Source organism: Pseudomonas sp. MWU12-2037, from assembly GCF_023242345.1.
GTDB lineage: Bacteria > Pseudomonadota > Gammaproteobacteria > Pseudomonadales > Pseudomonadaceae > Aquipseudomonas > Aquipseudomonas gingeri_D.
This window is the reverse complement of sequence record NZ_JALLIZ010000023.1, coordinates 57,672-115,093: the sequence shown is the minus strand read 5'-3', so window position 1 is coordinate 115,093 and position 57,422 is coordinate 57,672. Positions and strand designations below refer to the sequence as shown.

General features: G+C 63.7%; 48 protein-coding genes (2 of these 48 cut by a window edge). 22 read left to right on the top strand and 26 right to left on the bottom strand.

What is annotated here, in order from left to right; genetic code table 11:
• Positions 1-307 carry the start of a MurR/RpiR family transcriptional regulator gene (locus M5B42_RS28595; protein WP_100941621.1) on the bottom strand. It extends 614 nt beyond the left edge of the window, so 307 of the gene's 921 nt are visible here — the first part of the coding sequence; the start codon lies at positions 305-307; its stop codon lies beyond the left edge, outside the window.
• A gap of 280 nt (positions 308-587) precedes the next feature.
• Between M5B42_RS28595 and iolC the strand changes: the two genes are divergently transcribed.
• The 11 genes from iolC (at position 588) to M5B42_RS28540 (ending at position 14,428) form a co-directional block, all read left to right on the top strand.
• Positions 588-2,531 carry a 5-dehydro-2-deoxygluconokinase gene (gene iolC, locus M5B42_RS28590; RefSeq protein WP_103498317.1) on the top strand — a complete coding sequence of 648 codons (1,944 nt, stop codon included), beginning with the start codon at positions 588-590 and terminating at the stop codon, positions 2,529-2,531.
• A gap of 67 nt (positions 2,532-2,598) precedes the next feature.
• On the top strand, positions 2,599-3,492 hold the full coding sequence (gene iolE, locus M5B42_RS28585) for a myo-inosose-2 dehydratase (protein ID WP_248747708.1): 894 nt from the start codon (positions 2,599-2,601) through the stop codon (positions 3,490-3,492).
• Complete coding sequence (gene iolB / locus M5B42_RS28580) at positions 3,489-4,298, top strand: 5-deoxy-glucuronate isomerase (protein ID WP_152741413.1); 810 nt, start codon at positions 3,489-3,491, stop codon at positions 4,296-4,298. The genes iolE and iolB overlap by 4 nt, the downstream gene beginning before the upstream one ends.
• A 40-nt stretch (positions 4,299-4,338) precedes the next feature.
• Positions 4,339-5,841: a CoA-acylating methylmalonate-semialdehyde dehydrogenase gene (locus M5B42_RS28575; RefSeq protein WP_248747707.1), complete on the top strand. Its 1,503-nt coding sequence runs from the start codon at positions 4,339-4,341 to the stop codon at positions 5,839-5,841.
• A 35-nt stretch (positions 5,842-5,876) separates the two neighbouring features.
• Positions 5,877-6,707: a TIM barrel protein gene (locus M5B42_RS28570; protein ID WP_103498321.1), complete on the top strand. Its 831-nt coding sequence runs from the start codon at positions 5,877-5,879 to the stop codon at positions 6,705-6,707.
• A complete protein-coding gene (iolD, locus tag M5B42_RS28565) occupies positions 6,704-8,635 on the top strand; it encodes a 3D-(3,5/4)-trihydroxycyclohexane-1,2-dione acylhydrolase (decyclizing) (protein WP_248747706.1) in 1,932 nt (643 codons plus the stop codon). The genes M5B42_RS28570 and iolD overlap by 4 nt, the downstream gene beginning before the upstream one ends.
• 42 nt (positions 8,636-8,677) lie before the next feature.
• Positions 8,678-9,688, top strand: coding sequence for a Gfo/Idh/MocA family oxidoreductase (locus tag M5B42_RS28560; RefSeq protein WP_248747705.1), 1,011 nt, complete (start codon positions 8,678-8,680; stop codon positions 9,686-9,688).
• Between the two features lie 55 nt (positions 9,689-9,743).
• Positions 9,744-10,604: a sugar phosphate isomerase/epimerase gene (locus tag M5B42_RS28555; protein WP_218227329.1), complete on the top strand. Its 861-nt coding sequence runs from the start codon at positions 9,744-9,746 to the stop codon at positions 10,602-10,604.
• A 169-nt stretch (positions 10,605-10,773) separates the two neighbouring features.
• Complete coding sequence (locus M5B42_RS28550) at positions 10,774-11,700, top strand: sugar ABC transporter substrate-binding protein (protein ID WP_152741408.1); 927 nt, start codon at positions 10,774-10,776, stop codon at positions 11,698-11,700.
• Between the two features lie 70 nt (positions 11,701-11,770).
• Positions 11,771-13,339: a sugar ABC transporter ATP-binding protein gene (locus M5B42_RS28545; RefSeq protein ID WP_248747704.1), complete on the top strand. Its 1,569-nt coding sequence runs from the start codon at positions 11,771-11,773 to the stop codon at positions 13,337-13,339.
• Between the two features lie 66 nt (positions 13,340-13,405).
• Complete coding sequence (locus M5B42_RS28540; RefSeq protein ID WP_248747703.1) at positions 13,406-14,428, top strand: ABC transporter permease; 1,023 nt, start codon at positions 13,406-13,408, stop codon at positions 14,426-14,428.
• Between the two features lie 57 nt (positions 14,429-14,485).
• On the opposite strand, the gene M5B42_RS28535 is transcribed toward M5B42_RS28540, so the two are convergent.
• Positions 14,486-15,508, bottom strand: coding sequence for a glycosyltransferase family 9 protein (locus M5B42_RS28535; protein WP_248747702.1), 1,023 nt, complete (start codon positions 15,506-15,508; stop codon positions 14,486-14,488).
• Positions 15,509-15,733: 225 nt separating this feature from the next.
• On the opposite strand from M5B42_RS28535, the gene M5B42_RS28530 reads away from it, so the two are divergent.
• Positions 15,734-17,356, top strand: a complete 1,623-nt coding sequence (locus tag M5B42_RS28530; RefSeq protein WP_248747701.1) for a methyl-accepting chemotaxis protein — start codon at positions 15,734-15,736, stop codon at positions 17,354-17,356.
• Positions 17,357-17,368: 12 nt separating this feature from the next.
• On the opposite strand, the gene M5B42_RS28525 is transcribed toward M5B42_RS28530, so the two are convergent.
• The 16 genes from M5B42_RS28525 to M5B42_RS28450 all read right to left on the bottom strand — a co-directional run bounded on the left by M5B42_RS28525 (position 17,369) and on the right by M5B42_RS28450 (position 35,971).
• Positions 17,369-18,238: a DUF6282 family protein gene (locus M5B42_RS28525; RefSeq protein ID WP_248747700.1), complete on the bottom strand. Its 870-nt coding sequence runs from the start codon at positions 18,236-18,238 to the stop codon at positions 17,369-17,371.
• The gene (locus M5B42_RS28520; protein ID WP_248747699.1) at positions 18,235-19,014 is read right to left on the bottom strand and encodes an alpha/beta fold hydrolase; all 780 of its coding nucleotides are present in this window, start codon (positions 19,012-19,014) and stop codon (positions 18,235-18,237) included. The genes M5B42_RS28525 and M5B42_RS28520 overlap by 4 nt, the downstream gene beginning before the upstream one ends.
• A 34-nt stretch (positions 19,015-19,048) precedes the next feature.
• On the bottom strand, positions 19,049-20,023 hold the full coding sequence (locus tag M5B42_RS28515) for a nitronate monooxygenase (RefSeq protein WP_103495122.1): 975 nt from the start codon (positions 20,021-20,023) through the stop codon (positions 19,049-19,051).
• 81 nt (positions 20,024-20,104) lie between these two features.
• Positions 20,105-20,473, bottom strand: a complete 369-nt coding sequence (locus tag M5B42_RS28510) for an antibiotic biosynthesis monooxygenase (protein ID WP_103495121.1) — start codon at positions 20,471-20,473, stop codon at positions 20,105-20,107.
• 35 nt (positions 20,474-20,508) lie between these two features.
• Positions 20,509-21,039, bottom strand: a complete 531-nt coding sequence (locus M5B42_RS28505; RefSeq protein WP_103495120.1) for a flavin reductase family protein — start codon at positions 21,037-21,039, stop codon at positions 20,509-20,511.
• Positions 21,036-22,211, bottom strand: a complete 1,176-nt coding sequence (locus M5B42_RS28500; RefSeq protein ID WP_248747698.1) for an LLM class flavin-dependent oxidoreductase — start codon at positions 22,209-22,211, stop codon at positions 21,036-21,038. Before M5B42_RS28500 ends, M5B42_RS28505 begins: the two co-directional genes overlap by 4 nt.
• A gap of 45 nt (positions 22,212-22,256) precedes the next feature.
• A complete protein-coding gene (locus tag M5B42_RS28495) occupies positions 22,257-22,964 on the bottom strand; it encodes an RraA family protein (protein WP_248747697.1) in 708 nt (235 codons plus the stop codon).
• Positions 22,961-24,163 (bottom strand): isocitrate/isopropylmalate family dehydrogenase, encoded by a 1,203-nt coding sequence (locus tag M5B42_RS28490; RefSeq protein ID WP_248747696.1) that lies wholly within the window; start codon positions 24,161-24,163, stop codon positions 22,961-22,963. The genes M5B42_RS28495 and M5B42_RS28490 overlap by 4 nt, the downstream gene beginning before the upstream one ends.
• On the bottom strand, positions 24,163-25,191 hold the full coding sequence (locus M5B42_RS28485; protein WP_248747695.1) for a nucleoid-structuring protein H-NS: 1,029 nt from the start codon (positions 25,189-25,191) through the stop codon (positions 24,163-24,165). The genes M5B42_RS28490 and M5B42_RS28485 overlap by 1 nt, the downstream gene beginning before the upstream one ends.
• Before the next feature lie 460 nt (positions 25,192-25,651).
• On the bottom strand, positions 25,652-26,581 hold the full coding sequence (locus M5B42_RS28480; protein WP_103495115.1) for a LysR family transcriptional regulator: 930 nt from the start codon (positions 26,579-26,581) through the stop codon (positions 25,652-25,654).
• Between the two features lie 154 nt (positions 26,582-26,735).
• Entirely contained in the window at positions 26,736-27,920 is a 1,185-nt protein-coding gene (locus M5B42_RS28475; protein WP_248747694.1) for an MFS transporter, read from the bottom strand.
• Positions 27,917-28,918: a zinc-dependent alcohol dehydrogenase family protein gene (locus M5B42_RS28470; RefSeq protein ID WP_248747693.1), complete on the bottom strand. Its 1,002-nt coding sequence runs from the start codon at positions 28,916-28,918 to the stop codon at positions 27,917-27,919. The genes M5B42_RS28475 and M5B42_RS28470 overlap by 4 nt, the downstream gene beginning before the upstream one ends.
• Before the next feature lie 79 nt (positions 28,919-28,997).
• Positions 28,998-32,183, bottom strand: a complete 3,186-nt coding sequence (locus M5B42_RS28465; protein ID WP_248747692.1) for a multidrug efflux RND transporter permease subunit — start codon at positions 32,181-32,183, stop codon at positions 28,998-29,000.
• Positions 32,180-33,364, bottom strand: a complete 1,185-nt coding sequence (locus tag M5B42_RS28460) for an efflux RND transporter periplasmic adaptor subunit (RefSeq protein ID WP_103495111.1) — start codon at positions 33,362-33,364, stop codon at positions 32,180-32,182. The genes M5B42_RS28465 and M5B42_RS28460 overlap by 4 nt, the downstream gene beginning before the upstream one ends.
• Before the next feature lie 41 nt (positions 33,365-33,405).
• Positions 33,406-34,554, bottom strand: coding sequence for an acyltransferase (locus M5B42_RS28455; protein ID WP_103495110.1), 1,149 nt, complete (start codon positions 34,552-34,554; stop codon positions 33,406-33,408).
• Positions 34,555-34,780: 226 nt separating this feature from the next.
• Positions 34,781-35,971 (bottom strand): serine hydrolase domain-containing protein, encoded by a 1,191-nt coding sequence (locus M5B42_RS28450; protein WP_248747691.1) that lies wholly within the window; start codon positions 35,969-35,971, stop codon positions 34,781-34,783.
• Positions 35,972-36,096: 125 nt separating this feature from the next.
• Between M5B42_RS28450 and M5B42_RS28445 the strand changes: the two genes are divergently transcribed.
• Positions 36,097-36,990: a LysR family transcriptional regulator gene (locus M5B42_RS28445; protein ID WP_103495108.1), complete on the top strand. Its 894-nt coding sequence runs from the start codon at positions 36,097-36,099 to the stop codon at positions 36,988-36,990.
• A 5-nt stretch (positions 36,991-36,995) separates the two neighbouring features.
• Here the strand turns inward: M5B42_RS28445 and M5B42_RS28440 are convergent, their stop codons facing one another.
• A complete protein-coding gene (locus M5B42_RS28440; RefSeq protein WP_103495107.1) occupies positions 36,996-37,805 on the bottom strand; it encodes a DUF1460 domain-containing protein in 810 nt (269 codons plus the stop codon).
• Positions 37,806-38,034: 229 nt separating this feature from the next.
• Between M5B42_RS28440 and M5B42_RS28435 the strand changes: the two genes are divergently transcribed.
• Together M5B42_RS28435 and M5B42_RS28430 are read left to right on the top strand one after the other, a co-directional pair.
• A complete protein-coding gene (locus M5B42_RS28435) occupies positions 38,035-38,250 on the top strand; it encodes a TOBE domain-containing protein (protein ID WP_100941607.1) in 216 nt (71 codons plus the stop codon).
• A 17-nt stretch (positions 38,251-38,267) separates the two neighbouring features.
• Positions 38,268-39,347, top strand: a complete 1,080-nt coding sequence (locus M5B42_RS28430; RefSeq protein ID WP_248747690.1) for a sigma-54 dependent transcriptional regulator — start codon at positions 38,268-38,270, stop codon at positions 39,345-39,347.
• Positions 39,348-39,499: 152 nt separating this feature from the next.
• On the opposite strand, the gene M5B42_RS28425 is transcribed toward M5B42_RS28430, so the two are convergent.
• The 4 genes from M5B42_RS28425 to M5B42_RS28410 all read right to left on the bottom strand — a co-directional run bounded on the left by M5B42_RS28425 (position 39,500) and on the right by M5B42_RS28410 (position 45,549).
• The gene (locus M5B42_RS28425; RefSeq protein ID WP_248747689.1) at positions 39,500-40,639 is read right to left on the bottom strand and encodes an LLM class flavin-dependent oxidoreductase; all 1,140 of its coding nucleotides are present in this window, start codon (positions 40,637-40,639) and stop codon (positions 39,500-39,502) included.
• Complete coding sequence (locus tag M5B42_RS28420) at positions 40,629-41,645, bottom strand: LLM class flavin-dependent oxidoreductase (RefSeq protein WP_248747688.1); 1,017 nt, start codon at positions 41,643-41,645, stop codon at positions 40,629-40,631. The genes M5B42_RS28425 and M5B42_RS28420 overlap by 11 nt, the downstream gene beginning before the upstream one ends.
• A gap of 75 nt (positions 41,646-41,720) precedes the next feature.
• Positions 41,721-43,049 carry an LLM class flavin-dependent oxidoreductase gene (locus M5B42_RS28415; protein WP_248747687.1) on the bottom strand — a complete coding sequence of 443 codons (1,329 nt, stop codon included), beginning with the start codon at positions 43,047-43,049 and terminating at the stop codon, positions 41,721-41,723.
• Positions 43,050-43,113: 64 nt separating this feature from the next.
• Positions 43,114-45,549 (bottom strand): TonB-dependent receptor, encoded by a 2,436-nt coding sequence (locus M5B42_RS28410; protein WP_248747686.1) that lies wholly within the window; start codon positions 45,547-45,549, stop codon positions 43,114-43,116.
• A 472-nt stretch (positions 45,550-46,021) separates the two neighbouring features.
• Between M5B42_RS28410 and M5B42_RS28405 the strand changes: the two genes are divergently transcribed.
• The gene (locus tag M5B42_RS28405; RefSeq protein WP_248747685.1) at positions 46,022-47,032 is read left to right on the top strand and encodes a P1 family peptidase; all 1,011 of its coding nucleotides are present in this window, start codon (positions 46,022-46,024) and stop codon (positions 47,030-47,032) included.
• 68 nt (positions 47,033-47,100) lie between these two features.
• Here M5B42_RS28405 and M5B42_RS28400 read toward each other — a convergent pair whose 3' ends face one another.
• Complete coding sequence (locus M5B42_RS28400; protein WP_248747684.1) at positions 47,101-48,480, bottom strand: tetratricopeptide repeat protein; 1,380 nt, start codon at positions 48,478-48,480, stop codon at positions 47,101-47,103.
• A 329-nt stretch (positions 48,481-48,809) separates the two neighbouring features.
• Between M5B42_RS28400 and M5B42_RS28395 the strand changes: the two genes are divergently transcribed.
• Genes M5B42_RS28395 through M5B42_RS28375 form a run of 5 tightly spaced genes read left to right on the top strand, consistent with a single transcriptional unit; the run spans position 48,810 to position 54,768 of the window.
• Positions 48,810-50,420, top strand: a complete 1,611-nt coding sequence (locus tag M5B42_RS28395; RefSeq protein ID WP_248747683.1) for an ABC transporter substrate-binding protein — start codon at positions 48,810-48,812, stop codon at positions 50,418-50,420.
• Positions 50,417-51,406, top strand: coding sequence for an ABC transporter permease (locus M5B42_RS28390; RefSeq protein WP_248747682.1), 990 nt, complete (start codon positions 50,417-50,419; stop codon positions 51,404-51,406). Before M5B42_RS28395 ends, M5B42_RS28390 begins: the two co-directional genes overlap by 4 nt.
• Positions 51,406-52,254, top strand: a complete 849-nt coding sequence (locus tag M5B42_RS28385) for an ABC transporter permease (protein ID WP_177101819.1) — start codon at positions 51,406-51,408, stop codon at positions 52,252-52,254. Before M5B42_RS28390 ends, M5B42_RS28385 begins: the two co-directional genes overlap by 1 nt.
• Positions 52,251-53,894: an ABC transporter ATP-binding protein gene (locus M5B42_RS28380; RefSeq protein ID WP_248747681.1), complete on the top strand. Its 1,644-nt coding sequence runs from the start codon at positions 52,251-52,253 to the stop codon at positions 53,892-53,894. Before M5B42_RS28385 ends, M5B42_RS28380 begins: the two co-directional genes overlap by 4 nt.
• 37 nt (positions 53,895-53,931) lie before the next feature.
• The gene (locus M5B42_RS28375; RefSeq protein WP_248747680.1) at positions 53,932-54,768 is read left to right on the top strand and encodes an alpha/beta hydrolase; all 837 of its coding nucleotides are present in this window, start codon (positions 53,932-53,934) and stop codon (positions 54,766-54,768) included.
• Here the strand turns inward: M5B42_RS28375 and M5B42_RS28370 are convergent, their stop codons facing one another.
• Complete coding sequence (locus M5B42_RS28370; RefSeq protein WP_248747679.1) at positions 54,769-56,127, bottom strand: HAMP domain-containing sensor histidine kinase; 1,359 nt, start codon at positions 56,125-56,127, stop codon at positions 54,769-54,771.
• On the bottom strand, positions 56,105-56,794 hold the full coding sequence (locus M5B42_RS28365; RefSeq protein WP_103495106.1) for a response regulator transcription factor: 690 nt from the start codon (positions 56,792-56,794) through the stop codon (positions 56,105-56,107). Before M5B42_RS28365 ends, M5B42_RS28370 begins: the two co-directional genes overlap by 23 nt.
• Before the next feature lie 172 nt (positions 56,795-56,966).
• On the opposite strand from M5B42_RS28365, the gene M5B42_RS28360 reads away from it, so the two are divergent.
• Positions 56,967-57,422, top strand: the 5' portion of a protein-coding gene (locus tag M5B42_RS28360) for a response regulator transcription factor (RefSeq protein WP_248747678.1). It continues 267 nt past the right edge of the window; the window shows 456 of its 723 coding nt (coding positions 1-456); the start codon lies at positions 56,967-56,969; its stop codon lies beyond the right edge, outside the window.

The following is a 57,422-nucleotide window of genomic DNA, read 5'->3' as shown; positions in this document are numbered from 1 at the left end:
TCTTGTGGGTATAGGCCTGGCGAAACAACGCCTGCATTTCACTGAAACCGCTGAAACCGAAACGCTGGGAAAAACGCACGATGGCCGAGGGATGCACTTCGCATTCCTGGGCGATATCGCTGATGCGGTCGACCATGATCCGGTCGCTCTGCTGGCTCATATAGGTGGCGATGCGCTTGAGCTGGCGTGGCAGGCTTTCGTATTCCTCGGTGATCAGCTGCAGCAGGCGTTCGGCATTGATCGGAGGGCTGGCGATATCGCCCTCGGGTGCGCTGTCGGTCATGGCCGGCTGATCGGTGCGGGACATAGAAAATCCTTCTGGTGTGTGCTTGTGGCTGGGTAGCTGCGCCTAGTCTACAGGGGCGACGCCAATAAAATCTTGAGTGCGGAGTCAGGTAGAGCGATGCTGAAACGATCCACCTTGTAGGCTCCGTCCCATTCGAGTGTAATGGAAAATATATTCCATATAAAAAATAATAGAAAATATATTGAATATCGCCCTGAGACGTTCTAGTCTGGCCTCACACCAAAAGTGTTCGTGCCTTCATCGCGGCGAACGCAGGCTGATAAAAATAACAGGAGCCAGCATGGGCCAGACTCGTTTTGCCAGTGGGCGTCAATTGGATCTGATCTGCCTCGGGCGCCTTGGCGTCGACCTCTATGCGCAGCAAGTCGGGGCGCGACTGGAGGATGTCTCGAGCTTTGCCAAATACCTCGGCGGGTCCTCCGCCAACATCGCTTTCGGCACCGCCCGCCTAGGGGTGAAGTCGGCGATGTTGAGCCGGGTAGGGGACGACCATATGGGGCGCTTCCTGGTCGAATCCCTGGCCCGTGAAGGTTGCGACACTCGCGGCATCAAGGTCGACCCGGAACGTCTGACCGCCATGGTGCTGCTCGGTCTCAAGGACCGCGAAACCTTCCCGCTGGTGTTCTACCGCGAGAACTGCGCCGACATGGCCCTGCGCGCCGAAGACATCCGCGAGGACTTCGTTGCTTCCAGCAAGGCCTTGCTGATCACCGGCACTCACTTCTCAACCGCCGGGGTCTACAAGGCCAGTATCCAGGCCCTGGACTACGCGGAAAAACACAACGTTCGGCGCGTGCTCGATATCGATTACCGCCCGGTGCTCTGGGGGCTGACCGGCAAGGCCGACGGCGAAACCCGTTTTGTCGCCGACCAGCAGGTCAGCCAACATGTGCAGGCCATCCTTCCACGCTTCGACCTGATCGTGGGCACTGAAGAGGAATTCCTGATCGCCGGTGGCAGCCAGGACTTGCTCACCGCACTGCGCACCGTGCGCGGGCTGACCGCCGCGACCCTGGTGGTCAAGCTCGGCGCACAAGGCTGCACGGTGATTCACGGGCCGATTCCGGCGCGGCTCGAAGACGGTGCCATTTATCCGGGCGTACGGGTCGAAGTGCTCAACGTGCTGGGCGCCGGCGATGCCTTTATGTCGGGTTTCCTCTGCGGTTGGCTGGAGGAGGCCAGCGATGAACGCTGCTGCCAACTGGCCAATGCCTGTGGCGGTCTGGTGGTGTCACGGCATGCCTGCGCCCCGGCGATGCCGACCCGCGCCGAACTCGATTACCTGTTCAACAGCCCGGTGCCGATCACCCGGCCCGACCAGGACATGACCCTGCAACGCCTGCATCAGGTCAGTGTGCCGCGCAAAGCCTGGCGGCAACTGTTTATCTTTGCCTTCGACCATCGCGGGCAACTGGTGGAACTGGCCCATAAGGGGGGCCGTGACCTCAATAGCATCGGTGAGCTCAAGCTGCTGTTTATCAAGGCTGTGGAGCGGGTCGAGGCCGAGCTGCGTCAACAGGGGATCGAGGCGGACGTCGGTCTGCTGGCCGATCAGCGCTTTGGCCAGGATTCCTTGAACGCCGCCACCGGTCGTGGCTGGTGGGTGGCGCGTCCGGTGGAAGTCCAGGGTTCCCGGCCGCTGGCTTTCGAACAGGGCCGCTCCATCGGCAGCAACCTGATTGCCTGGCCCCAGGAGCAGATCATCAAGTGCCTGGTGCAATTCCATCCGGATGACGAGCCGATGCTGCGTCTGGAACAGGAAGCGCAGATCAAGGCGCTGTACCAGGCGTCGCAGGTCAGCGGCCATGAATTGTTGTTGGAAATCATCCCGCCCAAGGATCATCCATCGACCTACCCCGATGTGCTGTATCGCGCCCTCAAGCGCCTGTACAACCTGGATATCTACCCGGCCTGGTGGAAGATCGAAGCGCAAAGCGCTGCCGAGTGGGAACAACTCGATGCCCTGATTCAAGAGCGAGATCCCTATTGCCGAGGCGTGGTGCTGCTGGGCCTGAACGCGCCGGCCGCGACCCTGGCGCAAGGTTTCCAGCAGGCCAGCCGGAGCCGGACTTGCCGCGGCTTTGCCGTCGGCCGGACGATTTTCCAGGAGCCCAGCCGGGCCTGGATGGCCGGTGAAATCGATGATGAAGCCTTGATCCAGCAGGTGCAGGCGACGTTTGTCGGTCTGATCGACGCTTGGCGTTCGGCGCGTAACGGTTTGTAGGCACCAGGCTTTGACGACAACGGGTGCGATTTTCAACGGTATATAGAAAACAATAAAAGGTGCAGCCATGCCCGCTATCCGAATTGGCATCAACCCGATCTCCTGGAGTAACGACGACCTGCCTTCCCTCGGCGGCGAGACACCGCTGAGCACTGCCCTGAGCGAAGGCAAGGCCATCGGCTACGAAGGGTTCGAGCTCAACGGCAAATTTCCCAAGGACGCCAAGGGCGTCGGCGATGTGCTGCGGCCGTACGACCTGGCACTGGTCTCCGGCTGGTACTCCAGCCGCCTGGCCCGGCGTTCGGCGGCCGAGGAAATCGACGCCATCGCCAGTCATGTCGAGTTGCTCGCCCAGAACGGCGCCAAGGTGCTGGTCTACGGCGAAGTCGCCGACTCCATTCAAGGCCAGCGCATTGCGCTGGTGGAGCGCCCACGGTTTCACAGTGAACAGGCCTGGCAGGAATACGCCGACAAACTCACCGAGCTGGCGCGCTTCACTCTGTCCCATGGCGTGCGCCTGGCCTATCACCACCATATGGGCGCCTACGTCGAGTCGCCGGCCGACATCGATAAATTAATGGCGCTGACCGGCAACGAAGTCGGCCTGCTGTTCGATTCGGGCCATTGCTACATGGGCGGAGGCGAGCCGCTGGAGGTGTTGCGCAAACATATCGGGCGGATCTGCCACGTGCATTTCAAGGACGTGCGCAAACCGGTGGTGCAACTGGCGCGCAACAACCTCTGGAGTTTCCCGGACTGCATCGTCAACGGCACCTTCACCGTGCCCGGCGACGGCGATATCGACTTTGCCGCGCTGCTGGATGTGTTGCTGGCCGCCGATTATCACGGTTGGCTGGTGGTCGAGGCCGAACAGGATCCGGCTGTCGCACCGAGCTATATCTACGCCAAGAAAGGCTTCGACACCTTGCGTGGTTTGCTCGACCGGAGGACCGGACAATGAGCCTGCTGGTCAAGAGTCACGCCAAGGGCCGGACCCTGGTCGAGTTGCCGGCCGGTACCCTGGAGTATGTCGGCTTCGCTGCCTATCGCCTGAGCCTGGGGGAAAACCTGCCGGTCAGTGCCGGTGATAAGGAGCTGTGCCTGGTGCTGCTCGGCGGTCGGGTCAGCATCAAGGGCGAAGCGCCGGGGCAGGGCGCCTTTGACTGGGACAATATCGGCGATCGCCAGTCGGTGTTCGAAGATAAGTCCCCCTATGCGGTCTACCTGCCGCCCGGCAGCCAGGCCCAGGTGGTGGCCTTGAGCGATGTGCAGATTGCCGTCTGTGCCGCGCCCGGCTCAACAGCGGCGGGTCATGGCCCACGGCTGATCACCCCGCAGAGCATGAAGCGCAGCGTGCGCGGCAAAGGCGCCAACACCCGTTATGTCTGCGACATCCTGCCGGACACCGAGCCTGCGCACTCGCTGCTGGTGGTGGAAGTGCGCACGCCGTCCGGGCACTCGTCGAGCTACCCGCCGCACAAGCACGACACCGACGACCTGCCGCACCAGAGCTTTCTCGAAGAGACCTATTACCACCAGGTCAATCCGCCCCAGGGCTTCGTCTTTCAGCGTGTCTACACCGATGACCGTTCCATCGACCAGGCCATGGCCGTGGAAAACAGCGACCTGGTGGTGGTGCCCAAGGGGTATCACCCGGTCAGCGTGCCCTACGGCTACGAGTCGTATTACCTGAACGTGATGGCCGGCCCCAAGCGCGTCTGGCAGTTCCATAACGACCCACGGCACAGCTGGTTGCTGGACCTGTAGGTCCGGCGGCATTTCAACTTTCGGATGGAGAATAAAAATAATGAGTGAGGCTCCGGTTTTAGGCCATTACATCAACGGCCAGGTGCGCGACAGCGGTAGCGAGCGTTTCAGCAATGTCTTCAATCCGGCCACCGGCAGCGTGCAGGCGCGGGTCGGGCTGGCCAGCCAGCAGACCGTCGATGACGCCGTCGCCAGTGCCTTGAAGGCGTTCCCGGCCTGGTCCGAGCAGTCATCCCTGCGCCGCTCGCGGGTGATGTTCAAGTTCAAGGAACTGCTGGATAAACACCACGATGAACTCGCCGAAATCATCTGCCGGGAACATGGCAAGGTGTTTTCCGACGCCAAGGGTGAAGTCACCCGGGGTATCGAGATCGTCGAATACGCCTGCGGCGCGCCGAACCTGCTGAAAACCGATTTCAGCGACAATATCGGCGGTGGCATCGACAACTGGAACCTGCGCCAGCCCCTGGGCGTTTGCGCCGGGGTCACGCCGTTCAACTTTCCGGTGATGGTGCCGTTGTGGATGATCCCGCTGGCACTGGTCACCGGTAACTGCTTTATCCTCAAACCCTCCGAGCGCGACCCGTCGGCCAGTCTGTTGATGGCCCGTCTGTTGACCGAAGCCGGCCTGCCGGACGGCGTATTCAATGTGGTGCAGGGCGACAAACTGGCGGTCGACGCCTTGCTCCAGCACCCGGATATCGAGGCCATTTCCTTTGTCGGCTCGACGCCGATTGCCGAGTACATCCACCAGCAGGCCACGGCGCGGGGCAAGCGGGTCCAGGCCCTGGGCGGGGCGAAGAACCATATGATCGTGATGCCCGACGCCGACCTGGACCAGGCCGCCGATGCCTTGATCGGCGCCGCCTACGGTTCGGCCGGCGAGCGCTGCATGGCGATCTCGATTGCCGTGGCGGTGGGCGAGGTCGGCGATGAGCTGATTGCCCGACTGCTGCCGCGTATCGATCAACTGAAGATCGGCAACGGCATGCAGGGCGACAGCGACATGGGGCCGCTGGTGACCGCCGAACACAAGGCCAAGGTCGAAGGCTTTATCGGCGAGGGCGTGGCCCAGGGCGCGCGGCTGATTGTCGACGGTCGCGGCTTCAAGGTGCCGGGTGCGGAAAACGGCTTCTTCGTCGGCGCCACGCTGTTCGACAACGTCACCACCGAAATGAGCATCTACCAGCAGGAAATCTTCGGCCCGGTGCTGGGGATCGTGCGGGTGTCGGACTTTGCCAGCGCCGTGGCGTTGATCAATGCCCACGAGTTCGGCAATGGCGTGTCCTGTTTCACCAGTGACGGCGGGATTGCCCGCTCCTTTGCCCGCAGCATCAAGGTCGGCATGGTCGGCATCAACGTACCGATCCCGGTGCCCATGGCCTGGCACTCGTTCGGCGGCTGGAAGCGCTCGTTGTTCGGCGACCACCATGCCTACGGCGACGAAGGCCTGCGTTTCTACAGCCGGTACAAGAGCGTGATGCAGCGCTGGCCGGACAGCATCGCCAAAGGCCCTGAATTCAGCATGCCCACCGCCAAGTAGGCGATCTTCATCTTTGTCCGCGGAGAACAAGAATAATGAACCAGCCCCTGCGTTTCGCCCTGAACCGTATGGTTGCCCCACGTTTGTCACTGCCGCAATTCATTGAACTGGCGGTGGCCCTGAAGGCCGATGCCATCGAGATCCGCAACGATCTCATGGGTGTCGAGATCGAAGATGGCACACCGGCCGTGCGGGTCCGCGAGTTGTGCGCGGCCCACGGCATCAAGGTGCTGTCGATCAACGCCCTGTACCCCTTTGATGTCTGGAATGCCGAGCGCCGCGCGCAGACCCTGGCGCTGGCGGCCTATGCCCGTGATTGCGGGGCCGAGGGCCTGGTGATGTGCCCGTTCAATGATCGCGACGATCCACGCTCGGAAGCACAACGCAACGCCGGGTTGCGTACGGCCTTGAGCGAACTGGCGCCGATTCTGCGTGAGTACGGGATTCTCGGTTTTATCGAACCCCTGGGTTTCGAAGAGTGCGCATTGCGGCGCAAGCGCACGGCGGTGGAGGCGATCAAGGCGATTGGCGGGCTGGATGTGTTCCGCCTGGTGCATGACACCTTTCATCATCACCTGGCCGGCGAACAGGAATACTTCCCCGAGCTGACCGGCCTGGTGCATATCTCCGGGGTCGAGGACGCGCAAGCTCCGCTGGCGACCATCCGTGACGGCCATCGGGTGCTGGTGGGCGAGGCCGATATCCTCGGCAACGCGGCGCAGATCGAAGCTTTGCGCAGCAGCGGTTACAACGGCTACCTGTCGTTCGAACCCTTTGCCGAAAGCGTGCATGGGCGGGCGGATATCCAGCAGGCCCTGGGCGCGAGCATGGTCCATCTTCAACAGGCATTGGCGGTGCAAGCATGACCACGACCCGACTGACCATGGCCCAGGCGCTGGTGAAATTCCTCGATAACCAGTACGTCGAGGTCGATGGGGTGCAAAGCAAGTTCGTCGCCGGGGTCTTCACCATCTTCGGCCACGGCAATGTGCTGGGCCTTGGCCAGGCACTGGAGCAGGACAGCGGCGACCTGGTGGTTCATCAGGGCCGCAACGAGCAGGGCATGGCCCATGCGGCCATCGGCTTTGCCAAGCAGCACCTGCGGCGGAAAATCTACGCCTGCACCTCGTCGGTCGGCCCCGGCGCGGCGAATATGCTCACCGCCGCCGCGACGGCGACCGCCAACCGTATTCCCTTGCTGCTGCTGCCCGGCGATGTCTACGCCAGCCGCCAGCCGGACCCGGTGCTGCAACAGATCGAGCAGTTCCATGACCTGAGCATCAGCACCAACGATGCGTTCAAGGCCGTCAGCAAATACTGGGACCGCATCAATCGTCCGGAACAGTTGATGAGCGCGGCGATCCACGCCATGCGGGTACTCACTGATCCTGCGGAAACCGGCGCGGTAACCCTGGCCTTGCCCCAGGACGTCCAGGCCGAAGCCTATGACTACCCCGATTATTTCCTGCAAAAGCGCGTGCACCGCATCGACCGCCGTCCGGCCACCGAGGCCATGCTCGGCGACGCCGTGGCGCTGCTCAAGGGCAAGCGCAAACCGCTGATCATCTGTGGTGGCGGGGTTCGGTATTCCGGGGCGAATGCGGCGTTGCAGGCCTTTGCCGAACGCTTCGACATTCCTTTCGCCGAGACCCAGGCCGGCAAGAGCGCGGTGGTCTCCAGCCATCCGCTGAACGTCGGCGGCATCGGTGAAACCGGCTGCCTGGCGGCCAACCTGCTGGCCAAGGAAGCCGACCTGATCATCGGCATTGGTACCCGCTACTCGGATTTCACCACCGCGTCGAAGTGGCTGTTCCAGCATCCCGAGGTGCAGTTCCTCAACCTCAATATCAGCCCCTGTGACGCCCTGAAACTCGATGGCGTGCAGGTGCTGGCCGATGCCCGCTCAGCGTTGCAGGCGTTGGGCGAGGCGCTGGGTGATTACCGCGCCAGCTGGGGCGAGCAAACACGCCAGGCCAAGGCCCGGTTGGACGAGGAGGTCGACCGGGTCTATCAGGTCGAGTACCAGGCCAAGGATTTCGTCCCGGAAATCAACGACCACATGGACCCGGCGGTGCTGCGCGAATTTATCGAGCTGACCGGTTCCTGCCTGACCCAGAGCCGGGTGCTCGGCGTGTTGAACGAAACCCTGGCCGATGACGCGGTGATTGTCGCGGCGGCCGGCAGCTTGCCCGGCGACCTGCAACGCAGCTGGCGCAGCAAGGGCGTGAACACCTATCACGTCGAGTACGGCTATTCCTGCATGGGCTACGAGGTCAATGCCGCCCTCGGGGTGAAACTCGCGGAACCGGCGCGGGAGGTCTATGCCCTGGTCGGCGACGGCTCCTACATGATGCTGCATTCGGAGCTGGTCACCTCGATCCAGGAGCGGCGCAAGATCAACGTGATCCTGCTCGACAACATGACCTTCGGCTGCATCAACAACCTGCAGATGGAACACGGCATGGACAGCTTCGGCACCGAGTTCCGTTTCCGCGATCCGGCCACCGGCAAGCTCGACGGCGACTTTGTCCCGGTGGACTTCGCCATGAGCGCGGCGGCCTACGGTTGCAAGACCTACAAGGTCAACACGGTCGAGCAGTTGCAGGCGGCCCTGGCCGATGCGCGGTTGCAGACGGTGTCGACGCTGATCGATATCAAGGTCCTGCCCAAGACCATGATTCACAAATACCTGTCCTGGTGGCGGGTCGGCGTGGCGCAAGTCTCCACCAGCGCGCGCACCGATGCCGTTGCCAAAACCCTTAATGAGCGACTGGCCAAGGCGCGTCAGTACTGAGCCCTTGCAACGAACAACAAATACGCCAACAGGAGTTTTTCCATGTCTTTAAAGCTAGGTGTCATCGGCACCGGTGCCATCGGTCAGGATCACATTCGTCGTTGCAGCAAGACCCTGCTCAACAGCCAGGTGGTGGCGGTGACCGACATCAACCTGCAGCAGGCGGCCAAGGTGGTCGCCGACCTGCAACTGACCGCCGAGGTCTACCCGGACGGTCATACGCTGATCAATGCGCCGGAAGTCGAGGCGATCCTGGTTACCTCCTGGGGGCCGAGCCACGAGGAGTTCGTGCTGGCGGCGATTGCGGCCGGCAAGCCGGTGTTCTGCGAGAAGCCGCTGGCGGTCACCGCTGAAGGCTGCCGTAAAATCGTCGCCGCCGAAGTGGCCCACGGCAAGCGCCTGGTGCAGGTCGGTTTCATGCGTCCCTACGATGAAGGTTACCGCGCCCTCAAGGCGGTGATCGACAGCGGTCAGATCGGCGAGCCGTTGATGCTGCATTGCGCCCATCGCAACCCGACCGTGGGCGAGAACTACAAGACCGACATGGCCATCACCGACACCCTGATCCATGAGCTGGACGTGCTGCGCTGGCTGCTGGCCGATGACTACGTGTCGGTGCAGGTGGTGTTCCCGCGCAAGACCAGCAAGGCCCATGCCCACCTGAAGGACCCGCAGATCGTCCTGCTGGAAACCGCCCGGGGCACGCGGATCGACGTCGAGGTCTTCGTCAACTGCCAGTACGGTTATGACATCCAGTGCGAAGTGGTCGGCGAAACCGGGATTGCCAGGTTGCCGGAGCCCTCGCAAGTGCAACTGCGCAGCGGCGCCAAGCTGTCCAATGCAATCCTGATGGATTGGAAAGACCGCTTTATTGCCGCCTATGACGTCGAGTTGCAGGCGTTTATCGACGGCGTGCGCGCCGGCCAGGTCGGCGGCCCGTCGGCGTGGGATGGCCTGGCGGCGGCGGTGGCGGCGGATGCCTGCATCGAAGCCCAGGGCAGCGGGGCGATTGTCCGCATCGTGCTGCCGGAGCGCCCACACTTCTACGGCTAAGGCCTTGCCATTGAGCGTTCCCACCCCGCGGGTGGGAACGCAAGGAGAACCCATCATGCGTATTGCCCTCGACCCCTATATGTACCGCAACTTGCCCCTGGGCAAGATGGTCGACAAGGTCGCCGAGCTCGGTTACCAACATATCGAGCTGTCGCCCCGGGAAGATTTCCTGCCGTTCTACAAGGCGCCACGGGTTGACCGGGCGCGCATCAAGGAGTTTCGCAAAGCCCTGAGCGACACCGGGGTTCAACTCTCGTCGCTGCTGCCGATGTATCACTGGGCCGCCGCCGACGAAGGCCTGCGGGTGGCGGCGGTGCGCAACTGGAAGCGGGCGATCCAGATCGCCGTGGACATGGACTGCGAGCTGGTCAATACGGAATTCACCGGGCAGTCGGACAACCCGCTGGTCTGTGAAAACCAGTTCATGCGCTCGATGGACGAGTTGATGCCGGAGTTCGAACGCGAAGGCATCAAGCTGGATATCCAGGCGCACCCCTATGACTTCTGCGAGCGCAACAACGAGTCGGTCGACATCATTCGCGGCCTCGACCGCGACTGGATCAACTACCTCTATGCGGCGCCGCACACCTTTTTCTATGACGACGGCAAAGGTGACATCGCCTCGATGCTCAAGTACGCCGGCTCCAAGCTCAGCCACTTGATCATCGCCGACACCTACAACCACAAGGCCTCGTCGAGCCTGCGTTATATCGTCAACCCGCCGGGTGTCACGGCCACCGTGCACCAGCACCTGGATATCGGCCAGGGCGAGGTCGACTGGGAGGCGTTTTTCGGCACCCTGCGCGAGATCAAGTTCGATGGCATTGCCACGGTGTCGGTGTTCGCCTGGGAAGATCGTCCGGACGAATCGAACCGGATGATGCTCGAACGCGTCACCCGCGAGCTTTGCCAGTAAGGTCCAAAGATGAAAAAGAAAATAAATTTCTAAAACAGATTGATATGGAAATTATTTTCCAATAAAGTCAATTTCAGGTTGTCGACTACTGACGATCGTTCGCTTGCCGGTCACTGAAAGAGTCACGTTTGATCCATAAAACCAACAAGAATGTGGAGAAAGACTTTTCATGAAAACCAAGATCCGTTTCACTTCCCTTGCCCTGTCCCTGATGCTCGCCAGCGGTGCCGCCTTCGCCGACATGAAGATCGGCGTGAGCATGTCGCAGTTCGATGACACCTGGCTGACCTACCTGCGTGAATCCATGGACCAGAAAGCCAAGTCCATGCCCGACGGTGTGAAACTGCAGTTCGAAGACGCCCGTGGCGATGTGGTCAAGCAACTGAGCCAGGTGGAAAGCTTCGTCAGCCAGAAGGTCGACGCCATCATCGTCAACCCGGTGGACACTGCCGCCACCAAGAAAATCACTGACGCGGCGGTCAAGGCGGGGATTCCCCTGGTCTACGTCAACCGCCGGCCGGATGATCTGAACCTGCCCAAGGGCGTGACCACCGTCGCTTCCAACGACCTCGAAGCCGGGCAGATGCAGATGCAGTACCTCGCCGAGAAAATGAACGGCAAGGGCGACATCGTGATCCTCCTCGGTGACCTCGCCAACAACTCCACCACCAACCGTACCAAGGGCGTCAAGGACGTCCTGGCCAAGTACCCGAACATCAAGATCGAGCAGGAGCAGACCGGTACCTGGTCGCGGGACAAAGGCATGACCCTGGTCAACGACTGGCTGACCCAGGGCCGCAAATTCGATGCCGTGGTCGCCAACAACGACGAGATGGCCATCGGCGCGTCCATGGCGCTGGAGCAGGCCGGGGTGAAAAAGGGTAGTGTGCTGATTGCCGGTGTCGACGGTACCCCCGATGGCCTGCGTGCGGTGACAAAAGGCGATATGACGGTCTCGGTGTTCCAGGATGCCAAGGGCCAGGCGGTCGGTTCCCTCGACGCCGCGGTGAAGATGGCCAAGCATGAGCCGGTCGAACAGGCGGTGTGGGTGCCGTATCGCCTGATCACTCCGCAAAACGTTGCTCAGTTCAAATAGTCAGTCCGTTCAATAACAACAATAAACAAGCAAGGTCGCACTGCTCGCCTTGCTGATGGAGTACCTGATCATGTTCGCTTCAGCGACTGCTTCGAGCAACCCGCTGGTGGGTATCCAGCCAACCGCCCTACCTGTCGATGAGCCGTACCTGCTGGAGATTGTCAACGTCAGCAAGGGTTTTCCCGGGGTAGTGGCGCTGTCCGATGTACAACTGCGGGTCCGCCCGGGGTCGGTGCTGGCCCTGATGGGCGAGAACGGTGCCGGCAAATCCACCCTGATGAAAATCATCGCCGGCATCTACCAGCCGGACGCCGGTGAGCTGCGCCTGCGCGGCAAGCCGGTGGTCTTCGAAACGCCGCTGGCGGCCTTGCAGTCCGGGATCGCGATGATCCACCAGGAACTCAACCTGATGCCGCACATGAGCGTCGCCGAGAACATCTGGATCGGCCGCGAGCAGCTCAACGGCTTCCATATGATCGACCACCGGGAAATGCACCGCTGCACGGCGAAACTGCTGGAACGGCTGCGCATCAACCTCGACCCGGAAGAGCATGTCGGCAACCTGAGCATCGCCGAACGGCAGATGGTCGAGATCGCCAAGGCGGTGTCCTACGACTCCGACATCCTGATCATGGACGAACCGACCTCGGCCATCACCGACAAGGAAGTCGCCCACCTGTTCTCGATCATTGCCGACCTCAAGTCCCAGGGTAAGGGCATCATCTACATCACCCACAAAATGAACGAAGTGTTCGCCATCGCCGATGAAGTGGCGGTGTTCCGCGACGGTGCCTATATCGGCCTGCAGCGGGCCGACAGCATGGACGGCGATAGCCTGATCTCGATGATGGTCGGGCGTGAACTGAGCCAGTTGTTCCCGGTGCGCGAAAAGCCCATCGGCGATCTGCTGCTGTCGGTGCGCGACCTGCGTCTGGATGGCATCTTCAAAGGGGTGTCGTTCGACCTGCATGCCGGTGAGATCCTCGGCATTGCCGGGTTGATGGGCTCGGGCAGGACCAATGTCGCCGAAGCGTTGTTCGGCATCACCCCCAGCGATGGCGGGGAAATCCGCCTCGACGGCCTGCCGGTACGGATCAGCGACCCGCACCTGGCGATCGAGAAGGGTTTTGCCCTGCTCACCGAGGACCGCAAGCTCAGTGGCCTGTTCCCGTGCCTCTCGGTCATGGAAAACATGGAAATGGCCGTGCTGCCGCATTACGTCAGCGGTAACGGCTTTATCCAGCAGAAAGCCTTGCGCGCCCTGTGCGAGGAAATGTGCAAGAAGCTGCGGGTGAAAACCCCGTCCCTGGAGCAGTGCATCGACACCTTGTCCGGAGGCAACCAGCAAAAGGCCTTGCTCGCCCGTTGGCTGATGACCAACCCGCGGATCCTGATTCTCGACGAGCCGACCCGGGGCATCGATGTCGGCGCCAAGGCCGAGATCTACCGGTTGATCGCCTACCTCGCCAGCGAAGGCATGGCGGTGATCATGATTTCCTCGGAGCTGCCGGAAGTGCTCGGCATGAGCGACCGGGTGATGGTCATGCACGAGGGCGACCTGATGGGCACCCTCGACCGTGGCGAGGCGACCCAGGAGCGGGTCATGCAACTGGCCTCCGGGATGACCGCGGTTCACTAGTTGTTCAACGTACAGAGGCCGGCGGCGGTGCTCCGCGCCGGTAACGCGATAGAAGGGTGAGTGGTTATGAACGTGATACTGGAAAACAAGCCTGCAACGGTGCCGGTCAAGAGTCGCCGGCGCCTTCCCACCGAACTGAGCATCTTCCTGGTACTGATCGGCATCGGCCTGGTCTTCGAACTGTTCGGCTGGATCGTCCGTGACCAGAGTTTCCTGATGAACTCCCAGCGGTTGGTGCTGATGATCCTGCAGGTGTCGATCATCGGCCTGCTGGCGATCGGGGTCACTCAGGTCATTATCACCACCGGCATCGACCTGTCGTCGGGCTCGGTGCTGGCACTCTCGGCGATGATTGCCGCGAGCCTGGCGCAGACCTCGGACTTCGCCCGGGCGGTGTTTCCGTCGCTGACCGACCTGCCGGTGTGGATCCCGGTCATTGCCGGACTCGGGGTAGGGCTGCTGGCGGGGGCGATCAACGGCAGCATCATTGCCCTGACCGGGATTCCGCCCTTTATTGCCACCCTTGGCATGATGGTCTCGGCCCGTGGCCTGGCGCGTTACTACACCGAAGGCCAGCCGGTGAGCATGCTCTCGGATTCCTATACGGCCATCGGCCACGGCGCGATGCCGGTGATCATTTTCCTGGTGGTGGCGCTGATCTTCCACATTGCCCTGCGCTACACCAAGTACGGCAAGTACACCTACGCCATCGGCGGCAACATGCAGGCGGCGCGCACCTCCGGGATCAACGTCAAGCGCCACCTGGTGATCGTCTATAGCATCGCCGGGCTTTTGTCGGGACTGGCCGGGGTGGTCGCTTCGGCACGGGCCGCCACCGGGCAGGCGGGCATGGGCATGTCCTACGAGCTGGACGCGATTGCCGCCGCCGTGATCGGTGGTACCAGCCTGGCGGGTGGGGTGGGGCGCATTACCGGCACGGTGATCGGTGCGCTGATCCTCGGGGTCATGGCCAGCGGTTTCACCTTTGTCGGGGTCGATGCCTATATCCAGGACATCATCAAGGGCCTGATCATCGTGGTCGCGGTGGTCATCGACCAGTATCGCAACAAGCGCAAGCTCAAGCGCTGAGCGAGATATAAACGACAAGGGCCTTTTCAGGCCCTTGTTGCGTTATCGATCAGAACCTCAGGCCTCTGCCGAGGTGATGGGCGCTGAATCCTGTTGCGTCGGTGTCTCCGGTAAATAGCGCACAACAGCCTGATAGACCTCGTCCACCGAAATATTGTCCATCCCGTCTTTTTGAATAATGCTGTGATGGGTGTTTGCGGGATAAGGCCCGGTGTGCGCCGGATCGGTTTTTCCGCAGAGCAGGACCATCGGTCGTTCCATTGCACAGGCCACATGCATCGGGCCGGTATCTCCGGTCAGGAGCAAGTCACAGCGCTTGAACACCGCCGCGAGTTGGCCGACATTGGTTTTGCCGATGAGATTCAGGATGTTCGGGTTGGCGGTCAGCGCGTCGGCCGCGAAGGCTTCGCTGGGGGAGCCGGTGAGTACGATATGCACAGCAGGGTGTTCTTTTATCAGGCGTTGGATCAGTTGATCAAAGCGCTTGAAGGACCAGCTGCGAGTATCTTTTGCCATCAGGAAAGGAAACAGCTTGTACAGGATCCGCTGACCTTTTTTCGAAATCTGATGGCAGCCCATGTGCAAGGCCAGGATAAACGGCTGTGGGGCGGCTGGAATGGGGCTCAGCAGTAAATCGGCCTGCGATTCGTCCTGGGCATTCGTATTGAGCTCATAAGGCCCCAATGGAAATTGCGCCACGTTCGGCATCTGCTGAATCAGGAATCGATAGAAATTTTCCGAATAATGAAACGCACCGGCATAACGCGGGGGCATCAGGACGCGCGGAATGTCTCCCAGGTATTCGACGACGTGGTTGATATTTTGCAGGGGCAAGATGACATCGTATCCGGCGGCCAGTTGCTCGATAGGCTGTTCTTCCGCACGGTAGAGTGTATCGATGCAGGTATTTTGCGACAGCAGCTCATGGGACAGGGCTGATAACGTGACAACGTCTATTCGGGCATGCAGTTTTGCAAGGCGCAGCACGCGGATTCCGGGTGTTGCGAACAGGCTATCGCCCAGACGGTGCGGAGCCACCAGGAGAATTTTTTCTGCGGCCTGTAGCGGGCTGGTTGTCATGCAATGGATCCGGTTCGGGTTTGGAGAGGGCGACGGCTCGCAGGAATGACTGGCAACCGAAAAGGAGCGATCTTATCAATTCTGTGGTTTTTTTCCTACTTTGTGCCCGTTGGTAGGCCTACCTACAGAAAATCGCAACCAAGCCGATAGCCTTATGGCCGGGATCGCCTGCTATCCTGCCGCGGCCTGCTGTCTTCCGTCCCCGTTCAATGCGAGATCCCGCCCATGTTGTTGAGAAATATCCGGATTGCACCCCGAGCGTTCATCGGTTTTGCCGCAATCGCCTTGCTCAGTGTGTTCCTGGGGCTGTTCGCGTTGAAGCAGATTCGCGACGTGCAGGCCCAGGCCGCCGATATCCAGAACAACTGGCTGCAGCGGGTGCGGGTGCTGGCCTCGGCGAATGCGTCGCTGGACCGTTACCGCCTGGGCTCCATGGCCCACATCCTGTCTTCCAGTGCCGCGGACATGAAAGTCTACGAGGACAAATCGGCCGGGCGCTTGCAAAGCGTGCATGAGCAGATGTCGATCTACGCGGGCTTGCTGACCAGCGGCGACGACAAAGGGCGGCTGGACGCCTTCAACCGCAGCCTGGAAGCCTATGCCAAGAATCACCTCGAATTGCTCAGGCTGTCGCGGCTGGGGGACAAGGCCGGTGCCAACACCTACCTCTCGACCATCCGTGAATCCTATGAACAGATGACCAAGAACCTCGATGACCTGATCGAGCATGCCAACCAGGGCGCGGAGCTGGCCGGCAAACAGTCGGCCAGCACCTATGACAGCGCGGTGGCGGGCATCGGCCTGGTGATTCTGCTGGTGGGTATCGGCACCGTGCTGGTGGCCTGGCTGCTCACCCGCAGCATTACCGTCCCGATCATCGAGGCGGTGCAGGTTGCGGAAACCATCGCCAAGGGTGACCTGACGCAACCGATCAATCCGCTCGGCAACGACGAAGCCAGTCGCTTGCTCGCGGCCCTGGCGGTGATGCAGGGCAGCCTGCTCACCACCCTCAAGCAGATCACCCATTCATCGACCCAACTGGCCTCGGCGGCCGAAGAGTTGAACGCGGTGACGGCCGAGGGCAGTCGTGACCTGCAACAGCAGCATGGGGAAATCGAACAGGCCGCCACCGCGGTGACCGAGATGACCAGCGCCATTGAAGAGGTGGCCAGGAACGCCTCGTCCACCTCGGACCTGTCCCAGGAGTCCCGGACCATTGCACTGAAGGGGCAGCAGCGGATGGTCGAGGCGGTGACGGCGATTGTCGCGCTGACCCGTGGCGTCGAGGTCAGCTCCGAGCAGATCGGCGGTCTGGCGGCGCAGGCCCAGGGCATCGGCAAGGTCCTCGATGTGATTCGTACCATCGCCGAGCAGACCAACCTGCTGGCGCTCAATGCCGCCATTGAAGCGGCGCGCGCCGGTGAGGCCGGTCGTGGCTTTGCGGTGGTGGCGGATGAAGTACGGGCCCTGGCCCATCGGACTGCGCAGTCGACCCGGGAAATCGAAGAGATGATCGGCAGCATCCAGACCGGTACCGCTACTGCCGTGAGTGGCATGCACAACAGCAGCAACATGACCCGGCAGACCCTGGAGCTCGCCGAAGCGGCCAAGACCGCGCTGGCGGAAATCGTCGAGGCGAATGACGAGATCAATAACCGCAACCTGGTTATCACCACCGCCGCCGACGAACAGGCCCATGTCGCCCGCTCGGTGGATCGCAACCTGCTGAATATCCGCGAGTTGTCGATCCAGTCTTCCGAAGGTTCGAACCAGACCACCGCCGCCTCGCAGTCCCTGGCCCACCTGGCCACCGAACTCAATACCCTGGTCAAGCATTTCCAGATATGAGAGCCCGGTCAATCAATGGCTGAGCAGCTGTAGCGGCCAGCCGTGGCTGATGGCCGCGATCCGCTCGGGGCCGAGACCGAATGCCTGGAACCACTGCCGGCTGAGGTCCCGCCACTGACGGATATCCGGCTGGCTGGTCTGGCCCAGGTCAGAGCTGTACACCACTCGTGGCAGTTCACGCAGTACCTGGGCGAAGTCCCCCTCGTCTTGATAACCGAGCAGGTAGGTGAGGGCGGTCTGTTCGATATAGAGCCAGGGCAGGTCACCGAGCGCCCGCAAGTCCGCGGCCTTCATCCCGGTCAGCGGATTGGCCGGCTGGTTGAGCATCAGCCGTGGCACCTGCAAGCGCTCGGCCGCGTCCACCAGCCGCAACACCTCCTCACGATTGGCATGACCGCTGGAAATCACCACCGGGTAGTCCCGACTCATGCGCAGCAGGTCCAGGGTCGCGGCGTTCAACTGGCCGCTGTCATCGCTGACCGTCAGGGGTTGCACCGGCCGTTCGCTGAGGATCGGATGGCTGAGGGTCCGGGCCAGCCGGCTGGTATGGGAGCGTCCGGTCACGGTGGGCAGGTGCACGATAAAGCGTACGTCGAGGGCGCCGTGCTGGCACAGGGAACGCTCCACCACCCGCCAGTCCAGGCCGCCGGCGATTTCATTGAGGACGATCGAACCGGATACTGGCAAGCCTTGCTCGCGGGCCTCCCAGGCCTGGGCCGCGGTGCAACCCAGGTGATTCTTGAGCACCACCCAACCCTCCTGGGCCGCGTAGTGGCTGCCAGCTTGCATGGCACTGTGGCGTCGCAGATAGGCGTCGGGGCCGGCGTGGTAATGCACATCGATAAACTTGGACTGTGCGGGTTGGGTCGTGGAAGCATTCATGCGGGGCGCTCCAGATCGATGCCCAGATGGCTGCGCACGCTGTTTTCTACCCGTGCCAGATCGTCCTGCAAGGGGCGCATGCCCGCACCGGGCACGCTGACCGCCAGGTGCCGCGCGGTGGGGCTGAAGCTGACATTGGCAGCCCTGACCAATTGCGAGTCTTCGCCGAAAAGGCTCAGCAGGCGGCCAGGCCAGGCACTCACCTGGGATTCCAGGTTGAGTTTGCTCAGCAGCCGGAAGCCTCGGTCCAGACGGCGGCCGGCCTGCTTGTCGTCGGGGCTGCCCTGGACGGGCGGACGGGCGATCGGCGGACGCCGGGCTGGCAGGACCCACTGTTCGAGCAGCAGCAGCGCCTTGTCTACATCGCCGGCGCCGGCGAGCTCGGCCATCGCCCCCAGCCTGCGGTCGAGAATAGTGTCGGCCCGGGTGGGCGAGGAAATCAGCAGGGCCTTGGCCGTCTGCTCGCCGACGGCGGTGGCCAGCAGGCCCTGCACCAATGCGCCGCCCAGCGCCGATCCGGCCAGCAGGGCAATGGGGCCCAGTGGTTCGAGCACTGCCGCCCAGCGTCGGGTGAAGTGGGCCAGATCCTCATCCGCGTCATCGCTCAGCAGCGACAGCGTGTCGAAGATCAGCACGCGGTAACCCTTGGCCACCAGGGCCCGGGTCAAGGGCGCGAAAAACTGCCCCTCGTCCCAGGCCGGCATGACCGGGGAGAGCACCACCACCAACTCCGGCCCTTCGCCGAACTGCACATGCACCGGTACTTGAGTATTCATATCGATTCCTTTCCTGTAGGGCGTGCAGGTTGTGTCAGGCAAACAGTTTGCGGGCATCGCGCAGGGCCTGTTCGGCACCGCGCAGGGTCTGCTCGACGATGGTGGTTGCCGGCAACACATCATTGACCAGGTCGGCGACTTCACCGGCCCAGATGGCGCGGACATCGGTGTTGTCGTTGCGCAGGGCCTGGGCGTAGTCCTCGCCGACGCTGGCCGGCGCCTGCAGCAGTTCCTGCTCGAAGCCGAGCCAGCGGGCCGTGAAGTCGTTGGCCAGCGCGCGGCCGCTGTATTGCTCGGGCCACTCGATGCCGCGCACCAGGTCGAAGGCCCGGGTGCGTACGGTATCGCCGGCGCTGGCCTGGACCAGCCGTTGCTTGACCTTGTTGGATGGCAGCGCTTCTTCGCTGGCCAGGAAGCGCGTGCCCATCATCGCCCCGTCGGCCCCCAGCAGCAGGGCGGCGGCCAGGCCCCGGCCGTCGGCGATACCCCCGGCGGCAATCAGCACCGTCTCTTTGGCGACGGCATCGCGTACCGCCGGAAGCAGCGGAAACGAGGCCCGGCGCAGGCTGTGGCCGCCGGCTTCGGCCCCTTGCACGATCAGCGCATCGGCCCCCGCGTCGAGTGCGGCCAGGGCCTGGTCGACCTCGTGCACCTGGACAATGGCCAGGGCACCGCTGTCCTTGATCGGTTCGATGAAGGCGCGTGCGTCGCCAAACGACAAGGCGACCACATGGGGTCGATAGGACAGGGCCAGGTCCAGCAGTTCGAAGCGCCGGGCCACGGTGAACATCACCAGGCCCACGCCCCAGGGTTCCTTGACGTCGTTCATCAGTGCCAGCTCGGTCTTCATCCAGTCCGGGTCGCCATAGCTGGCTCCCACCAGGCCCAGACCGCCGGCCCGTGACACGGCGGCGGCCAGGCGTCCACCCGAAGCCCCTCCCATGGGGGCCAGGACCAACGGGTTGGCGGTGTTGAGCAGGCGGGTCAGCGGGGTAGCAAAAGTGCTCACGGTGTCTCTCCTTGATAGACCGATTTGAAAAATGCCGCTCGACAGGCCCGCGCGATCCGGCAATGGCGGGCCGTCGACGGTTCAGGCGAGCGCGGCGGCTGGAAGGGTGGCGGCGGGGATGTAGTCGCTGACCTGATACAGGTGGAACTCCCAGGTGCCGGTCTCTTTCAGGCGCGAATAACGCGACATGAACTGCTCGTCGGAAAACAGCGAGTCGAATTCCTCCTTGCTGCTCCATTGCGCCTGGTTGATCACGGTCTTGCCGTCGATGCTCTTGAACAGGCGGCTCCACTGGAACGACGGATAGGTCTGGGCCACATAGCCCACGGCCGAGCGCAGCACATCGAGGGCTGCGTCCTGCTGGCCGTCAAAGACATGCACGACATTGACCAGGAAGATCGCCTGGCTTTCATCATGGCCGGGTGCGTTGAAAGGGATCGGGTTGCTCATGTTGCCTCCAGGTAATCCAGGGTATGAAAAGGGGTTCAGTGATTCAGTGCGTGGGAACGTGCCGGTTGCCCGTCCTGCCAGAGCAGTGGGGAGATGCGCTCGCCGACCAGGGACTTTTCAACCCGGCCGACAATCACTTCATGGGTGGCGTAGCTCAGCCGCGCATCAACCCGGCAGAACAAGGTTGCCTGGGCGTCGAGCAGGTACGGCAACCCGTCGGCGTGGTCCCAGTCTCCGTGCTCGAAGCGCGCCGGGCCCTTGAGTCGGCCGGCGAAGATGCCCACCAGGGCGCTCTGCGTGGCGTCGAGCAGGTTGACGCTGAAGCGTTGATTGCTCAGCAGCGGCTGATAGAGGCTGGCGGAGTGGTTGATGCAGATCAGCAGCGAGGGTGGTTCGGTGCACAACGAACTGACCGCGGTGGCGACCATGCCGCAGCGGGCGCTGCCGACGCCGGTGGCGATGATCGAGACGGTGCTGGTCAGGCGTCGCATGGCCCGTTTGAAGTCTTCGGCCGTCTCCTCCAGGGAGCGCTCGGGGGCCCGCGCCAATGCGCCGGCGGCACTCATGCGACGGCACCGATGAGCAACCGCGAGCGCAGGTGCGACTGGCGCAGACCGGCGTCCTCCATGCGCGGCAGCACCTCCTCGAGGAACTCGTCGAGGCCGCTTTGATAGTCCAGCCAGGTCAGGCAGATACCGTCGATGCCCAGGTCGCTGTAGCGCTGGAACTGATCGGTGATCATCTCGGCGGTGCCCACCAGCGGGACTCCGGCGAAACCGGCCTTGAAGTGGAAGCGGAAACGTTCGGCGTCCTCGGTATTGGCGAACATGCCGCTCTGGATGCCGATCTCCGAGGTGACGTTGTCCAGTGCCACTTCATCGCCGTGCTGGTTGACGTAGTAGTCGAGGTATTTCTCGGCCTCTTCCAAGCTGTCCTTCTGTACCACATAGGCGTAGACCCAGATCTGCAGCTCGCGGCCGTACTCCAGGCGCGCCAGGTCGCGATAGGCTTTGATCTGGGCGGCGATGGTGGCATCGTCATCCTCGTGCTTGAGGATCAGGAACGCCGCATCGCAATGTTCGGCGCAGAACCGCCGCCCGCGCTCGGAGCCGCCGGCGTTCATCAGGAACGGTGTGTTGAGCGGCTTGGGCTGGGCAAAGCCCTGGGCGATATTGAAGAAGTCGCCCTTGAAGTCGAAGTTGCCCGGTTCGCTCCAGGCCTTGCGAGCGACGTTCAGCCATTCATCGGCATGGTCGTAACGACGATCGTGCTCCAGCTGCACGCCCCCGTTGAACATGCCCATTTCCTTGCCGTACCAGCCGCAGATCATGTTCAGGCCGAAGCGGCCGCCGCTGATATGGTCGATGGTCGCCGCCTGCTTGGCCGCGAACAGCGGGTGCACGGTGGACAGATGCGAGGTGGTGAACAAGGCGATCTGTTCGGTGACCGAGGCCAGCCCGGCGGCCCAGGTATAGGTCTCGAAGGACACACCCATCGGGTCGCCGGCACCGCCCCAACCGCGCCAGCGGCCCACCGGCAGGAGCAGTTCGAGGCCGGCCTTGTCGGCCTTTTTGGCGATCTCCAGGTTGCCGCTCCAGTCGGCGGCCTTCAACCGCTCCGGTGCCGTGGTCAGGGTGCAGCCACCTTCGATATTGAGGGCGAACACTCCCAGCTTGATCTTGTTGGTGCTGGTGCGCATCGGGTTGGTCTTGATAACGCTGGCATTGTTCGAAGTCATGGGGTCTCTCCTGGATAAGGGGCGTGACACGCGTCGTGGGTTGGCTCAGGCGGCGCTCGGGGCCTTGGCCTCGGCGGCCAGCCAGGGTTGGTCATAGCGGTGCAGGCGCCGCGCTTCGGCCAGTGACAGGCCCTGACCGACGGATTCGATGATGTCGCGTTCGGTCTTTTCCACGGCGATGGCGCGTTTGATGACTTCCTCCGCGTGGGCGATGGGGATCACCAGGCAGCCGCTGGCGTCGCCGACGATCAGGTCGCCGGGCTGGATCGTTACGCCGCCGATCTGCACCGGAACCTGGGTGGCCTTGAGCTGCACGCGGTTCTTGCCCGACTGCATGAAGCGGCCACGACTGAACAACGGGTAACCGAGCCGGATCACCGTGTCGATGTCCCGTGCGGCCCCATCGATCAGCGTGCCGCGAATATTCCGGCTCACCGCCACATGGGTGAGGATGTCGCCCCAGACGGTGGCGTCGAGCCGGCCGGCGTTGCTGGAAACGATGACCGAGCCGGGCGGCACGTCGTCGATGTAGTTGGCGGCGTTCTTGAAACCGTCACCGGACTCCACCGGTTCGTACAGCACGGTGAAGGCGAACCCGCTGCAGCGCGTGCCGGGCACTTGCTGGACGATGCCCAGCAGGCCGGCATCGATGCCGAGACTGTCGAGGGCATCGCTCAGCGATGCGGTATCGAGTGTGGCGCTGTGTTCCAGCAGCCAGGCGCGTTGTGACGCCGAGAGGGAAGACTGGCTCATGCATGACTCCTTGTCAGGGCCGGGCCCTTGTCGAGGGAAGCGGTGAGGGAATGAAGGTTGAGGACGCTGCGTTGGATGATGGCCGCCGCGCATTGGCCGGTGCTGGCCTGGCCACCGCTGTCGTAGGTCTGGCAGTCGTGCCTGACCACCTGGGTGACGGCCTGTTCGATGGCCCAGGCCTCGGCGCCGTAGCCCAGGTGTTCGAGCAACAGGGCCAGGGACAGGAACATCGCGCTGGGATTGGCCTTGTCCTGGCCGACATGGGCCGGCGCGCTGCCATGCACCGGTTCGAAGTAGGCCCCGGCATCGCCGATGTTGGCGCTGGGGGCAAAGCCCAGGCCGCCCATGACCCCGGCCCCGAGGTCGGAGAGAATGTCGCCGAACATGTTCTCCGCGACGATCACGCCAAAGCGTTCCGGACGACGGATCATCCACAGCGCCACGGCATCGACGTTGTCGATATTCCAGGCGATATCCGGATACTGCGCGGCCACGTTTTCGAGGATTTCCCGGGCGAATGCGCCGCTGTAGCGCAGCACGTTGGGTTTGTCCGCCAGGGTGACGCGCTGATAGTCGTGCCGACGGGCGTACTCGAAGGCGAATTTGAACAGGCGGGTCAGGCCGGCGCGGGTCTGTAGCCGCACCGTCATGGTCGCGTCGTCGGCGCTGGCGCGGGTCCAGGGCGCGCCCGCCAGTTCCTTGGCCTTGAGCAAGGGTTCGAACTCGGCGGGGATGCTGGCGAAGTCGAGTCCCGCGTACAGCCCCTCGGTGTTTTCGCGGATCACCGTGAAGCGGAAGCGGTTGTCACCGAGCACATCGGTCACCGGACGCACATTGGCGTAGAGGCTCAGTCGCTGGCGCAACTGAATCACCGGCGACACGTAGGTCCGCCCCGTGTCGCGCAAGGCCGCAGGTAGCTCGGCCTCGGCTTCGTGCAAGCCCTTGCTGGTGATGGCGCCGAGCAGGGTGGCGTCGGCGGCGGCGATTTTCGCCCAGGTTTCGGCGGGCACCGGGTCGCCGTTCTGGCGCCAGCATTCCCAGCCGATCTGGCCGAAATCCAGTTCAATAGGCAGTTGCAGGGCGTCGAAGATCGGCAGCAGGGCGTTGACCACTTCGACGCCGACGCCGTCGCCGGGCAGTACGCAGACCCGGTGCCGCGCCGGTCGGCCCGGGCGTGTGGTTGGGTGCAGTGTGCTCATCACATTTTTCCTTCTGCGGACAGGTGCGCCGGGAAGCTGGGCCGGGAAATCACCGTCGGGCGCAGGGCATGACGCTGGAACAGGTCCTGCTCGTGCATGGCCCGCAGGGCCTGGAAAGTCGAACTGATCTGCAGTCGCGACATGGTGTCTTCCAGCCGCTGCTGGACATCGAAGGGCAGGTTGTAGGCGCCCAGCATCACGTCCATCAGCGGTGCGGGCAGGCTGCTCAGGGGGACGCTTTGCGCGGTGTACTCGGAGAGTTGCAGGGCCTTGACCAGGTCATAATCCCGGCCGCTGCCGATGCGCTCCAGATAGGCGATAAACATGCCCAGGTGCAGATTGCCGGCGCCCTTGCCCATGCCGCAGATCGAGGTGTCGATGTACTCGGCCCCGGCATCGATGGCGGCGATGGCATTGGAAAGGGCCAGGGACAGGTTGTTGTGGGCGTGGAAACCCAGGGGCGCATGGACCCGGCGGGAAATCCGGCTGACCAGGCGTTCCACGTCATCGGGAATCATGTTGCCGTTGGAGTCGGCGAAACAGATGATATCGGCCCCGGCGCCCTCGGACCGCAAGGCCATCTCGGTGATGATGCCCGGTGTCTGGGTGGTGATATGGGTGATGTTGGCACTGACTTGGAAGTTGAATGACTTGGCCAGTTTGAGGGTCGCCAGACCCGGTTCGAGTTGTTCGTTGCGCAGGCACACCCGGATCATCCCGATGCCCTGTTCGGCGAGCATTTCAAAGTCGGCTTCGGTGACGTTGCGCGGATGCACCATTACGCAGAGTCCCAACTGGCCATGGGCCGCGCGGCGCAGCGAATCGATATACAAAGGGCTGACCGAGCTACTCAGGCCGTGCTCTTTCTTGCGCACGAAAGAGCCATTGCAATAGCCAATTTCCGCATGGTTGACACCCACGTCGGCCAAATGCCCCACGGCATTGGCTGCATAGTCGGTAGTAAAGGCGAAGTTATTACGATAACCACCATCACGGAGCGTTACATCAATGATCTTTACTTGGCTCATGATTCAATTCCTTCTGTGGGTTCTCTGTAAAACTCCAGAGGCGCACGCAAGCGCATCCTGGGTTTGTCAGTCGTAACAGTCCCGTCATTCTGGGGTTCTTGGGCAAGTTTTTTTACACGGCAAACGTCATGGACCATGAAGGCCTGAACGGAAAGATATCTAGGGTGTATTCCGCGTCGGACACTTCCGCACGCATCGCTTATTCGCGATGAGTCTGGGAAGTTGGCGCTTTTTTATTATTAAATTATTGCCCGGCCGGAGAGGTGTGTACCGTGTCCGAAGGGCGAGTCACGAAAACCTTGGCATGGGTTTCGGCGCTCGGGGAAATCTGTTTCTTGTTCTTGGCGTTGATACTGGAATCTACGGGATTGTTTGTAAACTCCCCGTGTTCGCCCCAGGGTGTTAAAAAATTCACCTTGTGTTAATTGCAAATTGCACTACTGAGGCACACAAAAGGCAATTAAAAGAATGCCTCGGTCGGAAAACAGCTGACCAGGAAGTCCATCAGTGACCGAATAGGCGCTTCTTTGCGCATATCTTCGTGGACCACCAGCCAGATATCAATCATCAAATCCGAACAATTCAGCTGGGCTTTCTCCAGTATCGGGTCCTTGCGGGCATAGAAGTTGGGCAACAAGGCCATGCCGATGCCCGCCCGCGCCGCCGATGCCTGGACCTCCAGGCTTCGGGCCCGCAGGACCACGGGGCGCTCAGCGGCGATTTCGCGCAGCCACACCTGTTGCCGTGAATGTTCCATGCTTTCGTCGTAAAGGATGTATTCGTACTGCTCGCGGGTATGGGTGGCCAGGTAGTGCGAACTGCCATAGAGACCAAAGGAGACGGTGCCGAACTTGCGCGCCACCAGGTCCATCTGGGTCGGTCGGCACAGGCGGATCATCAGGTCCGGTTCCGGGTTGCCGCCGTTGCCGATATCGTCCTGCATCAGCAGGCTGACATTGATCGAGGGATGTTCCTGGCGCAGGCGTCCCAGGTGTGGCGCGATGAATTCCGAGGTCAGCAGGGGCGGGGCGCTGACGCTCAGGTCGGCGACCATTTCGGTGCGTACCGACAGGGCCATCTTGGCAATGGCCTTGGCGTCCTTCTGCATTCGGCCGGCGATTTCGGCGATGCGATGGCCAAAGGGGGTCATCTCGTAATTGCGCTTGCGTCGGTCCACCAGCTTGAGGTTCAGCGAGGACTCCAGCGCGGCGATGCGCCGCGCCACGGTCGCATGTTCGACCCCCAGTTCCCTGGCGGCGCTGCTCAGTGACTGGGTGCGGGCGAAGGTGACGTAATGACGCAGGTTCTCCCAGTCGAACAGGGCCGCGTCCGGGGTGTCCAGGCGTTCGGACCAATCACAGGAAGAGGGTTGCACAGGAAAGGTAGTCATGCCGCCTCGATCGATTCTCGATGGAAGTTTCATCCCGGCGGTCGCCCCAAAGGCTTCCATCCTGGAGATCCTTGTTTGGGAAGATGGATTCGAAACGGCCGCGCACGGATAAGAAACAACCCCCATCCGTGCGGGCCATATTGAATCGAGTCAGTCAGTCTGCTGCGACGGGGGCGCTTTCCTTGTCGGAAGCGCCGCTGAAGAACAGCACTTTTACCGCAATGACCAATACGGCCAGCGCGGCAAACAGGAAACCACTGTACAGGGTGCCCTGCAAGCCCAGGCGCGCAAGGAACCAGCCGCCGGTGGTGGAACCGATGGTCACGCCCAGGTTGATAAAGGAAATGTAGATACCGGTGGCGAACTCCGGAGCCTCCGGTGCCTCGGACGTGAGCCAGATCTGCGTGACGATCAGCCCGCTGGTATGGGTCGCGCCCCAGATCAGCACGATCAGCAGCATGGCCGGCAGGGACGGACTGGCGAACAGGTACAGCAGGCCATAGGCGCCGGCCAGCAGGATCGGATGGAGCAGGGTGGTGCGCACCATGTTCTGACCGATCAGCTTGCCGGCATACAGGTTGCCGGCGACCCCACCGATGCCGAACACCACCAGCAGGATACTGATCCACTGCGCGCTCATTCCCGCTTCCTTGGCCAGGTACTCGGCCGAGTAGCTGTACACGGAAAACATCGCGGCAAAGATCAGGGTCGAGGCGGTGATATTCAGCCACAGCGGGAACTTGCGCAGGATCGCCAGTTGTTCCTTGTAGGACGCGTTCGCCTTGCCCGGGGCATCCGGCAATTGCGCAATGATCCCCAGGCCGGCGATGCAGTTGACCGCCGCGCAAAACAGGAACGAAGTCTCATAGGAAAACTGCGCGGCGATCAGGGTGGTCAGCGGCACCCCCAGGACCATGCCCATGCTGGTGCCGACAAACGCCTTGGCCGCGGCCCGCGTCGATTCCTCGGGCGGGTACAGCGCGGTGGCGGCGACGAACGCCAGCGAGAAGTACACCGGGTGAAACAGCGCCGGGATGATGCGCAGGACCATCAGCGATTCGAAGTTCGGTGCATAGGCCGACAGCACGCTGGTGCCGGCGAACACGAACAGCGCCAGGGTGAGCATTTTCTTGCGGTTGAAGCGCGAGAGCAGCAAGACCATCACCGGGCCGAACACCGCGATGATCAGCGCGAACAGTCCCACCAGCAGGCCGGCCTGGGAGGCGCTGATGGCGAAGCGCTCGATAATCACCGGGAGGATGCCCACCACGCCGAATTCGATGGTGTAGACGCCGAACAGGCCCAGGGCCAGGAAGTAGATCGGATGGAGGATTTTCATGATCCGGACTCCAGTGAAACCACCACCTTGCCCAGTTGCTCGCCGGACTCCAGGTAGCGGTGGGCGTCCACGATCCGCTCGAAGTCGAAGGTCCTGGCGATCAGTGGTTTCAGCGTCCCGGCTTCGAGACCGGCGATGACATAGACCTTCGCCGCGTCCAGCAGGTCGGGCCGGGAGCTGATCTCGTGCAACAGATAACCGCGCAAGGTCAGGCTCTTGCCCAATACCTTGAACAGCGGGAAAGGCGTCGGCGCCGAGCTCAATGCACCATAGATCAGAATGATCGCGCTTTCGCCGGCGGCGTCCACCAGGGTCTCCAGGAAGGGACCGCCCACCGGATCGAAGATCACCCGGGCGCCCTTGCCGTCGGTAATCCGCTTGACCTGCTGGAGGAAGTCCTCCTGTTCGCTGGCCAGTACGTGGGCCGCGCCGGCGTCGAGCAACGCCTGGCCCTTGGCCCGTGTACGACTGACGGCAATGGGGATCGCACCGAGCTGGTTGGCGATCTGGATCGCGGCCAGGCCGACGCTGCTCGAGGCCGCGGTGATCAGAACGAACTCGCCCGCTTGCAGCTTCGCGACATGCACCAGCGCGCCCCAGGCGGTGACGTATTGCATCCAGACCGCGGCGGCCTGGACAGAGGACAGTGAGGCGGGGTGCCGGACCAGCATGGCGGCGGGTACCACGGCCAACTCGGCATAGGTTCCCCAGCGTGCGATCGAGGAGGGTGGGATCAGGCTGACGTGCTCGCCCACGGCGAACTGTCCGGCATGGGCACCCACCGACTCGACGATGCCCGCCGCTTCATAGCCCAGGCGCGAGGGGAACTCGGCCTGCTCCAGGTACTGACCGCTGCGGAACATCGATTCCGCCCGGTTCAGGCCGATGGCCTTGACCCGGATAAGGACCTCGTCGGGCCCGGGGGCAGGAACATCGATGTCATCGATCTTCAGCACCTCGGGGCCACCGTATTGATAAAAGCGCACGGCGCGTGTCATGGGGTGTTCTCACGTTTCATGGATGGGAAATAACTGTAGGGCGGGCGCGAACGCCGAAAAACAGGCTGCTGGTCCCTTCTTAGCGGACCTCGGGTTCCGCAATACCCGGCACGGATCGCTGTATTGGCGGCGCGGCCCGACGGCTCGCGAGCAGGCGTAATCCGACATAGAACAGGGGCGTGAAGAGCAAGCCGAACAGGGTCACCCCGAGCATCCCGAAGAACACCGCGATGCCCATGGCATGGCGCATCTCGGCCCCCGCGCCGGTGGACAGCACCAGGGGCACGACGCCCATGATGAAAGCGATCGAGGTCATCAGGATCGGCCGCAAACGCAACTGGCTGGCCTGGATGGCCGCGCGGACGATACCGTGCCCCTGTTGTTCGAGTTCGCGGGCGAATTCGACGATCAGAATGGCGTTCTTGCTGGCCAGGCCCACCAGCACCATCAGGCCGATCTGGGTAAAGATGTTGTTGTCGCCCTGGGTCAGCCAGACCCCGAGCAGCGCGGACATGATGCCCATGGGCACGATGAGCAGGATCGCCACCGGCAGCAGCAGGCTTTCATAGAGGGCGGCGAGTACGAGGTACACCAGCAGCATGCAGATCAGCAGGATCCACAGGGTGGCGTCGCCGGAGATGATCTGTTGGTAGGTCAACTCGGTCCATTCGTACTTGACTCCCTTGGGCAACGTCTGCGCGGCGATGCGTTCCACCGCGGCCTGGGCCTGGCCCGAGGAATAGCCGGGGGCGGGCCCGCCATTGAGGTCGGCGGCGGTGTAGCCGTTGTAGCGCACGACCATTTCCGGCCCGTAGGTGGGGTGGACCTCCACCAGGCTGGCCAGCGGCACCATGCGCCCCTCGGCGTTGCGGGTCTTGAGCTGGCCGATGTCGTCGGCGTGGGCGCGGAACTCCGAGTCGGCCTGCACCCGTACCTGGTAGACCCGGCCCAGCAGGTTGAAGTCGTTGACATAGAGCGAGCCCAGGTAGATCTGCAGGGTCTCGAACACATCGGTCAGGGAGACTTGCGACTGCTTGGCCTTGATCCGGTCCAGGTCGACCTTCAACTGTGGCACGTCGATCTGGTAGCTGGAGAACATCGGCCCCAGCTCCGGCGCCTGCGCGGCCAGCTTGAGGAAGGCGTGAACCGCATCATTGAGTTGTTCGAAACCCAGCGCGCCGCGGTCTTCCAGTTGCAGTTTGAAGCCGCCCAGGGTCCCTAGCCCAAGCACCGGGGGCGGCGGGAATACGCCGGTAAAGGCCTCCTTGATGCCGGCGAACTCCTGGTTCAGCGCGGCGGCGATGGCGCCGGCGCTCATCTGCGGGTCATGTCGCTTGGCGAAGGGTTCGAGGATGACGAAAATAATCCCGGCGCTCGACGAGTTCATCAGGCCGTTGACCGACATCCCCGGGAACTCCAGGGTATGGGCGACGCCGGGTTGCTTGAGGGCGATCTCGTTCATCCGCTGGATCACCTGTTCGGAACGCTCCAGCGAGGCACCATTGGGCAATTGCGCCAGGCCGACGAGGAACTCCTTGTCCTGGGCCGGGACGAAGCCGCCCGGTAACGAATGCCCGAGCCAGGCCGTCAGGCCGAGCAGCAGTGCGTACAGGCCGAGGGTCATGCTCTTGCGCTGGATGACTCGGCCCAGGCGGTTGCCATAGGCGCGTTCGGCCCACGCCGAGAACCGGTTGAAACGGTTGAACAGCGGCCCCAGCAGTCGGTCGATGCCACGGCTGAGGCGGTCCTTGGGGCTGTCATGAGCCTGCAGCAGCAGGGCGCAGAGGGCGGGGGACAAGGTCAGGGAGTTGAACGCCGAGATCAACGTGGAAATGGCGATGGTCATCGCGAACTGCTGGTAGAACTGCCCGGTCAGCCCGGGCATGAAGGCCAGCGGCACGAACACGCTGACCAGGGTCAGGGTGATGGCGATGATCGGTTTGCTGACCTCGTCCATGGCCTTGTAGGCGGCGGCCTTGGGCTTGAGTCCGGCGGCGATGTTGCGTTCGACGTTTTCCACCACGACTATGGCGTCGTCCACCACGATGCCGATGGCCAGCACCATGCCGAACAACGACAGGGCGTTGATCGAAAAGCCGCAGGCGAGCATCAGCGACAGGGTGCCGATGATCGAGACCGGCATGGCCAGCAGCGGAATGATCGAGGCGCGCCAGGTCTGCAGGAACAGGATCACCACCAGCACCACCAGCAGCGTCGATTCGAGCAGGGTCTGGATCACCGCCAGGATGCTGGAGCGCACGAACTGGGTCGGGTCGAAGACGATCCGATAATCGACCCCGCTGGGCATGTCGGCCTTGGCCTGGCGCATGATTTCCCGCGCCTGGTCGGAGATCGCCAGGGCATTGCCGCCGGCCATCTGGAACACCCCGAAGCCCACCGCCGGCTTGCCGTCGACCAGCGAGCGCAAACCGTAGTCCGACGCGGCTAGTTCGATCCGCGCGACATCGCGCAGAAAGGTCACGGCGGCGCCCGGCGAGGTCTTGACGATGATATCGCCGAATTCCTTTTCGGTTTTCAGCCGGCCTTGGGTGTTGACCGAAAGTTGCTGGGCGACGTCGGTGCGCATGGGTTGCCCGCCGATCACCCCGGCGGCGACCTGGACGTTCTGTTCGCGGATCGCGGCAACGATCTCACTGGCGCTCAGGCCGCGCTGGGCGACTTTCTGCGGGTCCAGCCAGATGCGCATCGCATAGTCGCCGCCGCCCCAGATACGCACTTCGCCGACCCCGGGAATGCGCTCCAGCTGGTTCTTGATATTGAGAATGCCGTAGTTGCGCAGGTAGGTGGCGTTGTACTGGTCATCCGGCGAGACCAGGTGGATGGCCAGGGTCTGGGTCGACGACGACTTCATGGTCACCACCCCCAGGCGCCGGACATCCTCCGGCAGGCGCGGCAGCGCCTGGGAGACGCGGTTCTGCACCAGTTGCTGGGCCTGGTCCGGGTCTGTGCCGACCTTGAAGGTGACGCTGAGGGTGAGGTTGCCGTCGCTGTTGGCCTGGGACTGCATGTACAGCATGTTCTCGACGCCGTTGATCTGCTCCTCCAGCGGCGCGGCCACGGTCTGCGCCACCACCGCCGGATTGGCGCCCGGGTACTGGGCGTTGACCACGATCAGCGGCGGCACCACATCGGGGTATTCCGAGACGGGCAGGCGAAACAGCGCGATGATCCCGGCGAGCAGGATCAGGGTCGAGAGCGCGCCGGCGAAGATCGGCCGGTCAATGAAAAAGCGCGAAAACCTCATTGTCCGCTCCCTGCGTCCGCACGTTGCGCCAGCAGCGGCTTGACGGTATCGCCGGGGCGCGCCCGGTGCAGGCCGTTGACCACCACCCGTTCGCCGGCCTGCAGGCCGGCGTCGACGACCCGCAGGTTGCCCACTCGGTTGCCGGGGTTGATACGTCGGTACTCGACCCGGTCGTTGGCGCCGACCACCAGCACGAACTTCTTGTCCTGGTCGGTGCCGATCGCGCTGTCGTCGATCAGCACCGCCTGGTGCGGCGGCCCGCCGCCGAGCTTGATCCTGGCGAGCATGCCGGGGCGCAGCAGGCCGTCGGTGTTGTCGAAGCTGGCACGTACCCGCAGGGTCGCCGACTGCACGTCCAGTTGGTTGTCCAGCGAGGCCAGGCTGCCCTGGCGCGGATAGTCGGTTTCATTGGCGAGGCCGAGCATCACCGGCACCGCGGCCGTGGTGCCAGGGCCGGTGCCGTGGTTGAGGTAGCGCAGGAAGGTCTGCTCGTCGACATCGAAGGCCGCATAGATCGGCGACAACGACACCAGGGTGCTCAGCGGCGCGGCGTTTTCACCGGCGCTGACGATATTGCCCGCGGTGACCAAGGCCCGCGACATACGCCCGCTGACTGGCGCGCTGATCCGGGTATGGGCGAGGTTCAGGCGGGCATTGTCCAGCTGGGCCTGGGCCTGCCGGACCTCGGCCGCGGCTTCGCTGGCGGCGTTCTGCTTCTGGTCCAGCTCGCGCAGGGCCACCGCATTGGCGCTGATCAGGCGCTGTACCCGGCCCAGATCGGTGCTGGTGTAGACGGCGCGCGACCTGGCCGCCGCCAGTTGCGCCTGGGCCCGCTCCACTTCGGCGGTGTAGGGCCGGGCGTCGATCTCGAAGAGCAGGTCGCCGGCCTTGACCAGGGCTCCGTCCTTGAAGTGCACGGCGACCACGGTGCCCGAGACCAGCGGACGGATCACCACCTTTTCCACGGCCTCCAGGCGGCCTGAATACTCCTGCCAGTCCGTCACCGCTTGCGACAGGGCCATGGCCACGTCGACCTCGGCGGCCGGTGGTGCCACGGCGGCCTTGGCGAGGGTCGAGGGGCTGCCGCGCAGCACCACAACCAGTGCGGCGACGATGGCGCAGGCAAGGCTGGCGCGTAGCAGGAGGGCGCGGCCCGAGCGCCGGGGTCTGATCGAGTCCATGAGCATGGCTTCCTGTTGAAAGTGTGAATGAAGACCCGGGTTCAGGCTTGCGCCATGCTGCCCAGTGCCTTGGTGTTGCCGGGCCTGCCCCAGCGCTGCATGACCGGTCGCTCGATGAAGTTGAACAGCAGCCAGCCACCCAGTACGGAGAGGGCGAACGTCGCCGCGACGATCAGGCTGGCGGTCCCGTTGTCGAACAGGCGCCCGCCGAGCAATTGGGTGATGACGGTCATGATCAGCAGGTGAATCATGTAGAAACCGAAAGAGATTTCCCCCAGCCAGACCATCCAGGCGCTGTTGAGCAGGCTCTTGCGGCCTTTGAGGTCACTGGCGGCGATGGCGGTGATCAACGCGGCCACCGGCACCAGGGTGACCAGGTTCAGGCTGTACTGGAACGGTACCCACATGCCTGCCACATAGCCGACGGCCAGCAGCGCGAAGGCCTGGGGCACGCCGAGGTCGATCCAGCGCCCGGCCATCAGGATGCGCGCCATGAGCATGCCCAGGACGAACTCGAACAGGCGTGCCGGCGGGAAGTAGTAGGCCCACCACCACTGAATCAGTGAGATCGGGTACTCATTGATCAGCGGCGCGGCCGCGGCCCACTGGCGTATCGCGAGCTGGGTCAGGGCCAGGCCGGCGACCATCGCCCAGGCCCAGTACCACAGGCGCTCCTCGGCGATCTTCCAGACCAGCTTGAGCACCAATGGGAACAGCAGGTAAAAGAGCAGTTCGCAGCACAGCGACCAGGACGGACCGTTCACGCTGAGGAAGGTGTCCATCCGCGGAATCCAGGCATGCACCAGCAACAGGTTGGGCAGCCAGATCGCCACGCTGGCGGTCGGTACGGCGAACAGGACCATGGCCAGCAACCAGGTGGCGATATGGTTGGGAAAGATTTTCAGCAGCCGGCGTCGCCAGAAACTGCCCAGGCTGTCGCCCTTGCGCGCCGACCAGGCGATGACAAAGCCGCTGAGCACGAAGAAGAACGACACCCCCAGCCATCCGCCGCCGCTGAAGGTGCGCTGGAAGACCTCGATCACCTGCGTGTCGGCATAGGGGTTGAAACCGATGATCCGCGTCAGTGACGCGTGGAACAGGAACACCATTGCCGCGGCGAGAAAGCGTATTCCGGTCAGTGAATCGAGCTTGCTGTGTACATGCGTGTGGTAGAGCTCTGCTTTGTTCATGATCCGATCCCCATCCCATAAAGTCATGGCGCGCTCGACAACGCTTGCGCGTTTCGGGCGTGCTCCCTTGTCAAAACACACTCGTCAATGGCGTAGCGAACTGGCAGGCAATGTTGCGAGGGGTACGGCTATGCAGACATTGTTGGTCGCGGGGTGCTGGGCAAACCGTCTTTATTGGGTATGAACCGGTGCATCCCGGCCCCCGCGAACAGGGGCCGGCACAGTGTTACTGGCCGTAGACCGCGTTGCAGAGGTCGACGGTGAATTGCCCGAACATGCCTTCGAAGGCCGTGTTGGTAAAAGCCACCACCGTCAACTCCTGGGCCGGGTCGACGAACCAGGAGTGTCCGTAGGCACCGCCCAGGCGCCAGGTGCCGACGGATTCGGCGGTCTGCGCGGCAGACGGGTCCTTGAGTACCGTGAAGCCGAGGCCGAAGCCGCGTCCCGGCCAGTTGGCCAGCTCCAGGTCGCCGGTCTGGCTGCTGCCCATTTCCGCCACCAAGTGCTTGGGCAGTAGCGGCGCGCCGCCTTTGCGCAGGGTTTCCAGAAGCTGGAGAAACTCCCCGGCGCTGCCGACCATGCCCGAACCGCCGGAGTCATAGGCCTGGGTGTCCAGGGCGCGGTCCGGGTCCAGCCGGATGCCGGCGGTGCCTTCAAACACCGGGACCACTTCCAGCCCCTGCATGCGTCGTGGCTGTGGCTGGTCATTGAGATAGGCCGGGCTCAGGCGGTCGACGTCGGTCACCCGGAACCCGCTATCGCGCCAGCCCAGCGGGCGGGCGACCAACTGCTCCACCGCCTCGGCCAGCGAGGTGCCGTGGGCGGCGGAGATTACCCCGCCCAGCACATCGGTGGCAATCGAGTAGCCCCACTGACTCCCCGGTTTGTAGAGCAGCGGGGCCTGGCCCAGGCGATGCAGGTTTTCTTCCAGCGAGAGTTCGGTACGGTCCATGCCGTCGGAGACGCCGGCCTCGAGATAAGGGCCGCCTTGATCGCTCTCCAGGAAACCGTAGGTGAAACCGGCGGTGTGGGTCAGCAATTGGCGTACGGTGATCAACGCCGGCGTGCCGTCGGCCAGGGTCGGCTTGAAGTGCGGCAGCCAGTGGGTGATGTTGTCGTCCAGGTTGATACGACCCTGGGCGATCAGCGCCAGGGCCGCCACCGAGGTGATCGGCTTGGAGACCGAGGACAGGCGGAACAGGGCGTCCTGGCGCATTGGCAGCCGGGCCTCACGGTCGGCCAGGCCGGCCGCGCGCTGATAGACCAGTTGTCCGCGATGGGCGACCAGGACTACGGCACCGACCAGGCGCCGGTCATGCAGGGTCTGTTCGAGCACGGCGTCGATGCGCGACGCCAGGCGGGTTGTCTCGACAGGACGAAGGGATTGCAGTGGGCGTAGCGGTTCGTTGACGGTCATATCGGGCCCCGGGTGGTGGATGGGTCAAGCTGATGGATCGATGGTAGGGCGGGGCCGATCAGGGAAAAAGAAGTTACAATTCCGGGCTACACGGACCTTTTTGTCCTTAATCAAGGGAATGAGTGATGGATAAGCTCAATGGCATCACCGTGTTCGTGCAGGTCGCCGAAAGTCGCAGCTTTGTCGCTGCCGGCCGCTTGCTCGGGGTGTCCGCCTCGGCCGTGGGCAAAAGCATTGCCCGCCTGGAACACAAGCTCAGTGCGCGGTTGTTCCATCGCAATACCCGCAGCCTCAACCTGACCGCTGAAGGCGCGCTGTTTCTGGAGCGCTGCCGGCGGGTGCTCAACGAACTGGAGGCGGCCGAGCAGGAACTGTCCAGCTCCAGCGATGCGCCACGGGGCAAGTTGCGCATCAGCCTGCCGTTGCAGGGCAATGTGCTGTTTATGCAACTGTCGTCGTTCATGCGCGAGTACCCGGAAATCCGCCTGGAACTGGACTTCACCGATCGCCTGGTGGACGTGGTCGAGGAGAGCTTTGACGCCGTGGTGCGTACCGGGCAATTGCACGATTCGCGGCTGATGGCCAGGAAGCTGGGCAGCTTTGCGTTTCATCTGGTCGGCGCACCGGGGTATTTCGCCGCCAGGGGCTACCCGCAGGCTGTGGAGCAACTGCTGGAGCACCAGTGCCTGCATTATCGGATGCCCTCCACCGGCAAGCTGGAGAAGTGGCCGTTGGAGGGACTGGTCGCGGGGGCCGAGCTGAAGGTGCCGGAGACCATGGTCTGCAACAACCTGGACATGCTGATCCATAGCGCCCGGCAGGGCCTGGGCATTGCCTGCGTGCCCGAGTTCGCCGTGCGCGAGGCCCTGGCGGCCGGAGAGCTGGAGTCGATACTGCCGGGACGGATCCTGCGTACGCTACAGATGCAGGTGGTCTGGCCGTCGAGTCGCTACCTGACACCCAAGCTGCGCGCGTTCATCGATTTTATCTGCGCCAGTGGCCTGACGTCGTCGGGCTGAGGTGGTCAGATCGCCCTGAGGACTACGATGCCCGGGGTTTTCTTGACGTAATCCATGAACGGCGAATCCACCACCTTGTGGTTGGCTTCACGGGCGGAGGCATTGCGCAGCACCGGGCCTTTGTCGGTCATGATGAAGATGCCGGTGTGGGTGACGTCGAGCCCTTCGGCCGGGGTGTAGATGCCGATGTAGTCACCGGTTTTCAGGCGGCTGACCACGGCGTCGTCGATCCACTCGCTGGGGATGTAGGTGATGGCGCGCTTGACCGTGCCCACCGACGGGATCAGCGTGCCGCCGCTGCCGTCCCCTTGTGCGTTGAGGATCTTGGTGACGGTGGTCGCCCTGGGGCTCGCCTGGGTCGTAACATCCCGGGCGTTGAGGGGCTGGGTGTGGGCCCAATCGGTGAAGAAGTGCCTGCGCTCGGTGTAGCTGACCTTGCCCTCGGCGTAACGGGTGCGCACCAGGTTTTCGACGAAGCGCGGCAGGCTGTCGGATTTGCGTAGGGCCTCGACGTAATCCAGGTAGGTGAAGCAATCCAGGCCGCGGAAGTCGATCACCAGTTGTTCCGGCGCGGTCGCGGAGCCGACCAGCATATGCGCCACATAAGGCGTACCGAGGAAGTTGGCGGAGATATTCTTGATCCGTTCGCCTTGCTCGTGGCCGGCGTGCTTGAGGATCCGGGTTTCGATGAACTCGATCTTGTGGCGTGTGTAGTCGTCCAGCGTGACCTGGTCGCCTGGGTGTTGCCGGGTGGTAAAACCACTCAGCGCCAGCATCAGGGGCAAGCCCGATACCAACGCGATAACCTTCTTCATGCGCTCTCCGCAGGGGCGCAGGGGGCTTTAATGGGCCACCGCGCTGGGACATTGATTTTACACCTCTGGGGTGACGACTCAATGAAACCTGCCAGCTTTCCCTTTCTTATATCTTAATCGAATAAAATAATTATTATTAATTCCTTTTATAAGTTGCAGGGCTGGCGCATTTTAGCCTCCAGCACCTGAAGCCCAGGTGCACCGCCTACCACGAAAAGGAAACAACCCCATGACGATCAAAGCGATCAACGTTCGTAACCAATTCCGCGGCGTCATCAAGGAAATCCTCATTGGCGAGGTGCTGTCCGAGATCGACGTGCAGACCGCGTCGGGGATTGTCACCTCGGTGATCACCACGCGTTCGGTACGCGACCTCGAATTGGCGGTAGGCAGTGAAGTAATCGCCTTCGTCAAATCCACCGAAGTCTCGATCGCCAAGCTCTGACGTCGCGGTGCATTTTCATGAGCACGCTTGAAGGGCTGCCCAGTCCGATCCTGACCTTGCCCCGGGGCGACAAGGATTCCCTGTCGATACGGGCCAAGGCGCTGGTCTTCGCCGATCCGCGCTCGCGGCAGTTGCTCGACTATCTGCAGCGCGTCGGCCCCAGTGACGCACCGGTGCTGATCAATGGCGAAACCGGCACCGGCAAGGAACTGGTGGCGCGCTATATCCATTCCTCCAGCGGGCGGACCGGGGCTTTTGTCGCGGTGAACTGCGGCGCCATCAGCGAAACCCTCGCCGAAAGCGAATTCTTCGGCCATGAAGCCGGGGCGTTTTCCGGTGCGGTGGGGCGTCGGGTCGGCTGGTTTGAAGAGGCCGATGGCGGTACCTTGTTTCTCGACGAGATCGGCGATCTGCCGTTGCCGTTGCAGGTCAAGCTGCTGCGTGCCCTGCAGGAGCAGGAGATCGTGCGCGTCGGTTCGCGCAAGCCGATCAAGATCAATATCCGCCTGGCGACGGCGACCAATATCGACCTGGAGCGGGCGGTGGAGGCGGGTAATTTCCGTCTCGACCTGTTTTATCGGATCAACGTGGCCCAGGTGCAGGTCCTGCCCTTGCGCGAGCGCCCGTTGGATATCCTGCCGCTGGTTGAACATTTTCGAAAACTCTACAGCCAACGGCTGAAGATTGCCGAGCCGATGCTCTCCGAGGCGGCCACCCAGGCGCTGCTCGAGTATCCCTGGCCGGGGAATATCCGCGAGCTGGAAAACGTCGTGCACCTGGCCTTGCTGGTGGCCGGCGACAAGCCGATCCGGCCTGAACACCTGAAGTTTTCCGCAGGTTTGAGTGGCCGGCATGTGGCGAGCAGTACAGGCGTGTCGCGGGTCCCCCAGGAAGTGATTCGCGAGCAGTTGCTGCGCCTGTTCGAAGTGCCGGGGGAAACCCTGTTGCATGATATCGAGGACCTGCTGGTGCGCGAGGCGTTTGCCTTTTGCGGCTTCAACCAGCTGCGCACCGCCGAACTGCTGGGCATTACCCGTAATGCCATGCGCACCTTGCTGGTCAATCACGGCATGCTCAAGGGCCGCGCCAAGCCCTGATCCCCTTTTTGAAAACACCACAAACCTGTAGGAGCCGGGCTTGCCCGCGAAGCTTGTGGCGATTTCAAGGCCCTCTTCGCTGGCAAGCCCAGCTCCTACAGGACGGTGTCGAACCGAGAGTTTGCATACGACCGAAGATCCAATCAGGGCGCCTACAGGACCGTGCGCTGCTCGACGCTCCTGCTTGAGATACGCCGCAATAGCGGCAACAACTCAGCCCCCAGATGAATCGCCTCTTCCAGATGCGGAAAGCCCGACAGGATAAAACTGTCGACGCCCAACTGGTGATACTCCTCGATCCGTTCCGCCACCTGTTCATAGCTCCCCACCAGGGCCGTTCCGGCACCGCCACGCACCAGACCCACACCAGCCCACAGATTGGCCGACACCTCCAGCTCCCGGGCGCCGCGCCCGCGACCTTCGGCCAAGCGCGTCTGGCGCGTCTGCCCGACGGACTCATACGCGGCCATCTGTACTTGGGCGCGGTCGATGGCGTCCTTGGGAATCTCCGCCAGCAACCGTTCGACATGGGCCCAGGCCGCATCGTCGGTGGGCGCGGCGAAAATATGCAGGCGCAAACCAAAGCGCAAGGTCCGCCCCTGGGCCGCCGCCAGTTCGCGCATCCGGCGGATACGCTCGGCAATCAGCAAGGGCGGCTCGCACCACATCAGGTGGGTCTGTGCATGGGCCGCGCCGACCCGTTCCGCGGCCTCGGACGCGCCGCCGAAATAGATCGCCGGGGCGGGCGCCGCAGGGGCAATCGGCGAGGCGTTGACGCTGCGGTAGTAGCGTCCGTGATGGGGCTGGCCGTTGCCCGCCCAGACTGCCTGGAACACTTCGAGAAACTCGGCGGTCCGCGCATAACGTTCATCGTGCTCCAGAAAATCCCCCAGCGAACGCTGCTCGAAACGGCTGGAGCCGCTGACCACATGCAGAGCCAGGCGGTTATCGCTGAGCAACTGCAGGGTCGCGGCGCGATGGGCGGTGTAGGCGGGCAGCTCCAGGCCCGGGCGCAAGGTCAGCAGGAATTTCAGCCGCCGCACTTCCTGGGCCAGCACCGCGGTGATCAGCCAGGGATCTTCGAAGCCGCTGGCGGTGGGCACCATGATCGCGTCGAAGCCGCCGTATTCGGCGGCGCGGACGATCTGGCGCAGGTAGTCGAGGGTCGGCGCTCGTTCGCCCTGCTGGAACAACCCGACTTTGGGCAGGCCGCTGCTGGTCAGGTGGCGACCGTCGCCGTTGGTGGGCAGGAACCAGTCGATCTCGATGTTCTGGCGTGGATCATTCGGCATGCTGGGTGCGCTCCTTGCGCAGGCCTTGGGCGGTAAGCAACGGCAGGATCTGTTCGCCGAAGCGCAGGACTTCATGCACTGCCGGCTGACCGACCAGGATGATCTGTTCGATGCCCAGGCCGTGCAGCTCCTGTAGCCGGGTAGCGACCTGATGCGGCGTGCCGACGATAAACACCGGCTGATCGGCACGTGGTTGCCAGAGATTGGGGTGCAGCTCGAAGTGCCGCACCGGCTGGTGCTCGCGGGTGAGCCGGAGCAACGACGGGGCGCTGTCCGGGGGCTTGATCCCCAGGGTTTCCAGGTGGGCGGCCGCCGCTTCCCAGGCTTCCTCCTCGGTGTCCCTGAACAGCAGGCCGAAGGAGCAGACGAAGCCAAGGCCCGGGGCATCGGCGCGCAAGCGCTGGATCTCCTGTTGCAGTGGGTTCGGCGCCCGGCTGCGTAGCAGGCAGGTTCGGGCATGGCCGGCGATCAGCGCGCTGTCCTGAGAGTCGTCGAGGATGATCGGTGGGGCCGGGAGCTGGCGCCGCGCGACGCCGGCGCTCTCCAGCTGGAAGTAGCGCCCGTTGTAGTGGAACTCGCTGCCGGCGGGGGCCAGCAGCTGCGTGAGGATGTCCAGGTACTCGCCGATACGTTCATGGCGCTGGTCACGGTTGAGCCATTCACCGAACACCTGGCGCAGGCTGCCCTGTTCGCCGTCGGGCAGGTGCAGGCGCACGCGATTGGCGCTGATCGATTGCAGGCTTTGTACGGTGGTGGCGAGGGCCGCCGGCAACATGACTTCGGGCGGTACGCTGACCGTCAGGTGGACCCGACGGGTGTGGGCGCACAAGGTCGCCGCCACGCCGAGGCTGTCAGCGCACTGCGCGCCACCGGGCACCCAGAGCCCATCAAGGCCGGCGTATTCCACGGCCTGGGCCAGTTGAATCCACTGCGCGGGATGGCGCGCCCAGGAGGTGGTACCGTCGGTGTCGCACAAGGGCAACTGCCAGCTGAACTCAAGGGCCATGCACGGGCTCCGTCAAAGGGGCGCAGACCCGCCGCCCGAATTCACTCATCCTACCCTCGATGGGGCGCTCGCCGCTCATGATCGGCTGAACCGGTTGGCCGGACGCGGCAGCCCGAGGTTTTCCCGCAGGGTGCGGCCTTCGTATTCGCGGCGGAACAGCCCGCGTTCCTGCAACAACGGGATCACCTGGTCGACAAACACTTCGATGGCGCCCGGGTAGTAGGGGAAGAACACATTGAAGCCGTCGCAGGCCCGGGCCTGGAACCAGGCCTCGAAACTGTCGGCGATATCGACCGGGGTACCGATCACCGGGTTGCCGCCGGCCAAGCGCAGGTACAGCTGGCGGATGCTGAGGTTTTCCTGGCGGGCCAGCTCCAGCACCTTGTCCCGGCGACTGCCGCGTTGGCCGACCGGGGTCTCCGGTAATGGGCCGTCGAGGTCGTAGCCGCTCAGGTCGATATCGTCACCGAGGGTATCGGCCAGCAGGCGCAGGCCGAGGACCGGGTCGATCAGCGCCTGGAACGCTTCGAACAGGGCCTGGGCCTGCTCGCGGGTATCGGCGATAAAGGGCGTGATACCGGGAAGGATCTTGATATGGTCCGGGTCGCGGTCGAAGTCGGCGGCCCGGGCCTTGATATCCTGGTAGAACGCCTGGGCCCCGGCCAGGTCGTGGTGGGCGGCGAAGATCACTTCGGCCACCCGCGCCGCCAGGGTTTTGCCGGCCTCCGAAGCCCCAGCCTGGACCAGCACCGGATGGCCCTGGGGTGGGCGGGCGACGTTCAGCGGGCCGCGCACCGAGAAGTGTTCGCCGCGGTGGTTCAGGGTGTGCAGCTTGCTTGGATCGAAGTACTGGCCACTGGCTTTGTCGCGGACGAACGCGTCATCGTCCCAACTGTCCCACAGGCCCTTGACCACATCGTGGAATTCCTCGGCGCGCTGATAGCGGTCGCCGTGGTCGATATGGCTTTCCCGGCCGAAATTCCAGGCCTCGTCGGAGACCACCGAAGTCACCAGGTTCCAGGCCGCGCGGCCCTTGGACAGGTGGTCGAGGGAGGCGAACTTGCGGGCGATATGGTAGGGCTCGTTGTAGCTGGTGGTCGCGGTGGCGATCAGGCCGATATGGCGGGTGACGGCCGCGAGGGCGGACATCAGGGTCAGCGGTTCGAAGTGTTCGGCCCGGGCGCAGCGGCTCAGGGCATCGTGATGATGACCCCAGAGCGCAACCACATCGGCGACGAACAGCGCGTCGAACTTGCCGCGTTCGGCGGTTTCGGCAATCGTCTTGAAGTGCTCGAAATCCAGGCTGGCATCGGCCTGGCCTAGGGGATGACGCCAGGCGGCGAGATGATGGCCGCTGTTGGCGAGAAAGGCGCCGAGCTTGAGTTGATCGGTACGACGGGTCATTGCAGGCTCCCGGTAAACAAGGCGGCAGCGCCGGGCCATCGGGCCGCGCGTGCCGCCAGGACGGTCAGAAGTTGTAGGTCAGGCCGGTGTACCAGTAGCCGCCCGTGGTGCCGTAGGGCGAGAAGTTGCCGTAGGGGTAGGCCCCCGAGGCACTGGGCAGGTTGGTGCGTTCCGGGTACAGGTTGAAGACGTTGTTGGCCCCGGCATTGAGGGTCAGGCTCTTGGTCAGGTGGTAGTCGACGTTCAGGTCGGTGATCCAGGCCGCCGAGAAACTGCGGTCGTAGATCGCCGCGGTGCCGTACTGGGTGTACTCGCCATAGCGGGTCAGGTTCAGGCCGATCTCGAACTTGTCGATGCTCCAGACGGTGCCCAGCAACAGCTTGGAATCCGGCAGGCCGTGCTTGAGGTTGCCCTGGCGCTGGCGGTCGTAACCGCCGTCCGGGCCCAAGGCCTGCTGGGCGGCGTCGGAGGCGTGGATGGCATCGATCGCGGTGGTGTTCCAGTTGAAGCCCAGGGTGTAGCGCAGGTTGCCGTAGGCACCGATGTCCTGCCGGTAGTCGCCGACCAGGTCGACGCCGCGGGTGGTGGTGTCGAGGGCGTTGGTGAAGTAGGTCACCGCCTGGTTGGTCGGCAGCCCGGCCGCCGCGAGGATCGCCTCGATCTGCGGGGTGCCGCCCAGGTAGCCGGTCTGGGCGATGCGGTCCTTGATCTTGATCTGGTAGGCATCCAGGGTGACGCTGGCGTTGTCGATCGGTTGCAGGGTCAGGCCGAAGCCGATGTTGGTCGACTTCTCCGGTTTCAGGGTGGTGGCGCCGAGGGCCTTGGCCACCGTCGAATCCACCGCGACATTGCGGTAGTCGAACAGGTTGCCGTTGACGCTGGTCTGCGAGGTCGAGCTGTAGATCTGCTGCGACAGCGACGGCGCGCGGAAGCCGGTGCTGAAGGTGCCGCGCACGGCGAGGATCGGGGTCAACTGGTAACGGGTGGAGAACTTGCCGTTGGTGGTGGTGCCCGAACCGTCGTTGTAGTACTCGTAGCGCCCGGCGAGGTCGACGTGCCACTTGTCGGTCAGGTCCTGGCCGATCTCGCCATAGCCGGCCACGCTGGTGCGGCTTTTCTCCGCGGCGTCGGCCGGAGTGGTGCCGGCACCGGAAATGGTTCCCGGCGCAATCGGCGCGCCGCTGGCACCGGTGCTGAAGTCGCCGAGGGCATAGGAGTCATAGTCGCCCTTGCCGATCTTGTAGCTCTCGAAGCGTTGTTCCAGGCCCCAGGAAATCTGCGTCGGCTTGGCCAGGCCGAGGTCGAAGGCGCGGGTCAGGTCGAGGTTGTTGGTCCATTGGCTGAAGGTCTTGGCCCCGGTGTCCACCGAGGTCGGCGAGTCCGGGCCGAAGCTCAGGTTATAGGTGTGGCGCAGGGTGGCCTCGGCATGATCCTGGCCGTAGGTGCTGGACAGGTCGTAGTCCCAGCCGGCGGCCTTGCCCTTGCCGCCGAAGGCCACCTGGAAGTCGTTTTCGATAAACCGCAGGGTGTCTTCGATGCCCTCCGGGAACGGCGTGGCGATCCCGTCGAAGCTCGCCGGCTGGTGGAAGGCCAGGGGTTTTTCCGAGTTGCGCCGGGTGTAGGTGGAGAACGAGTAGAGGGTCAGGGCATCGTCCACCGGCAGTTCGGCGTTGTAGCCGAAGCTGAAGTTGCGCGCCTGGGGCAGGCCGGTGCCGTAGTAGGTATGGCGCTCGCTGGTGTTGCCGGCGCTGTCGGTGTAGGGCGCGTCGTCGGAGCGGTCGGAGGTGTTCTGTTTCTTCACGTCCAGGGCCAGGTTGATAAAGCCGTCGTTGGGCAGTGACAGCCCCAGGTCGCCGGTTTGTCGGGTGGTGGCGCCGTCGCCGTTTTCAAAGTTCTGGCCGTAGCGGGTGCTGAGGCTGCCGCCATGGTCGGTCTGCTTGAGCACGATATTGATCACGCCGCCGATGGCGTCCGAGCCGTATTGCGCGGAGGCGCCGTCGCGCAGCACTTCGACATGGTCCACCAGGGCGGTGGGGATCATGTCCAGGTCCACCGGTTGCGAGCCGGAGTTGAGGTAGGTGCCGTTGTTCAGCAGTGCGCTGTTGTGGCGGCGCTTGCCGTTGACCAGCACCAGCACCTGGTCGCCGTTGAGGCCGCGCAGGCTGATGGGGCGCACCACCGAGGTCGAGCCGAAGCCGGAGGAGGTCGGCTGGTTCAGCGAGGGCAGCACCTTGTTCAGGGCGGCGGTGAGATCGCCCTGGCCGGTGGCGAGCAACTGCTTGGAGGAAATCACGTCCACCGGCGCCGGGCTGTCGGCCAGGGTGCGGGCCTGGCCACGGTTGCCGATGACCACCACGGTGTCCAGGGGGTTATCGCTGGTGGTGTCGGCGGCCAGGGTCAGGCTGCTGTAGCTCAGTGCCTCGCACACGGCCAGGAACAGCAGGCTGTGGGTGAAGGTGTTGCGGGTGGGGCGCCGGTTGGCGGCACGTGTTGAACTCATGATGTGAATCGCTCCAGTGTGGTCCCCGCTCTGCGCCCTGGTGGGGGGCGATCGTGGCGGGTGAGGCGACGGGTGTGTGGGGCGTCGCCAGTGAGGTCAGTGGCGGCTTGTTGCCGGGCCGGGGGGGCGGCCTGCGGTCTCAAGCTCTGGTCAGGGCTGTAGAGCAAAGCCTGTGCCATTCTTTAAAAGCCTTTTTAAACAAGTAGTTAGCTCGTTTGTCGGGCAATGGCTGGTGTTTTTCTAGCAGCGGCGATTCAGGCTGTTGGTTTTTCTACAGCGCGCCCGTGGCGGGAGGTTCGGGGGGGTGGGTTGTTGGTTTTCCAGCAGTCGCCCGGGGGTGCTGGTGGGTTAGCAACAGTGGTACGGGAGGGGGCGCTAATGAAGTCGGGTGCGAGAGTGGTGGCACAGGCTTTGCTGGACCGTTGCGATCACGCTCCACTATGGAAGCCAACCACTTGTCAGGAAGTTTTTTATGCCACAACCGGGTTCCCGCAATCTGCTCACCGATGTGCCGGGCGTGTCTGTCGGGCATGCCACCGATGAGCATGTCGACACTGGTGTGACGGTGATTCGTACCGACGGCGCCTGGACGGCGAGCATCGATATTCGCGGCGGTGGTCCGGGTGGTCGCGAGTCGGCGGCCCTGGAGCCGGAAAACATGGTCGGGCAACTGCATGCGCTGGTGTTTGCCGGCGGCTCGGTGTTCGGCCTGGGGGCGGCGGATGCGGTGGCGGCGGCGTTGTCGCAGCAGGCAGTGGGTTTGCATCTCAAGCCTGGTGCGCCAGCGATTCCCATTGTTCCTGCGGCGGTGCTGCACGATCTGGCCAACGGCGGGGACAAGGACTGGGGATTGGAGCCGCCTTATCGCCGGCTGGGTTTCGAGGCGCTGCAAAGCGCCTCGCAAGACTTTGCCCAGGGCTCGGTGGGAGCGGGGCGGGGGGCTATGGCCGGGGTGCTCAAGGGCGGACTGGGTTCGGCATCGCTGGTGCTGGGTGATGGTTGGGTGGTGGCGGCGCTGGTGGTCGCCAATCCGATCGGCTCCGTCTATATGCCGGATGGCGAGACGTTCTGGGCCTGGCCCTGGGAGATCGCCGGGGAGTTTGGTGGTGTGCGTCCGGGGGCACCGATGGACGCCAGCGATCCGATGCCGGAACTGTCCCGGCTGGATTCCATGGGGCGGTTGCAGGCCGGGGCCAATACCACCTTGGTGGCGGTGGCCTGCAATGCCCGGTTGACCACCGCCGAGTGCAAGCGCGTGGCGATCATGGCCCAGGACGGCATTGCCCGCGCGGTGCGCCCGGCGCATCTGCCGTTTGATGGCGACACGGTGTTTGCCATGGCTTCCGGCGCGGTCGAGCTGGTGGACGGGCCGCGTCGCCAGGTGCAGATCGGCTGCCTCGGCAGCGCCGCCGCCGATTGCGTGGCGCGGGCGATTGCCCGGGGTGTTTTCGAAGCCCGGCGCGAGGCGCCGAATGGCCTGTAGGTCTGGGATCTTGAGCATGTCACGAACCTTGTGGGAGCTGGCAAGCCAGCTCCCACAGTGGATCGCGTTCAGCCAGGAATTACTTGTGTTGCCATTACCTGCTTGATTCGCTCTCGGGCCTGGCTGGCTTGCACAGGCAGCCCGAGTTCGGTGTAAACCTGTTCCAGATGGCGGTTGGTCGGGACATCCAGCGGGTCGTAGCCACGGCGCAGTTCCAACGTCTGCTGTGCCGCCCGCCAGTCCCCGCCGCGCAGGCGGGCGTCGAGTTCGATTTGCGCGAACAGATCCCGCTGTGCGTGACTGCCGCCGATATCGTTGAGCCGTGGCAGCACACCACTCAGCCGCTGCACAGCCAGTTCCCAATCACCCCGGGCCTGGGCCAGCAAGCCTTGCGCCAATGGCACCGTCACCTCGGCCCAGGTCGTGCGGCTGAACGCCGGCGCCCTGGAGGCGTGGGCCAGCAGCGACTCAAGCAGATGATCGGCTTCAGGTTTTCCGGCTCTGGCCAGGCCGTACAGATACTGCACGCTGAGGAAGGGTTGCACCGTATCCTCCGTGCGTTTCTGCAGATAGGGCGCCAGCGCCTGCCAGCGTTCACCGATATCGATGCCGGTCAGCTCCAGGCGGGTCAGCAGCGATACCGCGCCGACCTGATCCTGGGAGTACTCCGGCAGGATGCCCCAGACATGTCGGTCATAAATCTCCAGGGCGCGTTGCTCATGGCCGCGGGCCAGGTAGAACAGCGCCAGATGCCACCAGTTGTGGGTGTACATGAAGGAGTTGAGGCCCTGCCAATGGTCCTTCACGTTTTCCATGAAGTCGATGCCTTCCTCGATCCGGCCCCGGGTCAGCAGCACATGGGCCAGGGCGTGTTGGGCCCAGGGCTCGTCGGCTTGCAGGGCAAGGGCCTGGCGGGCGGCGGCTTCGGCGTCGTCCAGCAGGTGGCATTGTTCATAGGCGAAGGCCAGCAGGCCGTGGCTATGGGCGATATCCGGCGCCGCGTCGCGGGCCTTGAGGGCGATGCGCAACAACGCCGGCCAGTTGCCGCGATTGAACTCCACGTATTGGGTGAGCTTGGCGGCGAACAGGTCCCGGGGAAAGCGTTCCAGCAGTTGTTCGCCGAGGCCGAGCACTTGCCCCAGGTCGTCGGCGATCCAGGCGCGCAGCAGGGCCAGGTACAGGTCGGCCCGGGCATGTCCGGCGGGGGTGGCGCTTGCCCGCTGCCGGTAGCGTTCGGCCAGGACCGGGCCTTCGGGGGATTCGCTGAACATCAGCAGGATGCCGGCGAAGGCATTGGCCAGGCGTGACTGCGGATCGGCGTCGGCGGTGGCGAGGATCGACTCGGCGCGAGGGTGGTAGCCGAGAAAACCGCCGATGAACGCGTCGATGCCTTCGCGGGTCGCGGCGTGCTCGGTGTCGAGGGGGTTGCCCAGATAATCCAGTGACATGCTCTTGAGACTCGGTGGTTCGAAGGCAGCGGGTCTCGCAAGGCTTGTGCCAGTCCTGCACAGGAGGCGTATCCCTCAAGTCATGCATCGTCAGGACTGACGTCTTCGCGGGGCAAGACGGCTCCTACAGGATCGTGACGGCTGCTGCTTTTTCCACAGCCGGGCCAGTGGCTGTGGTTTTTTCATCAGCGCCAGCGCCCTCGAAAACCGCTCAAAGCCCGCAAAAGACCGCCTTCCAGGCCCTGGCACAGGCCTTGCTAAACCGCTTCAAAGGGCCGGGCGCCTGTCCGTGGTTGCCTGCCTGATGAATCTTTTCTGCGGAGCCCGCCATGCCTGATCTCACCCCGACCCATTCGTCTCGCACCCGGCCCCTGCGCCGGGTGTTGCTCGGCCTTGCGGCTGGTGCGTTGATCCTGGCCGGCAGCGTCCAGGCCGAGCCCCGGGAGGGCGGCGTACTGAACCTGGTGGCCCAGCCGGAGCCGCCGTCGTTGATGCATGGGGTGGTCAGCCACGTCTCGACCCAGTACGTCAGCGGCAAGATCCTCCAGGGCCTGCTCACCTACGACACCGCGCTCCAGCCCGAGCCGGTGCTGGCAAAAAGCTGGACGATTGCCCCCGACGGCCTAACCTACACCTTCGACCTGCAGGACGGCGTGCATTGGCATGACGGCCAGCCCTTCACCTCGGCCGACGTGGTGTTCAGCTTCCAGACCTTCTACCCGGAGGTGGACAAACGTCTGGGCGGGATCTTTACCGACTATGTGACCTCCATCGAGGCCACGGGGCCGTTGCAGGTGGTCTTCCACCTGAAGAAACCCTTCGCCCCCTTGCTCTCTTCCCTGGGCAGCGGCCTGCGCCCCGTGGTGCCCCGGCACCTCTACGAGGGCTCGGATTTTCGCAACAACCCCTACAACCTCAAGCCCGTGGGCACCGGGCCGTTTGTCTTCGAAGAATGGAAACGCGGCGCCTATATCAAGCTGGGGAAGAACAAGGACTACTGGAAAAAAGGCCTGCCGCACCTCGACGGCATCGTCTTCCACGTGATTCCCGATGCCTCGTCCCGGGCCGCCGCGTTCGAACGCGGGGATATCCAGGCACTGCGCAGCGGCGACGCCGACTACTCCGATCTCAAGCGCCTGACCGCCTTGCCCGGCGTGCAGTCTTCGGAGAAAGGCTGGGAGCTGTATGCCGGCCTGGCCTTTCTGCAGATCAACACCCGCAAGCCACCGCTGAACAATCCCAAGGTGCGCCAGGCGATCCTCTATGCGCTGAACCGGCAGTTTATCGTCGACAATATTTTCTTCGGTTCCGGCAAGGTCGCCCAGGGGCCGTTTGTTTCCACCACGCCGTATCACGACCCGAACCTGCCGCAGTACAGCTATGACCTGAAGAAGGCCAAGGCGCTGATCGCCGAGTCCGGCGTGGATGTCGGCGCGGTGCGTATCCGCCTGCTCAACGGTGAGAAGGGCGGCGCCTGGGAGCGCCTGGCCGAATACACCAAGCAGGCCCTGCAACCCCTGGGCTTCAAGGTCCAGGTAGTCACCTCGGATGCCGCCACCTGGTTCCAGCGGGTCAGCGACTGGGACTTCGACCTGACCTACAACTTCATCTTCCAGATCGGCGACCCCTACCTGACCACCGCCTACCTCTATCGCTCGGACTACATCCTCAAGACCTCACCGTTTGCCAATGTCAGCGGTTACAACAGCCCGCAGGCCGATGCCTTGTGGAATCAGGTCGCCGACACCCCGGAAGGCGAGCAGCGCCGCCAGGTCTACAGCCGCCTGGAAAACCAGCTGAACATCGACCTGCCCATCGCGCCGATCTTCGAAATGCGCTACCCGACGCTGTTCCACAGCCAGGTCAAGAACCTGCTGCAAACCGCCACCAGCCTCAACGAGGACGATGAAAGCGTCTACCTCGACGGCCCGGCGCCATGAACCTGTTGCGCTTCCTCGGCGCCCGCTTGAGTCGGGCGCTGCTGATGATCCTCGGGGTGCTGGTGCTGAGCTTCCTGCTGATCCGCCTGACCCCTGGCGATCCGGCCTTGCTGATGGCCGGCGAGGCCGGCGTCGACGATGTGCACTACATCGACAACCTGCGGCATGACATGGGCCTGGACCAGCCGCTGGCCCGGCAACTGTTGATCTACCTGGGGCAGGTCGCGCACCTGGACCTGGGGTATTCCTACCGCAACCAGACCTCGGTCTGGTCGCTGATCGCCGAGCGCCTGCCCGCCACCCTGGCGCTGATGGGCTCGGCGTTCCTGCTCTCGTCCCTGGCGGGGATCGCCCTCGGCGTGCTCGCGGCCCGTAGCCGGGAGCGCCGGCCCTGGTTGGACGGGCTGATTTCCCAAGGCGCTTTGCTGCTCTACGCCGTGCCGACCTTCTGGCTGGCGATGCTGCTGATCCTGTTGTTTTCCGTACACCTTGACTGGTTGCCGGCCTTTGGCCTGGAGACCGTGGCCGCGGACTTCCACGGCTGGGCCTGGCTGGCGGACCGGCTGCGTCATCTGCTGCTGCCGTGCCTGTCCCTGAGTTTTCTGTTCCTGGCCCTGTATATCCATCTGACCCGCGCCGCGACCCTTGAAGCGCTGGGCCAGGAATATGTCTACACCGCCCGGGCCAAGGGCCTGACCCCACGGCGCATTCTCTGGGCCCATGTCCTGCGTAATGGGCTGCTGCCGGTGGTGACCTTTGCCGGCCTGCAACTGGGACAACTGGCCAGCGGCGCCTTGCTGGTGGAGGTGGTCTATTCCTGGCCGGGCATCGGTCGGCTGATGTACGACGCCCTGGCGCAACGTGACTACGGCGTGTTGATGGGCGGCTTCCTGGTGATCTCGACGCTGGTGGTCGGTTTCAACCTGTTGACCGATCTGGCCTGCCGGTTGCTGGACCCGCGTATCGGCGCCCAGGGTCAGTCCTGATGAATGAGGTTTCAGTGATTCGACGTTTTCTCGCACAACCTTCGGCGCTGATCGGCGCCGGTTTCCTGCTGTTGCTGAGCCTGCTGGCGCTGGCCGCGCCCTGGCTGACCGACAGTACGCCCTGGGAGATGAACACCACGCCGCTGTTGGCACCGTTCCAGGACCCGGCCCATTGGCTGGGCAGCGATATGCTTGGGCGCGATCTCGGCAGCGGCTTGTTGTACGGCGCCCGGGTGTCCCTGGCGGTGGCCGTCCTTTCGAGCCTGGCGACCTTGCTGGTGGGCGCCCTGGTGGGCGCGGTCGCCGGCTATTTCGGTGGTTGGCTCGATGGTGTGCTGATGCGTATCGCGGAGTTCTTCCAGATCATTCCGCAACTGGTGCTGGCGGTGATCCTGGTGGCGGTACTGGAACCCTCTCTGGGCTCCATTGTGCTGGCGATCACCCTGGTGGCCTGGCCAGGAGTAGCGCGCCTGGTACGTGGCGAATTCCTCAGCCTGCGCCAGCGCGAGTTTGTCCAGGCGGCCCAGGTTCTGGGGCAGTCGCCGCTGGCGATCATCACCCGGCAAATCCTGCCCAATGCCCTGGCGCCTTTGCTGGTGACCCTGACCTTTGTGATGGCGACGGCGATTCTCACCGAGGCCGCGTTGGCGTTTCTCGGCCTCGGCGATCCCGATGCCATGAGTTGGGGCTACATGATCAATGCCTCGCGCGGGCTGCTGCGCGAAGCCTGGTGGATGAGCTTGCTGCCGGGGCTGGCAATCCTGCTCTGCGTGCTGGCGGTCAATCGCGTGGGCGAAGGACTGCGGGTGGCCTTTGAGCCGACCCGTCGGCAGGGAGTCAACCCATGAGCCAGGACCGCACACCGTTGTTGAGCATCGAGCGACTGCGTATCGCTTTGCCCGCGGGCGCCGATCGCAGCCATGCGCTATATGACCTGTCGTTGTCGCTGGTGGCGGGGGAGTGCCTGTGCCTGGTGGGGGAGTCGGGTTCCGGAAAATCCATGCTGGCCAAGGCGTTGTTGCGCCTGCTGCCAGCCCCCTTGCGTGTCGAGAGCGGAACCTTGCGTTTTCGCGGCGAGGACCTGGCCGGCCGTGACGAGGAGGGGATGCGTCAGTTGCGCGGCCGGACCCTCAGTATGGTGTTCCAGGAGCCGATGAGTGCGCTTAATCCCTTGTTGAGCATCGGCCGACAGATCGATGAAACCCTGCGTGCCCATGGCGAGCGCTCGGCCCGGGTGCGCGAGCGGCGGGTGCTCGACCTGCTCGGTTATGTCGGCCTGCCTGATCCGATCCGGCTACGGCGGGCCTATCCCTTCGAGCTGTCCGGCGGTCAGCGCCAGCGGGTGGTGATCGCCATGGCCCTGGTCTTCGATCCGGACCTGCTGATCGCCGACGAACCGACCTCGGCGCTGGATGTGACCACCCAGGCGCAGATCCTCGACCTGTTGCGTCGTATCCAGCGTGACAAGGGCATGGCGATAGTGTTTATCACCCACGATTTTGCCGTGGTGCGGGCGATTGCCGACCGCGTGCTGGTGCTGGAGCGCGGCCATGTGATCGAGCAGGGGTCGGCCCGACAGGTGCTCGAGGCGCCCCGCGAAGCGTATACCCAGCGTCTATTGGCGGCGGTCACGGCGCAGCCGCTGGCGCCGCGCCCGTTATTGGCCGAGGCGCCCGAGGTCCTTGGCGCGCGACAGTTGGAAAAGCACTTCGTCGGTTGTGGCGGTTGGTGGAGTCGCCGCCAGACCCAGGCCTTGGCCGGGCTCGACCTGCACCTGCGCGAAGGCGAGACCCTGGGCATCGTCGGCGAGTCGGGTTCCGGCAAGTCGACCCTGGGTCGCTGCCTGGTACGCTTGCTACAGCCGGACAGCGGCAGCCTGGAGTGGCAGGGGCATGAGGTGGCGAACCTGTCCCAGGGCCGGCTGCGGCCGATGCGCGGTGAGATCCAGATGATTTTCCAGGACCCCTTTGCCTCGCTCAACCCACGCCAGACAGTGGGGCAGATCGTTATGACCGGCCCCTTGGCCCAGGGCGTTTCCCGGGCGGAGTCGGCCCGGCGGGCCCGCGAGTTGCTGGAGCAGGTCGGTTTGCCCGCCGTAGCGTTCGAGCGTTTTCCCCATGAGTTTTCCGGCGGTCAGCGGCAACGCATCGGTATAGCCCGAGCCCTGGCCGTACGGCCGAAGATCCTGATTGCCGACGAGTGCGTCTCGGCCCTGGATGCCCTGGTCCAGGTCCAGATTCTTGAACTGCTGGAGGCCCTGCAACGGCAGTTCCGCCTGAGCCTGGTGTTTATTACCCATGACCTGCGGGTCGCGGCCCGTCTGTGCGACCGCATCGCGGTGATGCAGGGCGGACGGATTGTCGAGCAGGGCGATACGGCCCGCTTGTTTGCCGAACCGCAACATCCTTACACCCGGACCTTGCTCGGGGCCGCCGCGTTGGCGCTGCCCGATACTTCCACCGAGCCGGCGGTGGTTGGCGCACTGTGAGTGCATCCTTTTTCTCTTGCACAGGACTGTCACACCCATGACCGAGTTTCGATCCTTTAGTCATCTGCCCGTGGTGCGGGGTGAACGGCTGGAAGTCCGTCCCGGGCGACGCCTCAGCGTGGCCCATCGTCCGGGAACGGAGAAAGCCGCGACCGTGGTGTTTTTCTGCCATGGCGCGGGGGGCAACAAGGATCAGTGGCGTGAGCAATGGCAAGCTCTCGGCGAGCAGGGCTACAGCCTAGTGGCCTGGGATCTGCTGGGGCATGGCGAGAGCGACAAGCCGCGGCGGGCGGCGGCCTATGCCTGGAAGGAATTGGTGGCGGATGTCGTGGAGCTGCTGCGGCGCTTCGGAGGTGAGCGCAACCTGATCGTGGCCCACTCCTTTGGCACCGGGTTGACCCTCAGCGCGTTGTTGCAGGTGAATTCGGTCAGTGGCGCCTTGCTGCTCGGCACGCAACTGCATCGGCCCTTGAGTCGCGGCGGCTTGCTGGCGTTGCCGGCCTGGATACTGGAGCTGATCCGGCCGGTGTTGGCCAAGGGATTTCGCGAGCGGGCCTGGCATCCGTCCGTCGACCCGCGCTTGCTGGCGCATGAGGAGAAGTTGACCGAGCGTAATCGGCTGTATGTGTTCAAGGGGCTGGTGCAGGGTGTGCAGTGGCCCGAGGCCGAGCGGGTGGCGCAACTGAGGTTGCCGATCCAGGTCCTGGCCGGCGACAGCGACGGCCTGACCCCGGCCAGCGGTGGTGAGGCGCTGGCGCGGCAGTTGCCGGATGCACAGTTCCAGGTGCTGGAGGCGTGTGGGCACCAGTTGATGTTGGAGAAGCCGCAGCAGGTGCTGGCCGCGTTCGAGCAATTGCTGCAACGCCTCCCGTAATCAGGCGCTGACCATCAACTCGATTCGGCAACCCGGCTGGGCATCCCGCACCTCAAGGCGCATATCATGCAGCCGCGCCACCGCCGCCACCATGCTCAACCCCAGCCCGTTGCCCGCCGTATGCCGACTGGATTCGGAACGGTACAGCCGCCGGAACACCGCCTCGCGCTCGGCTTCGGGAATTCCCGGGCCATTGTCCATCACGCACAGGCCGCGTCTGTCCGGAGCGTCCATCACCGTCACCTGTACCTGGCTGTGGTCAGGCGAAAACTTGATGGCGTTGTCCAGCAGGTTGCAGGTTGCATCGAACAGCAACTGCGCATCGCCGAAAATCAGGCAGGGCGCGGGCGCGCAATTCAAGGTCAGTTCAATACCACGCTCTTCGGCCAAGGGCTCGAAAAACTCGACGGCATCGGCGGCGATACGGTTCAGGTCGATCTCGGCAAAGCTGCTGCGCCGGGCGCTGGCTTCGATCTCGGAAATCCGCAACAGCGCTCGGAAGGTCGACAGCAAACCCTGGGCATCCTCGATGGCGTTGTCGATGGCCGCCTGGTATTCCTCCTCGCGCAGGTGCCGGCGCTGGGCTCGCTCCAGGCCCGCGAGCAAGCGGGTGAGGGGCGTGCGCAAGTCGTGGGCGATATCGTCGCAGACCCCCTTGACCTCGCTCATCAGGCGCTCCAGCTCGTCAAGCATCTGATTCACTACAGTGGCGATACGGTCGATATCGTCACGGTTGCCACGGGTCGGCAGGCGCTCGTTGAGGTGGCCCTTGACGATGCGTTCGATGGAACGGGTCAGCACATCCAGCCGTCGGCGCGCCGCGTAGCCCAGCCCGACCGCCCCGAGCAGGCCCACCACCAGCAGCAGCGAGCCGCCGGAGACCATCGCGTTGACCAGCAACTCGTCGAACTCGCTGAGGTCATGGATATCCTGGGCCACCATCAGGGTCTGGCCATTGTCCAGGCGATGCATGACGAAGCGGATCGGCCGGCTCTTTTTTTGCGGCTGCTTCCAGTTGAATTCGGCGGGTTTGTCGTAGCCCTTGAAGGCCGGCATTTCAATGACCGGTCCGGCAATCAGCTGGCCTTGGGCATCATAGAGGCCGTGGGGCAGGCGACCGTCGATATCCTGTTCGGAGTGCTTGCGGATTTCCGCCAGGCGCAGGTCTTCGGGCTGCGCGCTACGGTTGTCGATCTGCCGATAAAGGGAGGTATCGACCTCGGCCATCAGGTAGCCGGCGGTTTGCCAATAGATATAACCGAACAGCGCGAGGAACGAGCAACTGAACAGCGCCAGGGACATCAGCGCCGTGCGGAAACTGATGGTGCGGGGGATTTCACGCAGGTGAGCGTAGAACATAGCCTGCCCCGCGAATGGTATGGATCATCGGTTCCTCGCCGTCGCCATCGACCTTGCGACGCAAGCGGCCCATATGCACTTCAATGACATTGGTGCGTTCGTCATAGGCGTAGTTCCACACGGCCTCGAACAGCATGGTCCGTGTCACCACCTGTTCGGCGTGTTGCACCAGGTATTCGAGCAGGGCGTATTCCCGGGGCAACAGCTCGACCATCCGTTCGCCGCGCTTGACACTGCGCTTGAGCAGATCCAGCTCCAGGTTGCCGACCCGCAGGCGGTTGACCCGTTCCTCGCTGGGAGCGACCCGGCGGCGGCTCAAGGCATCAAGGCGGGCGGTCAGCTCGATGAACTCGAAGGGCTTGGTCAGGTAGTCGTCACCGCCGGCCCGCAGGCCACGCACCCGTTCGTCGAGCGCGCTGAGGGCGCTGAGGATCAGCACCGGCGTGGCGATACCCGAAGCGCGCAAAGCGGTGAGCATGCCCAGGCCATCGAGGGCACCGGGGAGCATACGGTCGAGAACGATAACGTCGTAGCTGTCGCTGATGGCGCGCACCAGGCCTTCCCGACCGTTATCGACGTGGGTGACATCGAAGCCGTGGTCTTGCAGGGCGGCTTCGATCTCCCGGGCAGTGGCGGGGTCGTCCTCGACGACCAGAACATGGGTCATGGGCACTTCGCAGAATGAGAGAGGGTGGTAGTCTTGCATGGACCCCGGAGGAGTCTGGCTGGCCAGTGAATCGTGGTTGGCTGGTCGACCGGCATAGTGTGCCAAACCGGGTTTATCTGAAAGGTCGCGTCAATATGAAAAAAAGTTTAGCTGAACCAGCACGGAGCCGGTCTTGAGAATCCTGGTCATCGAGGATGACGCCAAGGCAGCCAGCTACCTGGTGCGTGGTCTCAATGAAAGCGGGCACGTCACCGATACCGTCGACGATGGCCGCAGTGGCCTGGACATGGCCCTGGAAGGGATCTACGACGCCTTGATCGTCGACCGCAAACTGCCGGGGCTGGACGGTCTTGCGTTGGTCCAGGAACTGCGGCGCCAGGGCTTGCGCACGCCGGTGCTGATGCTCAGCGCCCTGGATTCCACCGCCCAGCGGGTCGAAGGCCTGCGCGCCGGGTGTGATGATTACCTGGCCAAGCCCTATGCCTTTGTCGAGGTGCTTGCCCGGCTGGAAGCCTTGCAGCGTGGCCGTGATCCGGTGGTGGGATTGTCTCGGACCTTGCGGGTCGGCCGCCTGCAACTGGACTGCGCCGCGCGCACCGCCACCCGCGAAGGGCAGGTCATTGTCCTG

Bases quoted from the DNA above. Each gene is read 5' to 3' on its own strand.
- M5B42_RS28495 (WP_248747697.1), bottom strand. From the start codon at position 22,964: ATGAGCCAGTCTTCCCTCTCGGCGTCACAACGCGCCTGGCTGCTGGAA.
- M5B42_RS28430 (WP_248747690.1), top strand. From the start codon at position 38,268: ATGAGCACGCTTGAAGGGCTGCCCAGTCCGATCCTGACCTTGCCCCGG.
- M5B42_RS28525 (WP_248747700.1), bottom strand. From the start codon at position 18,238: ATGAATGCTTCCACGACCCAACCCGCACAGTCCAAGTTTATCGATGTG.
- M5B42_RS28480 (WP_103495115.1), bottom strand. From the start codon at position 26,581: ATGACTACCTTTCCTGTGCAACCCTCTTCCTGTGATTGGTCCGAACGC.
- M5B42_RS28415 (WP_248747687.1), bottom strand. From the start codon at position 43,049: ATGACCCGTCGTACCGATCAACTCAAGCTCGGCGCCTTTCTCGCCAAC.
- M5B42_RS28520 (WP_248747699.1), bottom strand. From the start codon at position 19,014: ATGAATACTCAAGTACCGGTGCATGTGCAGTTCGGCGAAGGGCCGGAG.
- M5B42_RS28510 (WP_103495121.1), bottom strand. From the start codon at position 20,473: ATGAGCAACCCGATCCCTTTCAACGCACCCGGCCATGATGAAAGCCAG.
- M5B42_RS28470 (WP_248747693.1), bottom strand. From the start codon at position 28,918: ATGACACGCGCCGTGCGCTTTTATCAATACGGTGGCCCCGAGGTGCTG.
- M5B42_RS28460 (WP_103495111.1), bottom strand. From the start codon at position 33,364: ATGGACTCGATCAGACCCCGGCGCTCGGGCCGCGCCCTCCTGCTACGC.
- M5B42_RS28425 (WP_248747689.1), bottom strand. From the start codon at position 40,639: ATGCCGAATGATCCACGCCAGAACATCGAGATCGACTGGTTCCTGCCC.
- M5B42_RS28570 (WP_103498321.1), top strand. From the start codon at position 5,877: ATGAACCAGCCCCTGCGTTTCGCCCTGAACCGTATGGTTGCCCCACGT.
- M5B42_RS28545 (WP_248747704.1), top strand. From the start codon at position 11,771: ATGTTCGCTTCAGCGACTGCTTCGAGCAACCCGCTGGTGGGTATCCAG.
- iolC (WP_103498317.1), top strand. From the start codon at position 588: ATGGGCCAGACTCGTTTTGCCAGTGGGCGTCAATTGGATCTGATCTGC.
- M5B42_RS28475 (WP_248747694.1), bottom strand. From the start codon at position 27,920: ATGAAAATCCTCCATCCGATCTACTTCCTGGCCCTGGGCCTGTTCGGC.
- M5B42_RS28465 (WP_248747692.1), bottom strand. From the start codon at position 32,183: ATGAGGTTTTCGCGCTTTTTCATTGACCGGCCGATCTTCGCCGGCGCG.
- iolD (WP_248747706.1), top strand. From the start codon at position 6,704: ATGACCACGACCCGACTGACCATGGCCCAGGCGCTGGTGAAATTCCTC.
- M5B42_RS28390 (WP_248747682.1), top strand. From the start codon at position 50,417: ATGAACCTGTTGCGCTTCCTCGGCGCCCGCTTGAGTCGGGCGCTGCTG.
- M5B42_RS28445 (WP_103495108.1), top strand. From the start codon at position 36,097: ATGGATAAGCTCAATGGCATCACCGTGTTCGTGCAGGTCGCCGAAAGT.
- M5B42_RS28505 (WP_103495120.1), bottom strand. From the start codon at position 21,039: ATGAGTGCCGCCGGCGCATTGGCGCGGGCCCCCGAGCGCTCCCTGGAG.
- M5B42_RS28535 (WP_248747702.1), bottom strand. From the start codon at position 15,508: ATGACAACCAGCCCGCTACAGGCCGCAGAAAAAATTCTCCTGGTGGCT.
- M5B42_RS28555 (WP_218227329.1), top strand. From the start codon at position 9,744: ATGCGTATTGCCCTCGACCCCTATATGTACCGCAACTTGCCCCTGGGC.
- M5B42_RS28550 (WP_152741408.1), top strand. From the start codon at position 10,774: ATGAAAACCAAGATCCGTTTCACTTCCCTTGCCCTGTCCCTGATGCTC.
- M5B42_RS28375 (WP_248747680.1), top strand. From the start codon at position 53,932: ATGACCGAGTTTCGATCCTTTAGTCATCTGCCCGTGGTGCGGGGTGAA.
- M5B42_RS28450 (WP_248747691.1), bottom strand. From the start codon at position 35,971: ATGACCGTCAACGAACCGCTACGCCCACTGCAATCCCTTCGTCCTGTC.
- M5B42_RS28455 (WP_103495110.1), bottom strand. From the start codon at position 34,554: ATGAACAAAGCAGAGCTCTACCACACGCATGTACACAGCAAGCTCGAT.
- M5B42_RS28540 (WP_248747703.1), top strand. From the start codon at position 13,406: ATGAACGTGATACTGGAAAACAAGCCTGCAACGGTGCCGGTCAAGAGT.
- M5B42_RS28395 (WP_248747683.1), top strand. From the start codon at position 48,810: ATGCCTGATCTCACCCCGACCCATTCGTCTCGCACCCGGCCCCTGCGC.
- M5B42_RS28400 (WP_248747684.1), bottom strand. From the start codon at position 48,480: ATGTCACTGGATTATCTGGGCAACCCCCTCGACACCGAGCACGCCGCG.
- M5B42_RS28405 (WP_248747685.1), top strand. From the start codon at position 46,022: ATGCCACAACCGGGTTCCCGCAATCTGCTCACCGATGTGCCGGGCGTG.
- M5B42_RS28485 (WP_248747695.1), bottom strand. From the start codon at position 25,191: ATGAGCCAAGTAAAGATCATTGATGTAACGCTCCGTGATGGTGGTTAT.
- M5B42_RS28385 (WP_177101819.1), top strand. From the start codon at position 51,406: ATGAATGAGGTTTCAGTGATTCGACGTTTTCTCGCACAACCTTCGGCG.
- M5B42_RS28365 (WP_103495106.1), bottom strand. From the start codon at position 56,794: ATGACCCATGTTCTGGTCGTCGAGGACGACCCCGCCACTGCCCGGGAG.
- M5B42_RS28380 (WP_248747681.1), top strand. From the start codon at position 52,251: ATGAGCCAGGACCGCACACCGTTGTTGAGCATCGAGCGACTGCGTATC.
- M5B42_RS28575 (WP_248747707.1), top strand. From the start codon at position 4,339: ATGAGTGAGGCTCCGGTTTTAGGCCATTACATCAACGGCCAGGTGCGC.
- M5B42_RS28410 (WP_248747686.1), bottom strand. From the start codon at position 45,549: ATGAGTTCAACACGTGCCGCCAACCGGCGCCCCACCCGCAACACCTTC.
- M5B42_RS28440 (WP_103495107.1), bottom strand. From the start codon at position 37,805: ATGAAGAAGGTTATCGCGTTGGTATCGGGCTTGCCCCTGATGCTGGCG.
- iolE (WP_248747708.1), top strand. From the start codon at position 2,599: ATGCCCGCTATCCGAATTGGCATCAACCCGATCTCCTGGAGTAACGAC.
- M5B42_RS28490 (WP_248747696.1), bottom strand. From the start codon at position 24,163: ATGAGCACACTGCACCCAACCACACGCCCGGGCCGACCGGCGCGGCAC.
- M5B42_RS28530 (WP_248747701.1), top strand. From the start codon at position 15,734: ATGTTGTTGAGAAATATCCGGATTGCACCCCGAGCGTTCATCGGTTTT.
- M5B42_RS28560 (WP_248747705.1), top strand. From the start codon at position 8,678: ATGTCTTTAAAGCTAGGTGTCATCGGCACCGGTGCCATCGGTCAGGAT.
- M5B42_RS28370 (WP_248747679.1), bottom strand. From the start codon at position 56,127: ATGTTCTACGCTCACCTGCGTGAAATCCCCCGCACCATCAGTTTCCGC.
- iolB (WP_152741413.1), top strand. From the start codon at position 3,489: ATGAGCCTGCTGGTCAAGAGTCACGCCAAGGGCCGGACCCTGGTCGAG.
- M5B42_RS28420 (WP_248747688.1), bottom strand. From the start codon at position 41,645: ATGGCCCTTGAGTTCAGCTGGCAGTTGCCCTTGTGCGACACCGACGGT.
- M5B42_RS28500 (WP_248747698.1), bottom strand. From the start codon at position 22,211: ATGACTTCGAACAATGCCAGCGTTATCAAGACCAACCCGATGCGCACC.
- M5B42_RS28435 (WP_100941607.1), top strand. From the start codon at position 38,035: ATGACGATCAAAGCGATCAACGTTCGTAACCAATTCCGCGGCGTCATC.